Below are 57,671 nucleotides of genomic sequence, written 5' to 3'. Positions count from 1 at the left end.
ATCATGTCATTCTCTTTGGCGAGGCGCTTGAGGCCGGTGACAAATGAGGGCCAAGGGCCGCTCTCCAGCTGATCAAGCATGGGGGTATCATGCATCTGTTTTGCCATCAATGTTTCTCCCAATGGTCGTTTGTCCAGGTCGTCAGCATTTAGCTCATCCTAATTATTCTTGGCTGATAACCAAGCAGTAGAGTTTTGCCAACTGGCCTGCAATCTTAACCTCACAGGCAGGGCCTGCTACTACTGGGACGCAATTTTAGGGATTCCTAATGCAGACCTATATCCTTCCAATGGGGGGTAAAGGGATAGAATCGACTATCCCAAAAGGGATAGATAAAACCAGATCTGTTTAGGTCATATATATGCAATCTATCTATATTTATTGTAAACACAGCAAGTTATAAACTATTACCAACATAAGATCGTGATTTAATATCCCCCTTTTTCTACAGGGATAGCTTTATCCCTAGTTATTGCAAAAAGGGACTTGAACCCACATCTAGCTTAATGTTCAATAGTAATAACTGACCATTTTACTAAGTAATTAAACGGACACAAAATAGATGCTGTACCTGAGCGAATTGATGATGCAACATCCAGAAGTCGATAGCTTCGAGCAACTTCTGGATACCGTGAAAGCGCGTTCAAAGTCGGAGGTATTTTTTCGAATCGACGTAAAACCGCCCTTTGCCGATACGCCCGAGAATTGGGAGGATCGCCTTGAAGCGGCCTTCACTTGACCACACCAAACCTTAACTGAGTAATGATCTGTGAAGTATTTAGAATCAGAAACTTTTGTCGGTGATAACGATAGTGCCGAGGATGCAGTCAAATCGAGTCAACTACTTGAACTTCGCCTGGCTGAAAAACGTGAAGAACTCGCAACACTCAATGCTGACGCGTCATTGGAAAAACGCCTGACGATAGAAATTGAGAGCTGCTATATCCTGCTCGACCTGGATCGTAGTGACGAAGCCTGGCAGATTGCCAAAAAGGTTTTCGACGAAGCGCTAGCGGATGAACTCTGGCTTACAGCGGTTGAGTCCTGCGACATTATTTACCAGGCCGAGAAGGATGACGCAATAAAAGCGCTTGCCCATGGCATCTGGTTGGGAGTTACATTTCCCGTCGACCCAGAGCTGAGTGTCGCCATGCTGCAGCATCTTATAGATGAGACACCTGATAAATCTGACGGAGGGGCTGTGGCTGCTGCCACGGCCTGTTATTTAATCGATTTACGTGCCGAAGGCCAACAGCAGGAAGATCTGAGGTTTTTCACCAATCAGCTTATGGGTCAGGTAGCCAGGCGCCACAGTCAGGTCGAAGAGCAGGAGATATTCGATTTCTGGGTTGAACGCATGGAGCTTGATGATCCCGGTAAATTCCTGCCTCGCCTGGCAACGGTGCTGGATGTGATTGTCGATAATGACTGGTGGTACGACAAGGATGAGTTACGCGCTAAAATCCCCGCAGATGTTTGAATTGGAGCTGTAGATGTTCTGGCAGGAAGAGGTAGATGAAGATCGTTTCGTTGTCCCTGACAATGTCTTGGATCTGATCTTTAAAATTAAGTGCCCCACACTTCCAATAGATCATGCATGGGCGCTTTCCCAGGCGATTCATCAAGCCCTCCCCTGGTTTGCTGATGAATCCAATGCAGGTCTGCATCTGATCTATGGTGCAGATTCAGGCAATGGCTGGGAGCGTCCCTCTGGCAGTGGTGACCTGCTCTACCTCTCCCGACGCACCCCCTTTATCCTGCGCCTGCCGAAAGCACGTATCGGTGACGCAGAGAAGCTTTCGGATCAAATTCTGGATATTGATGGCTCAAAACTGGAAATCGGCGAAAGCCATACCCGACTGCTCAGCATGACAACCACACTCTATTGCCGCCATCTGGTCGTAGAAGAGGGTCAGTCTGAGGACGATTTCATGGAACAGTCTGTCAGCCAGCTGAAAGCACTCAATCTCAGATTCAAAAAGGTACTCTGTGGTAAAGGGGATGCCTTTCAGACCCCTGAAGGAGCAATACTCACGAAGAGCCTGATGGTCGCCGGACTCCCCCTGGGGGACGCGATTACTCTACAGGAAGAGGGTATGGGTTCATTACGCAATCGAGGCTTTGGCTTGTTTATACCACACAAGACTGTTTAAGATTACAGGATGCGCACTCACTGTTTCTCAGTGATCTTTGCCGGACTCAATGTCGAAGCATGCGCCCTGACCATTAGGCCAGAACCGATAAACACTGAATAATAGTTATAGAGGCCGAGTGCCTCGTGTTTTAGTAGGAGAGATCAATGTCATATGAAGTAAATGGTAATACAGTTGAAGCCGATGCGAACGGTTATCTGGTCAACCAGACTGACTGGAGTGAGGACGTCGCCAAGGTCATCGCGGAATCGGAAGGTGTCACCCTTTCAGAAAAAGCATGGGAAATCATCAATTTTCTGCGTGATGAGTATTTGAATAACGGCGGCAATCAGCCCAACGAACGTAACATGGTCAAGCACTTTAAAGGTGTCTGGACAGACGAAGGCAAGGTTGATGCAAAAGCGCTCTACATCCATTTCCCCATGGGCCCGGCCAAACAGGCCAGTAAAATTGCCGGCCTGCCAGAAACCAAGCGTAAAGGCGGTTACTAAGCCAAGTTGCACTTTGTACTGAATTTACACAAGGGTGCGGTTTCGCCGCACCCTGTTTCTGGAAATATTTCTACACATCACTCCACATGCGCAGTAAATTTGCGTAGGACTTATCGACCAGCCCTGTGGTAGCTTCCTGAGACCTGTTTAGCAGCAGATCCTCTCTTGCCTGGTCAAGCTCATAGAGCAGTTCTCTCCTGGCCGGATCCCGTACATAACTTTGTATCCAAGCCAAGGCGACCAACCGCTCCCCCTGAGTAACCTCAGCAACATGATGAAGACTGGAAGAGGGATAAATCACAGCGCTGCCCGCGGCTAATTTCACCCGTTTCTCACCAAAAGTGGTACGAATAACCAACTCACCACCTTCATAACTATCTGGATCGCGTAAAAAAACCGTCATTGAGACATCACTGCGAAAGCGTTGACCACTGATCCCCATTAACGGGTCATCAACGTGATCACCATAGGTCATCCCCGACTGGTATCGAGCAAAAATCGGGTCGGCCATGCGATAAGGTAATACTGCAGAACGAAAACTTTGATTTTGCCCCATTGCGCTGGTGAGGATCCTTATCAACAGCTCCATCTGCTTTTGGCTGCCCTTCAACTCCTGATTGTTTTTTACTCTCTTTGCCGCCATACCGGCGGTGAGCCTACCGTCGACAAATTCAGCCTCTGATAGAATTTGATCGATCTTTTGCAGTTGAGCCGACTCAAGCAATCTGTCGATTTCCAATAACATCTAAAACTCCTATATTGACTCTATAGCGGCTTGCATAACACTATCATCCACAGGAAAGGTAAGCACACTATGTATTGCATAGCGAGCCTGTACTTTTTCCAGGCGCTGCAGATACTCTGTATCAATGAGCACAATAATCTTTGCTTCAATATCATAACGCTGCAAGGTCGCCAGCAGTGATTCAAGATTACTCACACGATCCCTGAATTGGGGATCAGAATAGAACTCCGCTACCACCACCTTGGGGCGATGTCTCTTCAGCCATGCCTGAGCTTTACGAACAGAGTTGACCATCTCTACCCTATATTTCAAGCGTTGGTACAGCGGGACGAAATTGGGATAGCCACCCAATTCAACAATAGCGAGTAATTCCTGATCTTCCATACGCTTGATTTTACCTTCGTGAGACACGATGATTAGCAGATGCCCTTAGACTTAAAAATCTGCAGGCAAATAGCTTTTTTTACTGACTTATAAGTTTACATCATGCAACTAAATCTTATTATCGATGAATGGTCAATGGACCTGGATATTCCCGATGGCTATATTGAAACCATGGGTGACTCATTTGAAAAAATGGACAGGGACATGGACAAAGGATGGCAAATCGGCCAGAAATGGACCAGAAATCCCAACGCAACTCAGCGCTGCCAACTGGTGGCCGGTAAGCTATTGACTGCACTAGAAACGAACAATGAGCAGCTGGCTATAATGATGGGAGGTTACATTGTATCCCGCATGAACGGGGTAAAACGGATTATTATCGATAATACCGGCGAACCGGAAGAGACAACTTTTGATTAACTGGTAAAGTCTCCGGTCAACTCGAAACTTATACACCTAAATACTATAGGTTCAGACGATATTACTCCTTAAACATGAGCGAATAGGGGCCAGGGTTCTTGCTATGAGCTAAGACGATTGCTTCATTTCGTTGAAATGTTACTTTCTTATGAATATTGAAAAACAAAGGAGGCACAAAAGAGACTGCATGAACAACTTTATCGTGATCTGTAAACACCATTAATGTCCAGCGTTCACCGTAATAGTCATCATCATCAAACATTTTTTGGCCAATATGCTGATTAATGAATCTACCCGATTCACCACCGTGAAAAACATGCACTTCATCCCAGTTAAAAGTTGTTACGTCTTCAAGCCGATAGGTCGCACCTTGAGGCCCTTTTTGGGAAAACAATGATAATTTGTCAAGAACTTCTGATGAAAATATATATGGTAATTCTTTCGATGTCATACTGTTGTCACATCCTGCTATCAGACCTACTGTCAGACCAAATATCAATATTCTGATTACTTTTGCTACTCTATGCATATTCAATTAGATCCTGTATCCACCCATTCCGGCGGTGTTAGAGTACCATTTATCGGCCCATCATCTGCCTCTCCTGTTTGACCTACTGCGACTTGATCACTGTAAACAAGCTCACCATTACTATCAATCACCACAGCCTCCCCGTTGATAATCGCATTGTGGATCAACCCCGCTAATTCTTGTGGGGAGGCTTCTGGGTTCTCCACAGCAATGCGACGACCGAGTTCATTATTGAAGAGATCCATAGCCTCCCTATCTGCTTGATTTCCTGGCACCCCTTCATGGGCGGTTGCAAAAGACTCCGCAAACTCAACACCAAATTCTTTGGTTAGCATAGCATTGTAGAATGCGTGCCTCATGGCATCATTGTGGCCATCCTCGCGCCCAGGAACATAATTACCTTTTTCATCATGAGGAGGAAATTTCTGATCGGCGATCTGGTAGACATTGATTTCCTGGTCAGTGCCTTGTGGGTTAACGATATCGTTGAATGTCTTTACTGCAAAAAAACCATCACGATTATACAGCTCCTGAATTAAACCTGTCTCTGTTCTAGTCCTATTTCGCAAGGTCGGAACTTCGATATTGGTAAACGGCACTCTCTCGACAGTAAATGGCCCGACTTTTACCTCTAGCTGCCATTCAGGCAACATCTCATCATCAGCAACTTGATACTGTTCGATAATATCACTCGTTGGCTTACGGCCATCTATCTGATCTGTAGCAGCAGGCACGTTTCCTTCTTGAACCTCAGTGCCAGGTACTGAGACATCGGTTACTGAACCGGTAGAACTTGATGAGCTGTCACTGTTTGTTGGCGTTGAAGTTGAATCGGTCATCGATGTTGAACCCGATCCCGATAAACTGCCTGAACCGGCTGGAAGTGATGTAGAGCTACTTTCCGTTGAAGAGCCTGATCCTGGTGTCGATGTTGAAGTGTTGGCTGGTAACTCCTGTGTTTCCACCTCGGCAACCTTAATCGGCCCTTTTTCAGTTCCTGGCAGGTAAACAGTGTCACCGGCAAATATTAAATCGGGTGCTATCAGATGCTCGTTATTAAGTTCAACCATCTCTTCAAAGGAGACATTGTGCTGCTGGGCTAAATCCCAGAGGTTATCCCCATCTTTGACTGTCAGCTGATCATATCGTTGATATTCCAGGGTTGGATTGGTTCGGCCCGTCTCGTCCATCGCGCCACTACTGCTGTCGTGTGATCTTATATAACCGGCGTACACATAGCCTGAAACAGGTTGGTCGTTTACGTCAGTTCCTTCCACAGGTACCCATTGATTACCATCAAAAGCAGTTACGGCTTCCCCTGTCTGCCTGAGGAAAGTGCCATGCTGAAAAACGGATGTTCTTTTACCCATCGGTTCATTCCTCAGGGTAAGGCCAGCTTCAGGTTCGACTACCAGGGTTTTGCCATCGTCGACAGGTTGCTTCACTGGCGCAGTCTGTTGAGGGGCAATTGTGTTGTGTTGCATGGTAGTGACGTCGTCAACACCCGCCTCTACGATAACGGTTGCTTCCAGTTCATTCCCCTCACCAAACTTGAACTTGAAGCCACCCTGGGTTGCAAGCCCACTGCGCTCAATTTGCTGAAAGGTAGTTTTCAGTTCCACTCCTGCAGCGCTTGCGGCAGCAGTGACATCACCATTTGCCAACATGCTCAAAGCTGGACCAGCCTGCTCCGGGTTATTGATTTCAAAATTGGCTACTGTTTTGTTGCTATCACCACGGGAAGCATCCAACACACCTTGAGTGTGCCATTCAGCAGAGGTTTCAACACTGATTCGATCAGGTGCACCAAAACCATCGCCTGTCACAAGGTCATACTCTGGTACTACTCGACCACCAACCGGGCTTGTGGTGATATCTCCAGCGGGTAGATCGTAATGGGCACTCACCTCGATACGAGCAGAACCGATTTCCAATCGATTCTGAAGCATCACACCTGCGTCAAATTGGTTAGTTGGTATCGGATCAAAGGCAAGCTTTTCTTTTGCAGAGGCACGAACATCACCCGACACGGTATAGGTTAATTCTCCCGGTTTTCCATCCTCAGGTAACTCAACCCTTCGCGTGACTTCTATTCGTGGATCCAGACGCCCTTCACCTTGAACCTGAAAAGGCAGAAACAGCTGTGGCGCCTGTAACTCCAACGCAGCGCGCCCCCTGACACCCAGGGTAGTTTCATAAGCTGATACGTGGCCTTGTAAAAAAGCCATATCCTCTCCTGACAGGCCCACGGCAGCAGTTGTAACCACACCGGGAGAACCGCTCTCCGTAAGCGGATTTGCAACAGGATTTGCACCAGCGCCGGAGAGTACACCTGCGGCGCCGGAAAGATCTGATGCAACGTCGGCAACTGCCAGGCGTTGCAGCAGCTTTGTAGCTTGAATAGCTTCATCACGATTAGCAAAGGTCATTTCCACCCTATCAGCAGTTTGCAGACCCTCCTCAAACTTCAATGGAACATAAGGTATAGATACTTTTTGGGTAAAAGCTGCGAGAGACTCTTTATCCAGACTCACTCTGTATTCAGCATCTGCCCCTTCACCCAACTGGGTTACTTCAATATCACCACCCAGCTGACCTTTTAAACCAATTTGTATGTTTCCTTTGACTTCAGCAGTCACCCGCATATAGAGCTTGTCGCCATCGCTGTTTAGCTTATCGAAAGCTTCGTCGACCTGAACTGTTTTGACACCATCAGTTGCTGCCGCCAAAGTATCATCAACAATCTTATCCGCTTTGTCTGTAACTGAAGATGAAACCTCTTCAAGACGCTGAGTGCCGTAACCTGTACCCTGACGTGTAGCATCACCACCATGCCTGCTGTTATCTCCGAGTGCGCGATCCAGCGCGGAAGGCAAAGATTTCAACCGTTCTTCAGTTGTCATCTCATCTGATTTTGAACTTTGTGATTTTGCAGCAGGTGAATTATCACTATTTGACTTATTACTACTTGTACTTGAACTATTTTTGGAATTGGAAACACTATCGACCATGACAATACCACTCCAGAAAGAGATAGGTGATTTGATATGGTTGAAGGGTACAGGTGGTTCCCTATTGCTGTAATACGAAATAACCCTAGCTTGCAGAATATTTCATCTAAGCTGAACAGCAAAGACATTAATCTGTAATATTATTGTCATAATGCCAGCGAACCGGAAGAGACAATTTTGATTCAGAGGTGTAGTTACAGATCTGAATATTGCTGATATCCAACAAGGTAACATTCAAATCTATTCAGTACAGACGACACGGCACAGTAATATTTTTACCATATTAAAGTGCCGTTATATGATGAGAATACGCTGATCAAAATAGTGATAATCGATGAGTCACAAAATTTATATCGACAGACCAGTTCTGATTAAAAATATTTTCCAAACTTTTTAAATCTGGAACATTCACCATGCTTGCGATTGAAAGATTCAAGCTCTTGTTTGGTGTGAGTACGAAATCTATGTTTTTTATGACTCGTACAGATCGCTTCTTCCCAATTTTGAACAAATAACATAGCTTTAGCGTCCATAAAATGCAGCATAGTCACTCCCTGAGATAGATTTTAAGTTAAAACCTTAAGCAACATCTGAATTTGATAGGGACGACATTTTGCAGCAAAAACAGATCAAATCATGGCATAGATAAGAGATGATATGAACCGCAATTGTGAAGTGCAGAATAGCGTTAATACTACAACAAGATGTCAATCCATGACTTGTTCAGAGGTTTCTTAATCAATTGAAACAGATAGGCAACTTCGATAAGTGACTGGTAAACTTTTCTCAAAAAATTCAGATCGCATTTATCAAAGAGATGACTACCGATTGTACAAGGAAGAGTATAGACCCTGATGACACTTAACTATTGATTTTATGTATTTTTTTAATAGCCACTGTTTATTAAAATAGTCAATAGTTTCCTATAATTTCTGGGGGTGTTCGAAAACAGTTAGTGCTGCTTTATTACCGCTTTCCCTTGCGATATCTGCGGCTGTCAAATCCTGGGAGTTCTTTCTGCTCATATCTGCACCATGTTCTAACAGCTTTTCGATAATCGCAGGATTATGGTTATATCGCGCGGCTATCATTAGTGCGTCTTCGTTATTATTAACCAACTGGCTGATATCTGCACCCAGTTCAATAAGCTTATCGATTACCTCTGGGGTTGAACTATACCCCGCCGCCCCGGTTAAAGGCGTACCCATAAAAATTCCGTCAGCTTCATTGATCTCAGCACCACGGGAAACAAGTGCCTCGATTATCTCTGGATCCCTTACGACCATAGCCGCCCACATCAACACACCGCCATTTCTATTACCTGGCTCTAACGCCTCATCAGGAACTTCATCAATAGACGCAATGGTCGCAGTCTCCCAGAAGCCTTGTGTGCTGTATTTTCTATGCGGATTTGAAACTTTGAGAAAGACCGCAAAAAGTATAACGACAACTAAAGCGATCAATAATTTTGGATTTACGGAACTCAAACTACTTCCCTATATTCTACTTCAGACTTAAGTCACATCAGGTAAAACACTCATCCAAGCAGATTATCTTACAAAATGAGTCGATTCAAGGCGAGGATCGCACGTAAATGCCCAGCTATTGCGAAGATCCGCAACGCAGAAACAGCACATTCTATAAAGTATTTGCTTCAACCATTGACTTGATCGCTGCAGGAGCCTCCCAGGGTTGATTCTGATAACAATCCAACAGCCTGACTGCCAACTCAGGCCAGTGTTTCTTGCCGTCTTCCACAACCTGGCACAAAGGTTTCCAGTCATCATGAAGATGCCAGGCTTCATAGGCAGCAATCAGTTCAGGAAATATTGATTTCCGCATTCCAGTCAAACCACCCATATAGAAGTGTAGAGATGCTTCATCTTGTTGTGCTATCAGGTGGGGTAGAGTCACCTCACAATCCGCCCAATGATCTCTTACTGCTCTGGCCATGAGTTCAGCCGGTGAATGCCCTAGGTCGATAACCATCTCATTCCATTTTTCACCAAGTGCTTTACCGGCAAGATATTCACCCTGCTCATGCAGCAGAACAGCATCCAATTCTTTTTCAACCATATGATCCAGAGAGGTCTCCAGTTGCTGATCAAAGTCATAGTGGGAGAATGCGCGGCCCATTGCATTATCAGCTCGCTGCCAACGCCAATTTTCAAATTTTTCCCAAAGCAAGCGTCGAAAAGATTCCCGTCTGATATAGATCCGCCCGCCCTGATTCATTGCAGCGGGGGCGGTAAGATCTCTGGCCAGTTCACGTCCCGACACCCACACTGAAATCCCCTCTGGCTGTTCCAGCCGTTCAAGGTGCCCGAGAAAGAAAAGGGGTTTGTTTTTTGCACCATAGCCTGCGCTGTAGACCAGCCCCAATGGCTCAAGAGCATGGTTAATCGTCTCCACATCGAATGGATCGTAGTCCTCGCCATCAAGGGGCAGCGTTGCAAACTCGTCGTCAACCAGGGATTCCCAAAGTGCCTCACGAGCTGTCAGCCAATCACCAACGGATTCATTGGTCAATGATGCCTGGTAGTCGAGACCGTTTTCCCAACGGTAGTATTCACGCATCTTCAACAGATAGGTACAGAGTCCATAATCAGCCCCGTGACGGGCGTCTGAGATATGGCAATTCCGTTGAACCGCACAGCAGAGTTGTCTAAGCGTACCTTTCATTATTGGGTCTATTTTTCCGCCAGGTGAGCGTTGATCACTTATTCAGAGCCTGCTTTTAATCCTATCCTGAAGAATCTCTTTTACCACCCCTATTCTTCAGGGTAATCAAATATCAGAATCAGCCGTATAGTCAATCAATTCACGCAGTAACGCAGTTGCAAAGCAGCCGGCAGGCAGGAAAAATTCCAGCGCCAGGCTCCCATCCTGTAGAAATTGCCAAGTCAGGTCTTTCAAGCTGATTCGCAATGACCTGCGCTCTTGCTCCAGCCCGACATGCTCCAGGCCATTTCGCCATAGCTCGAATGGCTCTAATACCCTCGCCTCCAAATCACCGGCATCCTCATTGACTAGATTCAGCCCCCTTCCCCATAGAGGCCCAGTAGGATGGATGTCCAACTCTCGACAGCGCTGGGCCAGGATCTCATCCTCCTCTTCGTGGCAGGAAAACCCTCCTCGACTGCCATCGAGTTTGAAATAGTCTCCAGGCAAGGGGATATTCCAGATACCCTGCTCGATCCGCTCAGCCAGAACCTGATTGAAAAGCTGTGAACGTGCTGCCGATATCACCAGGCCGCGCAATGATCTGCTCATTCGAGGTCTAGCGGGTGAAAACAGGAGGTCAGCCTGGCCTAGGTTGTTGTAACCATGACCAAAGCGCTGTTCACCAAAATAGTTTGGCATCCCCGATATTTTGAGTTGTGTCAGACGCTTTTCCAGTAGCGTCTGATCTGCACTTAACTCTCTAATACGCAGTGTGAAACGGTTACCTCGCAGGCTTCCTCTACGTAATTTTCGTCTGTGTTTATGTACTGCCAATACCTGAATCAGTTCATCTTCCAGCTTGCTCCATTCAGGTTCAGGGCGTCCTGCCATACCAAGAGAGAACCATTGGGTGGTAACAGCATGTCGATCTTTCAACCCCGCGAAACCGACATCCTTTACCGGGATACCCGCCAGTTTTGCCAGCTGCCCGGCAAGCCATTGGGTATTGGTCTTGCGTTTCCTGATCTGCACCAGCAGGTGCTCACCCTCATCATCCGGCGTGAAGCCAACTATTTCATCGACTTGAAAATCTTCTGGAGTGGAACGAATCACCCCGGTTCCAGCCACGCCACCATGGGCATGAGGCATCTGCTCAATAGGCTGCCAGGGTTTGTCAGTCAATTTCCGACTCCTTCAACAGCACTGTAGCTAAAGCGGCAATCCCTTCACCTCGACCGGTAAATCCCATACCTTCAGTTGTCGTCGCTTTGACATTCACCCGATTCAGCTTAATTTGCAGATCGGAAGCAAGAATTTCACGCATATCGTCGATATAAGTGGCTAACTTCGGTTTCTGCGCTACGATCGTCATATCCGCATTTGCAACCATCAGACCCATGCTGTGAAGCTGCTCTATCACCTGGCGAAGCAATTTACGACTCTCTATGCCGGCGTAAGCAGGGTCATTGTCAGGAAAATGTCGGCCAATATCACCAAGGGCAGCAGCACCTAGCAAGGCGTCGCATAAGGCGTGTATGAGCACATCCCCATCCGAATGGGCCAGCAAACCCTGATCATGGGGCACTTCGACTCCGCCGAGAATCAGACGGGATCCGGATTCGAATCGATGGGCATCATAGCCCTGGCCAATACGCATACCAATTCACCATTCAACTTAAAGTGTTACCCATTCGGGTCGCTATAATAAGGGTACTTTGAACAGATATTGAATGGTGATCCAGGATCAACAAATCCCGCATCTGCGCATCCAATATTGGTTGTAGACAGGCTACTACCCGGGATCAAGAGAGGGCGGTAGAGGGTTAATCACCCGTAATATCACCAACCAGATTCGTTCATAGTTTCTTATAATTGACATTGTACGCAATGAACCAACTAAAAGCCGCCAATATTCCATACGAAACAGACCACCCCGAGCACGCTTAAGATGATTCAACGAGTAACCGCTGTCACTAATGACAGGGTCAAAAAAATTGAGGCCCTGAGAAACTTACCAAAGCGGGTTTTGAAATATGTTCTATCCGAAACCCATGTTGAACATCGAAATGCCAATACCACAATTGCAGTTGAAGGTGAACCCATAGACCAGGTCTACTATCTGCTGGCGGGTGAAGTCAAAATCAACTCAAATGATAGAAAACAGGTAATCTGTCGAGCTGAGCAACCCTGTAGCTCGCTTCCTTTGGTTGAGAGGAATCCCTGTGAGGTATCTGTTGACAGCATTACAGCTGTAGATCTTCTTAGCATTCCCCAAGAGCTATATGATTCAATAAAACGCCTTCCTCCCATCGTCAACAAGCGATCAAACAACACCATCGAACTTAGTGATACCAATGGCCCTGAAGCTGAGCTCTACTGGGAGTTTCATGAATCGGTGCAAAACAACACGTTGGAACTGCCCAGCATGCCGGATATCACCATGCGCATCGCAAAGGTGATTAATGATGGTAATTCCAATAGTGAGGATATTGCCCATGTTGTGCAGGCCGACCCCACCGTCGCAGCTCGTGTTATCAGTGTCGTCAACAGCGCAGCCTATCGGGGGAAACAGCCAATCGATAATCTGCCTGACGCAGTGACCCGTTTGGGTCGTTCGGTCACACACAATCTGGTCATCAGCTTCGCACTGGGAAAGTTGTTTCAAAGTCGTTCGAAAACTCTACAACAACGTATGGTCAAACTTTGGAAACATCTCAGCTATGTTGCTCCAATATGTCATGAGCTGGCGAACGTCACTCCAGGTCTTGCATCTGATCAGGCTCTACTATGTGGTCTGCTACATGACATTGGAGCGCTGGCCATTATCGGCGCGGCACGCAATAAGCCCGCTCTGATAGAGAATACTGAATTACTTGACCGTGTGCTTGAAAATCTCAAAGCAGAAGTTGGCGCTATGGTTCTGCGACAATGGGAATTTCCTGACTATTTTGTTCAATCCGCTCTGCATGCAGATGATTGGATGGAAGATATAAGTCATGAACCAGATTATGTTGATCTGGTGGTTATTGCTCAGCTTCATGCCTATATCGGAACACCAATGATGGTGAAGCTGCCGCGACTGGATCTGGTGCCTGCCTTCCATAAATTGGCGCTCGGCAAACTTACCCCACGACATTCAATCGGTATCCTGGAAAATGCGAGGGAACAGATTCGGGAATTGAGGAATCTGCTGGCGATCTAGTGTAGTTTGGTCCGAACGCGAAAAAGATTATTAACCCGGCACCTTAAGGGCACCTCTATTAACTATTCGAGATACCCTTTTGCAGATAGAGTCTGGCCAATTGCATATCACCAGGCCGGGTTATCTTGATATTCGTGCTCTCTCCCTCAACCATTTTAGGCGTGTAGCCTGAGAGCTCCATCGCCCCCGCTTCATCTGTAATCGTTGCATCACTCAGGATCGCCGCCTGAATAGAAGAGATCAGAAGTCCCAGGCGAAACATTTGTGGTGTAAAAGCGCGCCATAGTCCCTTACGGGAGACTGTTGCATCGACACCATTAGCACTGTCCAACCGCTTCAATGTATCGCTGACCGGCACCCCAAGCAGTCCACCAACCGGATGCTCATGCAGGGTCTCTATGAGACGACTTAGATCAGCGTCAGACAGGCAGGGTCTTGCGGCATCATGGACTAATACCCAGTCATCATCACTGGCTTGCTCTAAAAGACTATTCAGTGCATTCAGCACTGATTGATAGCGAGCTTCACCACCGGCGACCCTGATCACTCTGGGATCACTGGCATAGTCGCAAAGCTCCCAGTAGGCATCCTCTTCGGAAAGCGCCACATAGACGGCCGTAATACGTGGATGGCTGAGTAGTCTCGACAGTGTGTGGTCGATGATCCTGCGACCGGAGAGATCAAGATACTGCTTCGGTATATCTCCACCCATGCGTCGACCAACACCTGCAGCAGGTACCACTGCCCAGCATCTAACGCTCATTCGTTTCATCCTCAGAGGGGGTAACAACCTGGTAGAATATCTCTCCCTCTTTGATCATGCCCAGCTCGCTACGCGCCCGTTCCTCGATGGCATCTTGTCCACTGCGCAAGTCCTCAACCTCTGCTTGCAACGCATCGTTTCGCTTACGTAAACCCACCATCTCCTGCTGTAAGGTTTGAATCTCATCCTTTAGATTATTTACCTCAGCCAGGCTCCCCTCTCCTACCCAGAGTCGGTATTGCAGAAAAGCCAGCAGAATAACCAAAATGAAAATAGTGGTGCGCATGGTTCAAATCAAGGAACTCTAATATCAGTGGGCCGACCGATGGTGCTTATCCCTGGTAATAGCCCGCTATTGCGAAGATAGGCAACACAATAGCGGTGCATTTTGACGGCAAGCTATCGAATCATGAGTTGATCAGATAACCCTGAAAGAGCGGATAATTCACGAGCAGGCCAGGATCTCAAAAAGCATACTGCGCTCGGTCGTACCATCCGGATCAAGGGATTGCTACTGGAAAGGCATCTTTACCAGCATAGATTGCATCTTCACCCAATTGATCCTCAATGCGCATTAACTGATTGTATTTTGCGACTCGGTCTGAACGGGATAAGGAGCCGGTTTTGATCTGTCCAGTACCTGTCGCCACAACCAGATCCGCAATAGTGGTATCTTCTGTTTCACCAGAGCGGTGGGAAATCACTGCACTGTAACCAGCAGCCTTAGCCATATCTATAGCGGCCATAGTCTCACTTAAGGTGCCTATCTGATTGACTTTGATTAGAATCGAGTTGGCGATCTTCTCATCAATCCCGCGCTGCAGGATTTTAGTATTGGTTACAAACAGATCATCACCAACCAGCTGTACCTTTTCACCCAGTTTATCAGTCAGCAGCTTCCAGCCTTCCCAATCCCCCTCATCCATACCATCCTCGATGGTGATGATAGGATACTGATCCACCCAGGCAGCAAGATAATCGGTGAACTCTTCAGCACTGAATTTGCGCCCTTCCGATGCCAGGTCGTAGACCCCATCCTGATAAAATTCCGAGCTCGCGACATCCAGACCCAGATAGATATCGCGTCCAGAAGAGAATCCTGCCTTTTCTATAGCTTCCAGGATCACTTCGATCGCTGACTCATTGGAGGGAAGATTGGGGGCAAAACCACCTTCATCGCCCACCGCCGTTGCCATGCCCCTGCCCTTTAGCACACTCTGCAGAGCATGAAAGACCTCGGCGCCGTAGCGCACCGCTTCACGAATCGAACCGGCACCCACAGGCAGAATCATGAACTCCTGCAGATCGACACTATTATCGGCATGTGCACCACCATTGATGATATTCATCATTGGTACTGGCAAGCGGTAGGGACCAGATGAGAGGGAACGATAGAGTGGCAGCGCCCTCTCCTGGGCTGCGCCGTGAGCTGCTGCCAGAGAGACACCTAAAAGCGCATTGGCACCCAACTTTGATTTATTTTCTGTTCCGTCCAGATCGAGCATGCACTGATCTACACCAGACTGATCTGTAACATCCATGCCCATCAATGCCTCTTTGATGGGGCCATTGATATGTGCAACCGCCTGCAGAACACCCTTGCCCAGATAGCGACTCTTATCACCATCCCTCAACTCCAGGGCTTCACGTGATCCGGTAGAGGCACCGGAAGGCACCATTGCCCTGCCTATGGCGCCATCTGCTGTGAATACATCGGCTTCAATGGTCGGGTTTCCTCGTGAATCGAGAATTTCTCGTCCACGTACATCAACAATTTCAGACATTTCGTCTCCGTCTTGTTCTGTCGTTTGTTTCTATTAGCACTATTGTCATCAAGCAATGTTACAGGCAGATGACTCGCCAGATTTATAATTCCAATTCAATCAGGCCACTTTGTTTAACCTGTCTATCCAATGCCACCAGCGTTTCAAGAAGTGCCTTCATCTTCGCTAGTGGCCAGGCGTTTGGTCCATCACTCAACGCTTTATCCGGCTCGGGATGGGTCTCCATGAACAGACCTGCCACACCGGCAGCCACTGCAGACCGGGCAAGTACTGGAACAAACTCCCTCTGCCCTCCGGAATGCTTACCCTGTCCCCCAGGTAACTGAACCGAATGTGTCGCATCAAAGACCACTGGACATCCTGTCTCTCGCATTGCAGCAAGTGAACGCATATCTGATACCAGATTGTTATAGCCAAATGAGACTCCACGCTCACAAACCATCAGCTGCTGATTCCCCACTGCCCTGGCCTTCTCAACCACATGGGTCATATCCCAGGGTGCAAGGAACTGCCCTTTCTTAATATTAACGGGTAAACCCTGACTGGCAACACGCTGGATAAAATTGGTTTGGCGGCAGAGAAAGGCCGGTGTCTGTAAAACGTCAACACATTCAGCCACCTCATCCAATGGGGTGTCTTCATGCACATCTGTAAGGATAGGCACACCCAATTCAGCTTTGACCTTCTCAAGTATCTGCAGACCCTGCTCCATACCGGGACCACGATAACTCTCAGATGAGGAACGATTGGCTTTATCAAAAGATGATTTGTAGATAAAGGGTATTCCAAGATCGTTGCAAAGGCTTTTCAACGTCCCTGCTGTCTCCATCGCGAGTTGTTCACTCTCGATTACACAGGGGCCAGCAATCAGAAAAATGGGCCGATCCAGTCCAACTTCGAAATCACACAGCTTCACGCCTGGCTATCCCTATGTTTTCTGGCTGCTTCAATAAACCCAGAAAAGAGCGGGTGTCCATGACGAGGTGTGGAGGTAAATTCCGGATGAAATTGACAAGCCACAAACCAGGGATGTTCAGGTATCTCAACGATTTCGACCAAACGGCCATCAACCGAACGGCCAGAGACCTTCATGCCGGCAGTGACAATATCATCCAGGTAGCTGTTATTGAATTCGTAGCGGTGGCGGTGGCGTTCGACAATGACCTCTTTGTCATAGAGTTGATGGGTGAGGCTACCAGGTTGCAGCCTGCACTCTTGTCCGCCGAGACGCATGGTGCCCCCCATATCGGAGTTTTCACTCCGGGTTTCAAGCTTACCATCCGCATTCAGCCACTCCACGATTAATCCGATTACAGGGTTAGGCGTAGAGCGATCAAATTCAGTGCTGTGAGCATCTGCCAAACCGGCCACATGGCGAGCAAACTCAATCACTGCCACCTGCATACCCAAACAGATACCCAGATAGGGGATCGAGTTCTCCCGCGCATAGCTTACTGCAGCAATTTTGCCCTCTACGCCGCGATTGCCAAATCCCCCCGGCACCAGGATAGCATCCATACCCTTCAGGCTATCGATGCCACTCTTCTCTATCTGCTCAGAATCGACATAGTGAATAACCACCCGATTCCCGGTATGCACGCCAGCATGAACCAGCGCCTCAGAGAGGGACTTATATGCTTCGGTGAGATGCACGTACTTACCCACCATCGCGACTTTCACTTCTCCTTCCAGATTGTCCAGCCCTTCAAGAAATGCTTCCCATTCAGAGAGATCCGCAGGTGGCAAATTCAGACCAAAGCGCTGATTCACCAACTCATCCATATTCTGAGCATGCAGCAGCACAGGAATCCGATAGATCGAGTCAGCATCGACAGCTGAGATAACGGCCTGTTCAGGGACATTGGTAAAAAGTGCGATCTTTCTACGCTCCGCTTCCGGCAGAGGCTGCTCAGAGCGACATACCAGGATATCCGGTTGAATACCGATAGAGCGCAACTCCTTCACCGAATGTTGAGTCGGTTTGGTTTTGATCTCTCCAGATGCTTTGATATAGGGCACCAGGGTAAGATGCATAAACATCGCCCGTTGTGGCCCCATCTCCACGCCCATTTGCCGGATCGCCTCCAGAAATGGCAGGGATTCAATATCGCCTACGGTACCGCCTATCTCTACCAGACAGATATCCTTGTCAGCCGCACCAAGCTGGATACTGTCCTTGATTTGATTGGTGATATGGGGAATTACTTGAACCGTACCCCCCAGATACTCCCCTTTTCGCTCCTTGCGAATCACATTTTCGTAGATCTGACCTGTGGTGAAGTTGTTATTACACCCCATGGTACTGTCGATAAATCGTTCGTAATGGCCGAGATCCAGATCTGTTTCAGATCCATCTTCGGTTACAAACACCTCGCCATGCTGAAAAGGACTCATGGTGCCGGGATCCACGTTGATATAGGGATCCAGCTTGATCATTGTGACATCCAGTCCGCGGGCCTCCAGCAGTGCAGCCAGAGAAGCTGAAGCGATACCTTTGCCAAGGGAGGAGACAACACCGCCCGTAATAAAAATAAAACTGGTCATGTAATTCTGCTTACCAGGTTAGAGTGCAGGAAAATGGGATATAGGACGGGTGTAAACAGTAACAGATTGCCCCTCTTCACTCAATCTCGAAGGGCTAACCAACCTGGTTTCAATTTAGGTATTATTCAGAACTGCAACAAACTACTGATTCAAGGCATGTCCTCGATAAAAATATCTGCACTCTATATAAGGAAGTAACTCGGAACTCCCCAGAGATTTCCATCAGATCGCCCCTGAGAGCTGCTTGCTCAGGATCCAAATAGATCGAATCAAATAGACAAGATTGCCATGAAATCGTCTCCATACGGGGCTCAATAATTCGATTGATTATAACTGACCAGGGTCTATAATCGATTGGCGTGTTACGCAAATAACAACTACTGAGGCAAGTAGAACTTTACCCTACAGTCTGCCCCGTAACATGACAGACTTGGCGTGAAGTCCTTAACCATTGCATGATGGAGGCTGTAAGGCCGCTTTTCTACATCACCGATGTAGTATGAAAACAATCATTTGAGAGGAAGAAAGCATGACTAAATTTGCTAAAGTTCTGAGCATCGCGGCACTCGTAGCTGTGTCTACCAGTGCATCTGCCTGGTGGGGCAACGGCCCATGGGGCGGCAACCGTGGTTATAACAACGACGGCTACGGTGACGGCTATGGTGATGGCTCTGGTGATTTCAGCTTTGGCATGAGCGGCAACGCCCGTGGTTCTGGCTATGGTCGTGGTAATAACTACTACCGTGGCTACAACGGTTACGGTCCTTATGGCTACGGCGGCGCTCCTTATGGCTATGGCGCTCCTTATGGCGCACCATATGGTGGTGCTCCTTATGGCTATCCTGCACCTCCTGCAGCTGCACCCGCTCCTGCTCCGGCTCAATAATCAGGCCGATCAATAGCAGAAAAGCCGGCCTTCAGGCCGGTTTTTTTATTCGGCGACAGACTAAAAATCAATGATCCAAAGTAATAAAAACAGTAAAACTACTTGATCCACATCAAGAATTTCTGGAAAAATAGCTCGAATTGCCAGCCCACCAACAATTAAACATGGACGAAATAGGGTAGATTGGGAGACATTAAGCTGTATCAGCCTGGCATATGCGCCTGGTAAAGCAGCTTTTAATGTTTTTATTTGGCAAAACCGCCTCTGAGCAAAGCTAAATTCAGGGTGAGAGAGGACAATTCAAGGGTAAGAAATGCCTTAAACACTAACTGGGTGCACAATACATTGCCTATATAGCACCTGCCCATGCTGGAGCGATTACTTGACTAGTAGAAAAGTCGTATCATTTGAAAACATCAAGGTCGCCTGTAAAAACTGCAGCCTTGCCACCCTATGTCTCCCCATGGGGCTGACTCCGGACGATGTCGAACGCCTCGATGGCATCATCAAGCGAGGCCGCCCCTACCATCGAGGAGATCATCTCTACCGTGGGGCTGACAAGTTTCATAGCTTGCGGGTCATAACCAGCGGCTCGGTCAAGACCTACAGCCCTAATGAGGATGGAGGGGAACAGGTATTGGGATTTCATCTTCCCGGCGAACTTATCGGCCTCGATGCAATCCAGGACGATAGCCACACCTGCTCAGCCATCGCACTTGAGACTACAGCGGTATGCGAAATCCCCTTTTCCCAGCTGGAATCTCTGAGCTGCATAATGCCCAGTCTGCAGCACCAAATGTATCGTCTGCTCAGCCGGGAGATAGGTCAGGAGACGGAAATGTTGACGCTACTGGGTAAAAAGAGTGCCGAGGAGCGCTTAGCAACCTTCCTACTCAGCTTCTCAGAACGATTCAAACAACGGGGTTTTTCTGCCAGCGACTTCTTTCTCAGTATGTCACGCCATGAAATCGGTAACTACCTCGGTTTAGCAGTCGAGACCGTGAGTAGACTCTTTACCAGGTTTCAGGATGAAAACCTGCTTAGAGTAGAGCGGAAACATGTACAGTTACTCGACATACCGAGGTTGTATGACATCGTGCAAGGCTGCGATAGCGCCAAGTCCACACAATCCAGGGGTTAAATCCTAACTGCTGAGCCAAACGCACCTTTCGCCCATCTCCTCAAGTTGACGCTCATGGGCTTCAATCTCTTCAGCGCCGGCAACAACCACTTTGAGAGGGGGACGGCCGGCTGACAGTCGGCGGATATTATCAACCGATTGCTCATCACCACCCTGCTGCCCAAGATCGTCATCCAACACCAGCGCCGTCTGTCCACCGGTCATCATCAAATAGACATCGGCGAGTATTTCAGCATCCAGTAACGCCCCATGCAGCTCACGATGGGAGTTATCGATATCATAGCGTCTGCATAATGCATCAAGGCTGTTTCTCTGCCCTGGATGCATCTTCTTTGCCATGATCAGCGTATCGGTAACAGCACACAGTGCATCGATGCGCTGCGGGTTTTCCATCAACCTCAATTCATGATCAAGGAATCCGACATCGAATGGTGCATTGTGGATAATCAATTCAGCACCACGCACATATTCGATGAAGTCAGTCACCACATCACAGAATTTCGGCTTGTCGGCGAGAAACTCATTGGTGATACCATGCACCTCAATGGCCCCCGCATCGATCTCTCGATCTGGTTGCAGAAACTGATGGAAGTTATTACCTGTCAATCTTCGGTCAACCAGCTCAACACAGCCGATCTCTATAATTCTATGTCCCTGCTCTGGCTCCAGACCGGTGGTTTCTGTGTCGAGTACAATCTGGCGCATCATGACAACATCTCCTGAATACCCAGATTAGCCAGTTCATCTGCCAATTCATTCCCTGGATGACCAGCATGTCCTTTTACCCATTGCCAATCCACATCATGTTTACTTACTTCACTATCCAATTCCCGCCACAAATCAACATTTTTTACCGCCTTGCGTGCAGAGGTCTTCCAACCATTTCTCTTCCAGCCGTGGATCCACTGGGTAATGCCGTTTTTTACATATTGTGAATCGGTAGTCACTTGCACCTGACTGGGCCTTGTCAGCTCCTGTAACCCCCGAATTACCGCAAGCAGCTCCATCCGGTTATTGGTAGTGCCAGGCTCACCGCCATACAGTCTCTTTTCATGGCCTGCATAGCGCAGTACAACCCCCCAACCACCAGGCCCAGGATTCCCTTTACAGGCGCCATCACTAAAAAGTTCTACTATTTGAGTCATTTATACTTCTTAAAAATCCGTTAAGAGATAGGGTTTCTTATGCTTAACAGGCCTGATCACTAAGTCCCATTCCTGATTGTTGGTTCTGCTGCAGTGGGTAAAACACGTTTTTTTACCGACCATTTCGGGCGAATGTGTGTAAGAGTAACCACGCGCTTTACGGCCAATATGATATACACCCCACCAAAATTCGGATAGAGATTCTCCCCGAGCTGCTCCAGAAATTGGAGTCTCTGACTAATACCGGGTCTTTGGATCGGTGGCCTGTAATTAAGAAAGTGAATATCAAGTAGATCAAAGCCTAAAAGTGACAGCCAATCCAAAACCCTTCGACTGCTGAAAAAGTGACCACACCAAGGCGGTATCGATGACCTCAACCTAAGCAGTCTTACCCCTCCCCAGAGGCTCCAGGGGTTGAACCCAGTGATCAGCAGCTTCCCCTCGGGAATCAAAACCCGCTCCACTTCACGTAACACCTGGTGGGGATCAGAGGAAAAATCCAGGGTATGGGGTAGTAAAATACCATCCACACAGTCGCCAGCAAATGGCAGCCTATAAGGTTCAGCCTGCAGATCAACGTTTTTTCCACCTGGCGTAACCCCCATCACAATCCGGTTCCGCGCAGGACTCACCCGCAACAGGTCTTCATCCTGCTTCAAATGGCCGATCTGCACCACATGATAGCCAAACATTGCGGAGATGTGCTGCTGAAGATATTCAGACTCTTGAGCGGCCAAACTCTCTCCAAGCTGACTATTGAACCACTCCTGAATGTGACTCTGTTGGCAAGATCGAAGTTTTAACCGCCTGAATTCTCTCATCTATAAAGGTATCGACTTTGCTACCGACACTAGTGTCAGGTAATCTGTGTTTTTGAGCGCTGTCCTGGAAGCTGGTAGCAACGACTGGCGCTCAGCTATCGTCTGTCTGTTATTGTGACAACACAAATGTGGATTTGAGCGGCTCTGGTAGTGAGTGAATCTGGTTTGATGTCTCATTTTATCGATCGACGACCGCGTTGCGATTTGCCATTTCGGATCTAATGCTCCATATGGATGGTGATGTCTCTTCGACAATCATTGCATAAGCAATCCCTGGTATGCAGTCCTAAGAGATGCTCAGCAAGTTGAGGCACCACGAAACAGATCCTGATCTCTACACAGATTGCAACTGGTGGCCGCTTGTCAGGAGTTCATTACATGGAAATCATACACGGCTTTATTTTTATTTTCTTTCAGAATTCAGTATGCCTAAGTTACCAACCAATTCACCCGATTTTCTCTCAAAATCGCCTCTATTGTTCATGAACCTGATCTTCGCCTGCCTGTTGACAGCCTGTCAGTCACTGCCAAACCCCGGGCAGGAATCCGCACTGGTTGAGGTTCCCCTTGACACCATCTCAACCGAGGCCCTGCAAACTCAGCCGCTAACAGAGGAGAAGCAGGTAAGATCGGAGCAGATGCCTGAAGTTGCTGAACAATTGCAGGAGGTTATCGCTTCCCTACCTGACCCTGAGCCAGAACATATCTGGGATAGGATGCGTGACCAATATAAGCTTTCAATCCCAAGCAACCCCCGCCTCACCAGAGAGCTGAACTGGTATAAAAAACACCCTAAATATTTACAACGAATTCAGGAGAGAGCCGCACCTTTTCTCTATTTTATTCTGCAGGAGATCGAAAAGCGGGATATCCCGACTGAAATCGCCCTTCTGCCCGCAGTTGAGAGCGCATTTCAGCCTTTTGCCTACTCACCTGGCAGAGCAGCAGGCATCTGGCAATTCATACCGTCAACGGGACGACACTTCGGTCTCAAGCAAAACTGGTGGTATGACGGACGCAGGGATGTAGTCAGGTCAACCCGCGCAGCGCTTGATTACCTCACACGTCTGAACAAGCAGTTCGATGGAGACTGGGAACTGGCCCTGGCTTCATACAACTCTGGTGCTGGTACCGTAAGGAGCGCGATCAAACGCAATATCAAGAGAGGAAAGCCAACCGATTTCTGGTCTCTCAAACTACCTGACGAGACCAGTGCCTATGTCCCCCGACTGCTTGCTTTAGCTCAGATTTTCAAGGATGCCGAGAGCTATGGATTTGACCTGTTAGCCGTCCCCAATGAGCCCTATTTCTCCACGGTTGACATTAAATCCCAACTCGACCTTGCCCTTGCAGCTGAAATGGCTGATATACCCATTCAGGAACTCTATCTGCTGAATGCTGGTTTCAATCGCTGGGCCACAGACCCTGATGGTCACCATCAGTTGACCCTACCACTGGATAAGATTGATCAGTTCAAACAGAAACTTGCTGCTTTGCCCGCTGAAAAACGCCTGACCTGGAAGCGGTATAAAATCAAGTCCGGTGATTCCCTCAGCGTAATTGCCCGTCGACACGGCACCTCAGCAAAACTGATTCGGCAAGTGAACAAAATTAGCGGCAATAGGATTCGGGCAGGCAAACATCTGCTGATCCCCGTATCCAGCAAGAACCTGGATCACTATGTATACACACAGGATCAACGTAAATCTGCGATACAAAACCGTTCAAGAAAAGGTGTAAAACAACACTACCGGGTAAAGTCTGGTGACACGCTTTGGGATATCGCCAAAGCACACCACGTCAGTTACAAAAAACTGGCCAGCTGGAATGGTATGGCGCCAGGTGACCCTTTGAAAACAGGGCAAAAACTGGTCATCTGGACGTCCAAATCAACTTCAAAAATTTCACTTCTTGATCTGCAACCTACAGGCACTCAAAGTCGGCTGCACTACAAAGTAAGACGGGGTGACTCCCTCTCTCGCATCGCACAACGCTTCAAAGTCTCAGTGGCAGACCTCAAACGCTGGAATACTATCAAGGGGAAATATCTGAAACCCGGTCAAAGTATCAAGCTGTATGTTGACGTCACTGAACAAACACTCTGACATATGTTCCCTTTCTTTGATTCAAATCAACGGATGATCGGTATTTTTTGACTCCAAGACCGAGCTAACAGACTATCGGCAGACCACTGTTAGTGTAAATGGGGTCACGACTATGAGTAATGAATGTCAGTTGAAAGAAGGGGCTGAACTCAACCTGCCTGACGTCGAAAAGATCGCTTTGGCGTTAAAATCTCTGTCGGTCTACTCAATGCTGGCCTATGAGCATGATGATGACCCTGAAGATTTGGATGGTGTGGTTCAGGATGGTCTGGATGCGATTGATCGCCTCTTTAACTGCTGAGCCGACCCCCTGATATTTTATCAGGCCACATCCTGTGGCCTGTATACCAGGTTAAATCAGACAAGATCGAATCTATCCAGATTCATCACCTTGCTCCAAACCTGGATGAAGTCATGCACGAACTTCTCTTCTGAGTCAGCAGCAGCATAGACTTCGGCCAACGCGCGCAATTCTGAATTTGAACCGAATACCAGATCGACACGCGTAGCGCTCCACTTGGATTCACCAGTTTTCCGGTCAACCCCTTCAAACAGATCCTCATCTGCAGAGAGCGCACGCCAAGCAGTCCCCATATCGAGCAGATTGACAAAGAAGTCATTGCTCAGCACCTCGGGGCGATCAGTGAAGAGACCGTGAACACTCCCTTCAAAGTTGGCCTTGAGAACACGCATACCACCAATTAGCACTGTCATTTCTGCAGGGGTCAAGGTCAGCAGCTGTGCCTTATCCACCAGCATCTCTTCTGCGGAAACGGTGTATCTCCTCTTCATGTAGTTGCGGAAACCATCAGCTTCCGGCTCTAATACAGCAAAAGATTGCTCATCTGTATCTGCTTGGGAGGCATCCATTCGACCAGGGCTGAAGGGAACCGTTACATTATGCCCTGCCTGCTTCGCTGCCTGCTCAACTGCGGCACAACCGGCCAATACAATCAGATCCGCCATTGAAAGCGGTTTTGTGAAATCACTCTGGATCTTCTTCAGGGCATTCAACACCTTCTGCAACTGATCCGGCTGGTTGACCTGCCAATCCTTCTGCGGTGCCAGGCGAATACGGGCACCATTGGCACCACCTCTCATGTCTGAGCCACGATAGGTTGATGCAGAGGCCCAGGCGGTTGAAACCAATTCGGCGACTGAGAGGCCAGAATCGAGGATCTCACTCTTAAGATCTGCAATATCCTGCTGATCAATCAGTTCATGATCTACAGCAGGAATCGGATCCTGCCAGAGAAACTCCTCTTGAGGAACTTCACAACCGAGATAGCGTGCACGAGGCCCCATATCTCGGTGAGTCAGTTTGAACCATGCCCGTGCAAATGCATCAGCAAACTGATCTGGATCCTCATAAAAGCGTCGTGCAATTTTTGTATATTCAGGATCAAATCGCAGCGCCAGATCAGTTGTCAGCATAGTCGGGGCATGCCGCTTTTCAGAGTCATGGGCATCAGGCACTGAATCGGCACCTGCACCGTTCTTTGGTATCCACTGATATGCACCAGCTGGACTTTTAGTCAATTCCCAATCGTATCCAAACAGGTTCCAGAAGAAGTTATTACTCCACTTGGTTGGTGTGGATGTCCAGGTAACTTCGAGGCCACTGGTGATCGTGTCGCCTGCTTGACCTGAACCATAACCACTCCTCCAACCCATACCCTGCTCCTGAATTGGAGCAGCTTCCGGCTCAGGTCCTACCAGTGCAGCATCTCCTGCGCCATGGGTTTTGCCGAAGCTGTGGCCACCTGCTATCAGCGCTACAGTCTCTTCGTCATTCATGGCCATACGCGCAAAGGTCTCGCGAATGTCTTTAGCTGCTGCTAACGGGTCAGGATTACCATTCGGACCTTCGGGATTGACATAGATCAGCCCCATCTGGACTGCTGCGAGGGTTTTTTCAAGACCTTCATGCTCACCTGAAAAACGCTCATCTTGCAACCAGGTATCTTCATTACCCCAGTAGATATCCTTTTCCGGCTCCCAGATATCTTCACGTCCACCGGCAAAACCGATTGTCTTGAATCCCATCGACTCCAGAGCGACGTTGCCAGCGAGAATCATCAGGTCGGCCCAGGATATTTTTTGACCGTACTTCTGCTTGATTGGCCAGATCAGTCTGCGAGCCTTATCGAGGTTGACGTTATCCGGCCAACTGTTGACCGGTGCGAATCGCTGGTTACCAGTGCCACCACCTCCCCGACCATCGCTGGTGCGATAGGTACCAGCACTGTGCCACGCCATACGAATAAACAGTGGACCATAGTGACCGAAGTCCGCTGGCCACCAATCCTGCGAATCGGTCATTAACTCATGAAGCTCTCTCTTCACCGCATCAAGGTCAAGTTCTTTGAACGCTTCAGCATAGTTAAATCCCTCACCCATAGGCGTGGACTTTGATGAGTGTTGACGCAGAATATCCAGGCGTAACTGGTTCGGCCACCAGTCACGGTTCGACATGCCACCACCAGCAGCAGCATGATGAAAGGGGCATCTATTTTCAGACATTGTGTTATCTCCTTTTGATGGATGATCAGTTTTTTTCATCCGTTTAGGGATGACCTGATATAACTCTATGCCCGAATCTTTGATAATTGAAATCACTTATTATTAATTTATCGATAGTTTTATACTATCAATCAAATAAACATAGCCACTACTGCTGATATTAACTGAGTGGCTAGACATGCAATGAAAAACAGAAGTGAGGTAACGAAGCTGTTCAGAAGTGTTTAAACTGCAGGAAAAGCCACAACATGATCAACAAAGAGACGAATCCCGATCATCTCGCCTATCCCATGATCATGGTGACTTTGAACCAGACACAATATCTCAGTGCCATCTGAGAGTGCCAGGGTATAGAGATATTCTGCGCCCTGAAAAACCTTATCCACTATTTTAAGCTTGAAGTCACTCTGATCATCATGAATGACATCATCAGGACGTAACAGCAACTCTACAGCCTCTCCTACTTTGGGTGACTCAACGAACTCTCCTCTTATCTTCCCCAAAGGAGATTGAATCTCACCATCCTCGGTGACATGGCCAGGCACCATCGCCCCCTGACCGATAAAATCGGCAACAAAACGATCCCTGGGTCGATGGTAAAGGGAATAACCACTATCCCATTGCCGCAATCGCCCCTCACCCATGACACCAATCGCATCGGCCAATGCGAAGGCTTCCAGTTGATCATGCGTCACCAGTATGGCGGTAACCTCTTCCCGCTTGAGGATATCCCGCACCTCACGGGCCAACTGTTCTCGTAACTCTACATCAAGCCCTGAAAAGGGCTCGTCCAACAGCAGTATATCCGGTTGTGGCGCCATGGCCCGGATAAGGGCGACTCGCTGCTGCTGCCCACCGGAGAATTGATGGGGATACCTCTTTTCTGAACCTGACAATCCAACCAGTTCTAGCAGGCTTCTCACCCTCTGCTTGCGCTGAGAGTTACTCAACCCTCGTAGTCCGAAGGCAATATTCTCCTCAATATTGAGGTGGGGATAGAGGGCGAAATCCTGAAACACCATGCCCACGCGTCTTTTTTCAGGTGCCAAGGTCTCACCAGGGCGAGATACACAACGACCATCGAGCTGTATCTCTCCCTTTGCCAGGGGTTCGAATCCCGCTATGGCACGCAGCAGACTGGTCTTACCACAGCCACTGGGACCTAACAGGCAACCTATCACACCCTTTTGCAAGGCAAAGCTGACATCGTCAACAACGGTTTGCCGACCATACTTGACTCTGATATTTTCGACTTTAAGTTGATTCGGCATGACGCGACCGTGTAATGGAACGACTTAATAAAATAACCGGTAAAATACCAACAGCCACAATGGTCAACGAAGCGTATGAGGCATCAGCCAATCGTTCATCGGAGGCCAACTCATAAGCTCTTACCGCCAGCGTATTGTAGTTGAAGGGACGTAGTATCAGTGTTGCCGGCAACTCCTTTAACACATCAACAAATACCAACAGCAGAGCAGTCATCAGACTCCCTTTAAGCATTGGCATATGCACCCGGCGAATAATCTCTCCTGAACCGGCCCCCATCGACAGGGCAACTTCATCCATAGTCGGACGAATCTTACCCAAACCTGCTTCAACTGTTTGCAGTGAAACCGCCAGAAAACGTACCAGATAGGCAAAGATAAGGGCAACCAGTGTGCCACTCAGTAAGAGACCTGTAGACCAGCCGAACTCGCCACGCATCCACTCATCCAGACTATTGTCGAAGGCTGCAAAGGGAATCATGACGCCTATCGCAATCACTGTACCTGGAATGGCGTACCCCATGCCCGCAGTCCTCACTGCAAGTATAACCGGCCAGCTTCCATATTGGCGTTTGCCATAACTGAGAAAAAGCGCCAGTAATAGCGCCAACAGAGAGGCACTGCCCGCCAACAGCAGGCTATGGATTATTAAACTGAAAAAACGACTGTCCAGACTCTCTTCTGCTGTGGTCATGGCCCACCAAAGCAACTGACCAGCCGGTAAAATAAAGCCTAACAAGAGCGCCCCTGAACAGATAACAAAAGCCATCAAAGATTGCTTGCGGTTCAATTGAAAGCGGGTCAATGATTGATGCCGCTGAGTGGTGTGATGATATCGAGCCTGCCTGCGGGATCCCTTCTCAATCAGGATCAGAGTGAACACAACCAGTAATAACATGGCGGAGAGTTGAGCTGCCGCAGCGGCGTTATTCATACCATACCAGGTACGAAAGATACCTGTGGTGAAAGTGGAAACACCAAAATACTGCACTGTGCCGTAGTCAGCCAGGGTCTCCATCAATGCCAGAGACAATCCGGCAACAATCGCCGGTCTCGCCAGTGGTAAGGCTACCTTGAAAAAGGTTCTCCAAGGACCGTTACCCAGGGTTCGGCTGACATCCAAAACACAGATTGACTGCCCCATAAAAGCAGCTCTGGAGAGCAGATAGACATAGGGATAGAGCACCAGTGAAAGCATCAGTGCCGCACCTTCAATGGAGCGAATCTCAGGGAACCAGTAATCACCATACCCCCATCCAGTCAGCTCTCTCAGAAGCGTCTGTACAGGACCGGCAAAGTCGAAAAGCCCGGTATAGGTGTAGGCAATGATGTACGCTGGAATCGCCATCGGCAGTAGCAGCGCCCACTCAAACAGCCAGCGTCCCGGGAACTGACACATACTGGTCAGCCAGGCCGTACTTACCCCCAACAATAAAACCCCTATGGCCACACCAACCATCAGCAATAGTGAGTTGGTGATGTAGTCCTGCAACACCGTAGCAGCCAGGTGCTCCCAAACCTCACCGGCGGGTTCAAAGAGGTATCCGAGCACTACCAATACAGGGACCGAAAGCAACAGAGCGATGGCGAGTACACCAATACTCCAGCCATTCATCCTGAATGAGAGTCGAGAGAGTACTCTACTTCTATCTGCTGCCAGCATGGCTTGTGGCTTCAGTTACCAACAGACAGGGTCTTACAGATCTCTGCTCAGCCACTCTTGTGTCAACTTTTTTCAATTAAAAAGACTCCCAGTAAATTGTCCGGTTATAATCTCCATAGAACGACCACACTTATCTCTCTATTTCCACCCGGCACGATCCATCAATCTAAGCGCCTCTGGATTTAGCTCGCCTAGTCGACTGAGATTAATCCTATCCAATCTGAACTCACCCCATGCCTTTAAAGTATCACCTTCCTCGACATCATCTCTCACCGGATATTCACCATTCGTCTCTGCATACCACGCCTGGGATGATTTACTGACCAGAAACTCCAGCAGTCTGATAGCGGCCTGCTTGTGTTTTGCTGTCTTGATCACAGCTGCACCACTGACATTGACATGTGCCCCTCTGCCAGACTGATTGGGCCAGAAGACTCCCATCTTCTCAGCTGCTTTTCGCTGACTTGCCTCTTTCGAATTTAACATCCCTGCTAAATAGTAGGTGTTGGCAATAGCAATATCACAAACACCCGCTGCTGCTGCTTTGATCTGGTCCCGGTCCCCGCCTTTAGGTGGACGGGCGAACTGTTTCACAAAAGATTTCGCCCAGGCCTCAGTAACATCGATACCATTCGCTTCAATCATTGAGGCTACCATAGACTGGTTATAGATATTACCCGATGATCTTATACAGATCCGACCACGCCATTGGGGATCAGTTAAAGCCTCATAAGAAGAGAGTTTTGACGGATCCACCCGCTCTTTCACATAGAGAATAGGACGTGCTCTTAAGGTGAGACCAAACCAGTGACCATCAGGGTCACGGAAATTACCCGGTATAAATTCAGAGAGTGCCTCTGATTCCACAGACTGAGTAACCCCAGCTGCCTTTGCACGATGCAAACGACCTGCATCTGTGGTGATCAGCAAGTCAGCAGGTGTATTTCGACCCTCACTCTGCAAACGCTGTAGTAGCGCATCCGCTTTACCGGTTACCAGATTTACCTCTATTCCTGTTTCATCAGTAAACCTGTCTAACAGTGGTTTGATTAATTTCTCTTTACGTGCAGAGTAGAGGTTAACCTCTTCTGCATTGACCACCATGGGAATGAGCATGCTGAGTACGACAGGCAACACAACTGATTTGGCTAAAAGTGACACGGATAGTACCCCTTAACTAATAATTTAACATCAATATCTAAATGATAACGATTTTCATTATAATTCGCAACACCCCACCCAGTCAGCCACCACAATGTACAAAATTCCTAAACATTCAATCTCTATTAACCCGGCGACTAAGTATGTTGTCTTCAGGGTTTCAAGCCTGCCCTTGATCAAGGCGCGGCTCGCAGGCAATGGTTGTTCCCTTGTCAAGAGCCGCAACACCGAGCAAGGGCAGGCTTGAAACCCCTAACAATATGATTTTTTAAAAGACAGGCCGAAGTGTGCCTGCCTGCAGACTGCGTTATCAAAACTTGCTGTAGGAGTGCTACAGCGGCGTTTTGATGCCTTGCCGCAGGCTGGCACACTTCGGCTGAAGACAACATACTTAGTCGCCGGGTTAATATAAACCCGGCATCTTAATTGATAGGTTTTAAGTTAATGAAACAGCGCAATAATCGACATGGCTTGACACTGGTTCTCACAGGTGAAGGTAAGGGTAAATCATCAAGTGCGTTCGGCATGGTGTTCCGCGCCGCCGGATGGGATATGAAGGTTTTAGTCATTCAGTTCATCAAGGGCAAATGGAAAACAGGTGAACAGAAAGCCGCATCGCGCTTCGAAAACATTGAATGGCATGCCCTGGGCGATGGCTTCACCTGGGATACAAAGAATCCGGATCAAGATCGCCAGACAAGCCGTGAAATATGGTCTTTTTGCCAGCAAAAGATCGTCTCAGAGAACTACGATCTGGTCGTCCTGGATGAGATTAACTATTGCTGTGGGTATGGCTGGATCAGTGGAGAGGAGATAGCAGATTTCATCCGAGACAATAAGCCCGCCTGGATGCATCTGGTTCTGACTGGCAGAGATGCACCAGCGGAACTCCAGGCTGTCGCAGACACAGTGACTGAAATGGGCAAGATCAAACACGCCTTTGAACAGGGTATCAAGGCTGAACAGGGGGTTGAATTCTGAAGCAGATGTATCCGAAACAGCAGCTATAAGCCTACCTGATTACCCTCCATACTCAGCAAAAGAGTATCAACCTGTATAACCGTAATATGCGCTAGTGCAGTTGCTGGGGCATGGCCCCACCCTACACTTTATATCGACAGGTTATTTGCCAACCCTCCTCAACATGGGGCCCAAAGCCTGTTCAGTCGCCATCGAACACCCGCCCTATTCCTCCTAGAACTGAACCCTCACCCTTGTCACTGCCTCCGGCTGATGGTGCATTTGACAAGATTCTGTCTGCCATGCGCGAGAAGGGCAGACTCTGTAACCAGACCGTGCCATGCCCTTTCAGAGTCGCAAGAAATAGCCCCTCTCCCCCAAATACCATCGATTTCAGATTACCTGAGCGCTGTATGTCATACTCCACACCACTGGTAAAACCGACTAAACAGCCTGTATCCACTCTTAGAGTCTCACCACTGAGTTTTTTCTCAACAATCGTACCGCCAGCCTGAATGAAGGCCATACCATCTCCCTCAAGGGCCTGGAGAATAAAGCCTTCCCCACCAAACAAACCGCTACCTATCTTCCGATTGAACGCAATATCGACTTTAGTGCCCAATGCAGCGCAGAGAAATGCATCCTTTTGACAGGTAACCTTCTCACCCAGCTGGGCCATGTTTAACGGCACAATATTCCCTGGATAGGGTGCTGAAAATGCCACACGTTGCTTAGTGGATCCCCGGTTTGTGAAATGGGTAGTGAATATCGACTCTCCGGTAAATACACGTTTGCCAGCAGAAAACAGCTTACCCATCAGCCCCTCATCAGGATTGGAGCCATCACCCATTTTGGTTTCGAAATCTATGCCCTCCTCCATGTAGGTCATTGCACCAGCTTCAGCAATAACCGTCTCTTGTGGATCAAGCTCCACTTCCACCAATTGCATCTCTGAACCGAGTATTTCGTAATCAACCTCATGGCAACGCATTTATTAAGACTCCTTTAGTGTTTATAACAATAGTAAAATTTTCTAAACTACTATGACAACTCATGCCATATAGTGATATGTTTTAAGAGATAATTTATCGATTTGATTAAAGAACCTCTGAATAATTCAACAGCAAACATATCGTCGATCACAAATAGCTCGATCCAAGGCACGAATCTTGGGTAATAACCCAGCTATTGGGAAGATTCACAATGTAGAGTTGTTGCATCTTGAGGGCAAGATGTCGGTCGGCGATTTGTTCATAGGTTCCTCAAATATAGGATACACATAGATGCTGATTACTATCAGGCTTCAACTGCCATGATTCATCACCGCTCTACACCTTGGCTTATGCTTGCAGCCAGCGCGCTACTACTTGAATTGGCAGCCCTCTATTTTCAACACGGAATGTCATTGGACCCTTGTGTCTTGTGCATCTATCAACGTGTCGCTGTACTCTCTATTTTTATCGCGTCCATGATTGGCGCCAGCGCACCCCATCTACTCGTAATCCGATTAACAAGCTATCTGTTCTGGATAGCGGGTGGAGTATGGGGTCTCTATCTGGCACTCAAGCAATCAGGGCTACAGCTTGGCATCATTCCTCCCTCCATGAGTTGTGATGTAAATGCAAAATTCCCATCCTGGTTAAAGCTGGATGAGTGGTTCCCTTCAATCTTTCAACCTTCAGGCTTCTGTGATGATATCCAGTGGGAATTCATTGGCCTGAGCATGCCTCAGTGGATGATCATTGTCATGGCCGGGTATTTACTGATCCTCCTCATCTTCATCACATTCGACGTACGTGCATTGATCAAGCGGCGGAACAATAGCGTCTTGACTTGATGAGAACAGAGACCGGTGACGCGTTTTAAATGCCATAACATCTGATGAGGAATCCAGAACTTTAGTCTACTAAAGCATCAGCAAAGATACCCCCCACGAGTGGCTAATCAGGAACTTGCCGAGGCATGTGAGAGATGGCCTCTACTCACAATAATAGAACCTCTCTTATGATCCAAAATAGGTTTTGTAAAACTGAAGTGCTGCACGACCACTTTTAGTCCCACCCCGTGCCATGGCGAACTGTTTGGCTGCCTCATGCAGTGTCTCGCGGCTCCCCTGATAATCTTTAAAGTAGTGGTCAACAATTTCTAAATAGCCCTGCCAATTCACAGGATAGAAAGAGAGCCATAGACCAAAACGGTCTGAAAGGGCTAACTTCTCCTCTACGGTATCACCAAGATGGAGATCCCGCCCCACCAGGACTGCATCCTGATTATCATCCATCGACTCCGGCAGCAGGTGGCGTCGATTAGAGGTCGCATAGATCAGTATATTTTCAGGTGGCGCCTCTATAGAACCATCCAGAACACTCTTCAGCGCACGATAGGAGGCCTCCCCCTGTTCAAACGTCAAATCGTCACAAAAAACAATAAAGTACTGAGGCAGAGTTCTGATCTCGTCAACTATTTCCGGCAGCTCAACCAAATCATTTCTATCCACCTGAATCAATCGCAACCCCTGAATCTTGAACTCATTCAGAACCGCTTTGATCAGTGAGGATTTTCCGGTTCCACGAGCCCCCCAAAGTAGAGCATTGTTTGCCCCTGCACCCTTGATGAAGCGTTCAGTATTGTTTACCAACTGTTGCTTCTGTTGATCAATACCAACCAGGTGCGCCAGCTCAATCGGATCAGTGTTTTCGATCTCACGCAGGTAGGCCTTGCGGGGTCGCCAGATAGCTGCTGTACTGTTTTGCCAATCGATTGACATGATTTTTCTCCTCAGTAGCAGTTAATCTGTTGCCACTCAGCTATCTGCAACTACGACGCAGTTACGACCCTTTGCTTTAGCTGCATAGAGTGCATCGTCAGTACGCTTGAGACAGTTACTAAGCAACTCACCAGCTTGAAACAGAGAGACACCAAAACTGGCGGTAATGGAGAGCTGCTTGTCGATCAGTGTCATTGGATTGCTAGCCAGATCATCACATAGCCGTTGCGCAAGAGATAGCGCATCAGCAAGTTGGGTTTCAGGGCAGAGGATTATAAACTCCTCTCCCCCCCAACGTCCGAGTTCATCTGCATCCCTAATCTGGGCTTGCAACTGCTTTACGATATATTTCAATACCTGATCGCCAATATCGTGACCATAGGTGTCATTGATCTGCTTGAAGTAATCAATATCCAGCAGAATGAGGCAAAAACTACTGGAGCCACGCTCACTCTGGGAAACCACCTGCTCCAGTCTTCTGCTCATGGCACGCCGATTGAGGGAATTAGTGAGGTAGTCAATGCGTGACGTCTCTTCCAGCATACGCTCCACATTTTTTCTTTCAGCTATCTCTTTCAGCAATTTTTCATTGGTTTGCACCAATTCCATAGTTCTGGTCTCAACCCGCTCCTCCAGCTCTTCATGTGCACTATAAAGCTCAAGCTGATTGCTTTTGATCTGTTGCTGCTTGGCCTCAAGACGTTTCGACATCATGTCGAACGATTGTGCCAACTGATCCAGTTCGTCACCATTGGTATGCGTGTCACTCATCTGCTCTGCGGGTGCGATTTGGGCAAATCGAGTGGCCAGCGAGGTAATACGCTGGGTGAAGTTATGTGAGAGTAGTCGACTGAATATCATTGCCAGGGTAATTGAGAGGACCAATGATAAAAAACCAGCCAGCCGGATATGTTCGAACTTACTTTTCACCTCATCCGCACGCATATCGATGCCAACAAGATACTCATCTTCTCCTGCCTCTATTGGAGAGTAACCGGAAAGAAAAAAACCCCAGCGATCCCCAGCAATCTCCTTATCGACTGAAGGGCGTAAAAACCCATCCATCATCGTTATCAGATCAGGCTCATACTCCTCCCCTGGTGATGCGGGTTCCTGTATATCGGAATCGAGTACAAAAACAGCTTTATCGCCAACTTTACGCATCACATAGATAAAAGCGATATCGGGATTTGTTTTTACATAGCCACGTAGCAGAGTTACATACTCTTTATAGCTGGCCAGAGACATATCCTGCTCATTACGAATCGTATCGAGTTCAGCATTTTCAAAACCATGACTGATCAGCGCAGCACTGTTCTTCAGCCGGGATTGCAGTGCGCTCATCAAATTTTCTATCGCACTCTGATAGAAGTAACTACCAACACTCCCGGAAACCAGGACGATTGCGGCAAAGTGGCTGAGAAACAGCTTGGTTTGGATTGTAAGTCTCATCGGCAGGATACAGTAACAATCTTTATTTATGGTTTTAGAGGGGCACTCTGGGCACAGCAGCAATGAGTTGCTGTGTATAGTCATTTTGCGGACGATTTACAATATCTTCCGTGAGTCCCTGCTCGACGATCCTACCCTGATACATCACTGCAGTACGGTCACTCACATACTCAACAACACCAATGTTGTGGGTAATAAAGAGTAAAGTCAAACTGTGCTGCCGCCGAAGCTCCAGTAGCATTTTGAGTATTTCAGCCTGAACAGAAACATCAAGCGCACTGGTGATTTCGTCACATACAATAAAAGAGGGATTGAGCGACAATGCCCGGGCAATCCCTATCCGCTGTCGCTGTCCACCTGAGAACTCATGGGGATAACGCCATAGGGCATCCTCCTCCATCTGAACCTGCCTTAACAAGTCCCGCGCAATTTCAATTCGCTCATCGCGACTCTCACCAATCCTATGAACTTTCATCGGTTCGGTGAGGATGGCAGCAATACTCAAGCGGGGGTTCAGTGAGGAGATCGGATCCTGGAAAATGATCTGCATATTACGGCGAAAGCGACGTAACTGGCTTCGATTCATCTCTGTGATGTCTGTGTTATCAAAGGCTATCTGACCCGATGTTGGTTCGGTAAGTCTCAGAATTCCACGCCCCAATGTGGTCTTACCACTGCCCGACTCGCCCACCAGAGCGAGGATCTGTCCGCGGGGAATCTCCAGATCGACACCATCAACAGCCCGGACTTTATCCACTACCCGGCGTAACAATCCTTTACGCACAGGAAAGTGGATCTCCAGATTAGACAATCTGATCAGTGGCTGTTGATCCTCCAGCGGCTTGTGGGGCTGGCTCCGGGCAAGGTTTTCAGGCAGTGCAGCGATCAGTGACTGAGTATATCGATGTCCGGGAGAGTGGATGATCTGTTCTGTCTTGCCAGTCTCCACCAGTTTGCCATTCTGCATGACGCCAACCCGATCAGCGATTTCTGAAACCACCCCAAAGTCATGGGTAATAAAAAGTATCGCCATCCCAGTGCGCTCCTGCAGCGCTTTCATCAATCTCAGGATCTCTCGCTGTACCGTAACATCCAAAGCCGTTGTAGGTTCATCAGCAATCAAAAGGTCGGGCTCACAGGCCATCGCCATGGCTATCATCACACGTTGGCGCTGTCCACCAGAGAGTTGATGAGGGTAACTGTTGACCCGCGTCTCCGGGTCAGGCACCTGCACCTCTCGTAACGCATTCATTACACGTGCCCAGGCCTCTGCATTGGAGAGTTGAGGAAAATGGAGTCTTACAGCCTCCAGAATCTGTTCACCGATGGTAAAAACAGGATTCAGGGAGCTCATCGGCTCCTGAAATATCATGGCGATACGACCACCGCGCACCTGCCGCATATCCGCCTCACTGAGCAGTGTTAGATCGTCAGCCTCCCCATCACCCGTTGTAAAGAGGATTTCGCCACTGTAGGTGCTCAGTGCCGTTTCAGGTAACAGGCGCATTATGGATAGTGCGGTAATCGATTTACCGCTACCGGACTCCCCTACCAAACAGAAAGTCTCTCCGCGGTCGATTTGGAAATCGATACTATCCACTGCCTTGATGGGTTCTGGCTGGTGCTTAAACCAGACTTTTAAATCTTTTACAGACAGCAGCATCAGTTTGACTTGCTCAAATAGGGATCGATGGCGTCTCTTAATGATTCACCGATCAGGTTATAGGCAAATACCGTAAAAAAGATTGCCCCGCCGGGAAATGCCGCCATCCACCAATTGAATCGGGATGATTGCACCGCCTGGTTAAGCATCTCACCCCAGGATGGATCGTCCACTAAACCAAGCCCGAGAAAGCTCAAGGTTGCTTCAGCAAGAATTGCGGAGGCCACACCAAAACTCGCAGCCACCAAAACTGGCCCCATCCCATTCGGCAACATATGCCGAAACAGAATTGAGTGGAGTGGTAGCCCTGCCGCCTCAGCCGATTGAACAAAATCCTGCCGGCGCAGACGTAAAAACTCAGCACGAACATAGCGGGCAAAACCGGGCCAGCTGGTAATGCCTATGATGACCATCATGATATAGAGACTGCGTCCAAAAAAGGCAACAAATGTAAGTAATAGAAATAGAGTTGGGACAGCTTCAAATATCTCTACCAGGCGCATACCCAGCATATCGACAATGCCAGAAAAGTACCCCATCAAGCCACCGATAATCACCCCGAGTACCATCGCTATTCCGGTTGCAACAAAGCCGATACCCAAAGCGATTCTGGAGGCATGTATCATACGACTGAGGACGTCAGCGCCATTTTGTTCAGTACCAAACCAATGGCTGCGATGCTGTTGAGACAAAGGCGCTTCGAGACCCGTGTCACCGAGATCCCGCTGATAGTCCTTAGGTGAGTAAGGAACCGGCGCGTAGACAACCCAATCGTAATCGCCCTGTTGTTCAGCTACTCGATATTGCTCATAGATCACCAGCTTTGGCGGGGCAACAAAACTGTAGGCCAATACGCCTCCTATACCCAGTAAGCAGAAATAAACCACCATTTTTCGTGCTGTAGAGATTCGCCAGGGTAAAACAATGAGCAGACTGGCAAAGGCACTCAGAAAAAGTACATCTTCAGCTTCAAGGTAGGTTAATACCGGGCTCGATATGACACCTTGTTGACTGAGCAAGAGAGGGAAGCTGCTCGCCAGAAAGGGGGCGAATATTCCGACCAGCGCCAACAGAGCAACCCATGACAGTCCCAAGCGGGCCCCCCAACGGATGAAGGTTTGCCCTAAAATCTTTCGCCAATAGCTCTGACGTTGCCGATCAGTCATAACTCACCCTCGGATCGGCCAGTGCATAGAGGATATCGGCCATCAGATAGCCAAACAGGGTCAATAGACCACCGATCAGGGTAATCGACAATACCAGCTCTCTATCCCGGGTCTGCACAGCCTCCACCGCCAACTTACCCATTCCCTCAATACTGAAGATACTCTCCACAATGACAGAACCTGCCAATAGACTGGGTAAAAGACTCGCCGCAACGGTTATCAAAGGCAGCAGGCTGTTTCTAAAGACATGCCGCCACAGTACGACTGATTCAGACAAACCCTTTGCCCGAGCGGTGCGGGCGTAATCGGAGAGCAGATTCTCAAGCACTGAGGTTCGGGTTAATTTGGCAAGTCCGGCAAACCCCCCATAGGAGAGGCACAATACAGGCAGGGCCAAATGCCATAAACGGTCGACCAGAAACCCTCTGAGCCAGCTCCCCTGCATCCCATACACTGCCAACATCAGACCAACCAGTAGACCGGTGGTGAGAAATCCCAATTGGCGCATCAAAATATAGTTGGTACTGGCCAACCAACCGGCTAGCAAAGCGAATAGTGTCGGTATGAAGATAAAAAGTGATAACGCATGTTCCGCCTCAGGTAAGGCCTGAACCATTAAAACCCCCAGCCCTCCCCAGCAGAGTGCGAGAAAGCCTACTCTGAGTGGTTTTGAGGTATTGCGGCTGATTGTCAGAAACAGCGCTGCCGCTAACAGCACACTGACAAACAGCAAAGCCACATCCCATAGACTCGACCAATGGGGTAGAAACACCTGATCCATTGCCAGACGATCACTCAAACCGGCTGTCGGGAACCAGTGCCAATACTGCTGATTGGCAAAAAATCCAATCAACAGCACACCGGCCAACATGGTCGGCACCGACCAGAGCCCCAACATCACAATACCACTGCTGACATCGAACGAACGCCCCCGCTCGACAGCCGCTCGAACCCCCACCAGCAGAGCCAGCATATAGACCAGGGGGATACTCAGTACATTCAGCAGAATGGTTATCGGTACCCGTTCAGCCAGCAGATCAGTTACCGGACGCCCATAGCGAAAACTGCGCCCAAAATCGGCTCCTTTGGTGAATGAAAAACCACTCACACTATTCTCTTCATCGAAGACAAATCCGACCGGCGAGACGTTATTCAGCCAGCGAAAATATTGCAGATATGGTGGATCATCGAGACCGTAGAGCCGATTATAGTAAGCCTCTATCTCTCGCTTCGCTTCGGGATCGAGATTTTGCCCTTCAACCAGACTCTGAGCACTGATACCACCGGGGGAAGAGGCCATAACGACAAACACCACCAGGGTAATCCCCAGTAAGGTGGGAATCATCAACAGCACTCTTCGAAACAGATAGGTCAACATAAAGAATTACTGCTTGTATCGCTGTTCGTTGATCGGTACATAAGTCTCAACCGGTAAGCTTCCCAGATTCAGGCCGAGCTTGGTTGAGACTATATTTCGCAAACGTCGATCGATAAAAACCAGGCTTTTACTCCGTTTGAGGAATGTATAGGGCTGGTCTCTGAAGAGCGTTTTCTCAGCATCCCGCCACAAAGGCATGCGCTTCTCCTCATCCACTGTAGCCCGTGCTTCATCGATCAGCTTATCCAGCTGAGGATTTGAATAGCCGGTGAAATTATTGCCACCATCCGCAATCTGACTGCTGTGAAACATCTGATAGAGATCGGTTTCAAGGCCACTGGTCCAGCCCAGGGTAATCGCATCAAAATCACGCTTTTTCATCAAGTCGATCATCACCGACCACTCTGTAGGCTTAGGCTGTAACTGAATACCGGCTCGGGCTAACAGGTCTTTGATGAACAGCACCATACGGTTGGTGTCATCGTTGCCTTGAAAATAGACCAAGTCAAACTCAAAGGGCTCACCCTTTTCATCTTCGAGTACCCCATCACCGTCACTATCGGCGTATCCGGCCTCTTTCAGCAGTGCCATTGCTTTTGCCTGATCATAGGCTCGCGGCATCAGATCAGGATCATGTTGCTTACTGCCACTGCTGAATGGACTGATCGCCACGTCTGCATAACCCAGAAAAATCTCCTCATTGATACGTTCACGATCTATCAGATAAGTCATTGCCTGCCGCACTCTGACATCAGCAAAGCGGGTAGCTTTCCCCTTTCTCTCCTGATTCCATCCGATATAGCTATATCCCGCGACGGGACTCATGTACTCCCAATGTTCAGCCTTTTTATCCAAATCCTGATCATCCACCAGTTGTTTATACTCCCTGGGTTTAGAGACATAAGTATCGATCTCTCCATTACGAAAGGTAGTCAGTCGCGCGCTATCATTTTCAATAACCCGCCAGATCAGACGATTGTAGGGTGGTTGTACCATCCCCCAATAGCGGGGATTACGCTGCAGCTCGATTATGCCTTTGTCAGGCGACCAGTTGCTCGGATCCTCCAGACGATATGGTCCGGAACCAAGCAACAAGCCTTTTGACTGATTGAAACTGTTCGGCTCTTTCAGATAGGGCTCATAGAAGTGCTTCGGCATCACAGAGAGTCCACCAGCCAGGGAGAGGGCATTGAAATAGGGCTCAGCGAACTGAAACCGCACTGTCAGCGGATCCAGTACCTCAACAGATTCGATCTTCTCATAATAGGCCCGCTCCCTCGGCGCCTGTATTGCCGGATTCATGATAAATTGAAAGGTAAACGCAACATCTTCAGCAGTGAGGGGTTTACCATCTGAAAACTGCAGACCCTCACGAAGTTTAAAGACAAAGGTCAGACCATCATCACTGACTTGCCACTCTTTGGCGAGCAAGCCTTCCCACTCCAGAGTATCGGCATTGCGAGTCAGCAGACTCTCAAGGATATAACCCTGTACAGTGGATGAATAGGCATCTTCAGATATAAAGGGGGTAAGGGATTTCAGGTTCACGCCAAAGGATCTGACCAACCAGTCCCCTTCAGCATAATCCCCTTTTTGAGTTGCCTGATAGGCCCTCTGGAAAGCCGCAGGCACAGCTTCGTTTTCATCTGACGCTGCACCTGAAGCAACAGTGACACCCTCAGAGACCCGTCTGCCCAGCGACCTGATTTGAACATTCATCTCGCGAATATCTGTCGCCTGTTCGCGCATCAGCTGTTCCATTTGCGCCATCTTTTGCCACTGCCGGTCAACCATATACATGGCGAGAATCAGGGTAATGAGTATCGCGACCAGTCCACCAAAGTAGAGGATGTCCCGGCCGTTTAGACGATGCTGCATGTATATTCTCCTACGCTCCAGAGATAATTAACCTGGAAACCAGACAAGGCCAATATTAGCCATCACAGATTGATTCGATTCAGGCAGAGCAATTTTATGCTCCTTACAGAAATTCTTCGAAGCATGATTTAGCTCTTTAGCCGCCTTATGATTGACCGGCATCCCGGTCAGCTTCAGATACAAGGTTGCCGGGTTAGACAATCCTAGTCAATGGAGTGTTGTTGGCTTTCATCCTGGAATCGGTAGTTTGAGATAGATTCGAGGGAAATCCCGGCGTGTCCGGCAAGGCATCGTTCGCCGTTAATCGCGAGTCATTTCCTTACGATGGATAACAACGGTCAACTGCAGAATCCAGTTTCATGATTATCTGTCAAAAACACCTCGATTTGTTGGCTCAAGAAGTAGCCCTATAGCTGTCATGATAAAACCCAATAGAGAATTTATTCAGGTCAATCCAATATTACGGCAAATTGAAGGGATTTAGATGGGAAGATTGATGGCGGGGTTCTAGAAACCCCGCCATCGGATCACTATGTCTGATGTAGATATCAGCTCACTGATCAAAACAGCGCCAAAACAGCAGGGACTTCTATTCGCTGCTCTGCTTCAGAAGAATTTCGATATCGGCCCGTGTCTCCAGATCGTCCATTACCCGCTCGTAGTAGCTTCGGCCATAGAGGCGACGGATCTGATCGGCTTGCTGTTTGCTGGCTTCAGCTTCTGCCGATTCGCCTTCAGTGACTTTTGACAGCACAAACACAGCGAAGTCACCCGTCGCCAACTTGACACTCCCTGGCATCACCTCTCCTGGCTGAGGCTTAACTGTACGAAACAGTTCACTTGATAGCGCAGGTGGCAACTCCCTGCTATTGCGATCGACTATAACAGGTCCCGTAACAGCATAACTGCCCGCTGCCTGAAGCAGTGGATTATCACCATTGATTTCAGCCAAGCGCTTTTCTGCCTCTGCACCGGCCTGCTCTTCCGCTTTCTGCTTGGCTAGCCGTTCAGAGATTTGATCATGCACTTCATCCAAAGGCCGCACAGATGCTTCCTGATGATCTAAAATGCGCACAACCACGGAACTGGTACTATCGAGCTCAATCAACTCACTGTTATTGCGTTCCCGCAAAACATCATCACTGAAAGCAGCACCCAACACCTTCGGTTTCGCAATTACACCCTCAGTTTGATTCCGGGTCATCCAGTCGCTCTGTTCAATTGACAGATTTAATTCTGAAGCCGCAGGTTCAAGGGAGGTTGGATCGTCATAACTCACGTTGGCCAACTCTTCAGCCATTTCAAAATAGAGCTTCTCACCTTCGGCCAAACGATAGGCCTTCTCAACTTCAGCCTTAGCCATTTCGAAGGGCTTGACACTACCCGACTTAATTCCGGTCAGCTTGATCAGATGAAAACCGAAGCTGCTGCGTACCGGCTCACTGACAGCCCCCTCTTCGAGACGGAAAACAGCATCTTCAAAGGCTTGATCCATAATACCTTTACCGAAGAAACCCAGATCACCACCCTCAGCAGCGGAACCCGGATCCTGGGAGTGGACTTTTGCCAACTCGGCAAAGGACTCCTGTTGATCTATCTTCTTAGCCAATTCATCGATTTTTGCAAGCGCCTCATCAACCTTGACCTGCTCTGCATCAGCAGCAACCTGAATCAGGATATGACTCGCTTTTCTTTGTTCAGGCAGACCATACAGATCCTGATTGTCGTCGTAGAAGCCTCTCAGTAACTCGTCACTGACTGTCACTGTCTCCCCTATCGCGGCTGCATCCAGCAGTATGTACTCAAGTTTGACCTTCTCGGGAGCGATAAATACGGTTTCGTTATTTTTGTAGTAAGTCTCGATATCGGATTCAGTTACCGCATCTTCAACCATAAAATCTGCAGCTGGTATGGTGAAATAGGAGAGTTCTCGGGTCTGCTTCTGCAGCCGGTTGCTCTCTGTCACTTCACGATTTGTAACGAAGACCCCATTATCGATGGCTTGAGCCAACTGCTCAGAGACAAGCGCACGCCTGACCCGATCCTCGAAAGCGGCAGGAGAGAGACCTTGTAGTTGCAGTGCCCTTTCATAGGTCTGCTGGTCAAACCGGCCATCTTTGTGAAACATGGACATACCCAGAATTGTGGCCTGTATCATACTGTTGCCAGCACGTAGCCCCATTTCGTGAGAAGCCTGTTGCAGCACCTCTTCTCCAACCATCCGGTTGAGAACCTCTTTACGCATCCGAACATCATCAAAGAGTTCAGGCCGATAGGCCGCACCCAATTGATCACGCAATTGTTGACGAAAACGTTGAAAACGAGATTCCAGGCCGCGTTCAGTTATTTCCACGCCATTGACGTTAGCGGCCACTGGCTCTGAACCTATGCCCAAATAGGATTGAATTCCCCATAGAGCAAATGGAATGGAGATGAGTATAACGATTGCCCAAGCGATCCAGCCTTGCGCTTTATCTCTGATTTCCTGAAGCATGATCAGTGACTCGAAATTATTATAACCGGGAACTATTCCTGGTATTTATTTTAAACAAAAACGGGGTATCTGATTGAGATACCCCGTTGATGATCGATATTGGCGGAGCGGACGGGACTCGAACCCGCGACCCCCGGCGTGACAGGCCGGTATTCTAACCAACTGAACTACCGCTCCTAATTGGTGGGTGCTGCAGGGATCGAACCTGCGACCCTCGCCTTGTAAGGGCGATGCTCTCCCAGCTGAGCTAAGCACCCCGGTAGAAGGCGCGCTAGTTTATTGCATCCTTCAACGCTTTACCAGCTTTAAATGAAGGAATTTTTGATGCCTTGATTTTAATCGTCTCTCCGGTCTGGGGGTTGCGGCCATCACGGGCAGCGCGTTCTTTCACGGAGAAGGTACCAAATCCTACCAGAGAAAGCGTATCACCAGCTTTCATCGCGTCTGTCACGGCACTAACCATTCCGTCAAGTGCACGCCCAGCTGCGGCTTTAGAAATGTCCGCGGATTCCGCCATTGCCTCAATTAGTTCGGCCTTATTCATTAATCAGTTTCCCCTATGGTCTGGGCGAATCACTTCGCCTAAAGAATTATGTGTGTAATGGCTCACTCAGAGCCGGAAACGCCAGAATTTATACCGGCTGCCAGATAGCCTGTCAAGCTAAGGCAGAAGCGGGCTGGCCGCAAGAACCCAAGCTGTGACAAGGTATTGTTAAAAATTCACAAAGTCTCAGTGTTTTGTAGGTGTACCAGATTTCTTAACCGCTTCCTGAGATCGCTTAGCGCCACGTTTACTGGTTGACTCAGCACCTTTCGTCTCTTTCGTTTGCTTCGGCTGAGGTACGTCATTTAACGCAATCTGCAGCACCTCATCGATCCAGCGAACAGGTATGATATCTAGGTTTTCCTTGATATTCTTTGGGATATCAACAAGATCCCTCTCATTCTCTTCTGGAATAATAACTGTTGCTATACCACCGCGATGAGCAGCCAACAGCTTCTCCTTGAGCCCGCCTATGGGTAATACCTCTCCCCGTAAGGTGATCTCTCCAGTCATCGCCACATCGGCCTTTACAGGTATCTTGGTGAGGGCGGAAACCAGGCTAGTGCACATTCCCACACCGGCACTCGGACCATCTTTTGGGGTCGCCCCCTCAGGTACATGGATATGCACATCATATTTTTGGTGGAAATCCTCTTCCAGGCCCAAAGATTCAGCACGGCTTCTGACCACAGTCATGGCAGCCTGAATTGACTCCTGCATCACTTCACCCAGCTGACCGGTATGGCTGAGTCTGCCCTTTCCGGGCATCAGCGCCGCTTCTATATGCAGCAGTTCACCACCCACTTCGGTCCAGGCCAGACCAGTAACCTGTCCAACCTGATCGTGCTCATCCGCACGGCCATAACGAAAACGTTTGACCCCGAGGTACTCATCCAGACGCTTCGGCGTCAGAGTGACCTTGGTCTTGGTTTTCTTCAGAAGTATCTCTTTCACAACCTTGCGACAGATCTTGGCTATCTCACGCTCAAGGTTTCTGACACCCGCCTCACGGGTGTAATAACGAACGATATCCCGAATTGCAGCCTCTCTGATGATAAGCTCTTCCGGTTTCAGTCCATTGTTCTCCATCTGCTTGCGGACAAGATAACGTTCCGCAATATTTACTTTTTCATCCTCGGTATAACCTGAGAGACGAATCACTTCCATACGATCCAGCAGTGCGGCCGGGATATTGAGTGTATTGGCCGTGGCTACAAACATCACTTCTGACAGATCAAAATCAACTTCCAGATAGTGATCATTGAAAGTATGGTTCTGTTCAGGGTCCAGCACCTCCAACAACGCCGAGGCAGGATCGCCCCGGAAATCCATCGCCATTTTGTCGATTTCATCCAACAGAAACAGTGGATTACGGGTTTTAACCTTACTCAGGTTATTGATGATCTTACCGGGCAATGCACCGATATAAGTTCGTCTATGACCACGAATCTCAGCCTCATCTCTGACGCCGCCAAGGGCCATACGGGTAAATTTCCGGTTTGTTGCTCTCGCAATGGATTGTCCCAATGAGGTTTTACCAACACCAGGAGGGCCTACCAGACAGAGAATGGGGCCCTTCAGCTTACGCACGCGCTGCTGTACCGCCAGATACTCAAGGATACGCTCCTTGACCTTCTCCAGACCGTAGTGATCTTCATCAAGCACTTCATTAGCCGCACCGATATCATTTCGAATTTTGGTGCGCTTTTTCCAAGGCAGACCCACAAGGGTATCGATATAGTTTCGAACCACAGTCGCCTCGGCTGACATTGGCGACATCAGTTTTAATTTGTTGAGCTCGTTATTGGCCTTTTCCTTAGCCTCTTTGGTCATACCCACATTTTCGATTTTCTTAGTCAGATCTTCGATTTCGTTAGGTGCATCATCCATTTCGCCGAGTTCTTTCTGAATCGCTTTCATCTGCTCATTCAGGTAGTACTCCCGCTGATTCTTCTCCATCTGGCGCTTAACCCGCCCACGAATTCGCTTCTCCATCTGCAGAATGTCATTTTCACCTTCCATCAACCCCATCAGATGCTCTAAACGTTCCCGCACATTGGGCATCTCAAGCACATGCTGCTTCTCATCCAGCTTGAGAGACATATGCGCTGCAATGGTATCGGCCAAACGACTTGGATCATCGATGCTTGAAAGTGAAGTAAGCACCTCAGGTGGGACTTTTTTGTTGAGCTTGACATACTGATCGAAGAGATTGGTTGCTGAACGCATCAACACCTCTGTCTCTTTTCCAGCCAGATCAATGGCATCAGGCAGAGTCTCGAGTCTGGCACTGAAGAACTCATCGTTCTCCACAAATTCAAGAATTCTTGCCCGTTCACCACCCTCAACCAATACTTTGACAGTACCGTCGGGGAGTTTTAACAACTGTAAGATATTGGCCAATGTGCCGATCGCATACATGTCGCCGATATCAGGATCATCGACATCTGCGCTCTTTTGCGCTGCCAGTAGAATCTGCTTGTTACTCTGCATGGCTGAGTCGAGTGCCAATATCGACTTATCCCTGCCAACGAACAGAGGGATAACCATATGGGGATAGACAACCACATCGCGCAACGGTAGTACCGGCACAATGTTGGACTGGTCTTTAGTCGATCCGGCTGCTTTTTGCTCTTGAGCCATTCAAATGTCCTCATAAGGCAGAAGCCTGCCTGAAAATAGTTCAACTGCAGGTACTACAGCGTCAACATAGGGATTTGAGTCTGACAGGTTACTGAATGTTCAACACACAGACCTATTTAGACAGATATTATCCTATATATGGCTTAAAGCCTGACGTTTCAAGTCTATTCGCTATCTTAATTAACGGAAAGTCAGAATCAGGCGGTGTTCAACCACCCTGAATAGAGACGCTCTGACAGCATAGTTAACATGCTGCCAGAAGCGTATACATTTAAATAAAAATACAAATGTGCTTATGGATCAATCAGATGCAGCGATCTGTTTATCGCTGTTTTCGTAGATCATTAACGGATCTGACTCACCTGCAATAACCCCTTCATCCACAACGACTTTGGTGACCTCATCCATTGAAGGCAGGTCATACATGGTATCCAGTAATACCTGTTCCAAAATGGTGCGTAGACCACGAGCTCCGGTTTTGCGGGCCATCGCCTTGCGAGCAATCGAACGCAGGGCGTCTTCTCTGATCTCCAGTTCGCAGCCCTCCATTTCAAACAGACGGCCATACTGCTTGGTCAGAGCATTTTTAGGTTCAGTCAGGATTTTGACCAATGAGTCTTCATCCAGCTCCTGGAGAGTTGCAACTACAGGAAGACGACCCACAAACTCAGGTATCAATCCATATTTGATCAAATCTTCAGGCTCGACATCGACGATGATGTCCCCAACTGAACGGGAATCATCCTTACTTTTGACTTCAGCTGAGAAACCGATACCGCCCTTTTCAGAACGATCTTTGATCACTTTCTCCAGCCCAGCGAAAGCGCCGCCTACAACAAACAGGATATTTGAGGTATTAACCTGTAGAAACTCCTGTTGCGGGTGTTTTCTACCACCTTGAGGAGGGACAGAAGCTACAGTGCCTTCAATCAGTTTCAAAAGTGCTTGTTGTACACCCTCACCTGAAACATCTCTGGTAATGGACGGATTATCAGATTTACGGGAAATTTTATCGATTTCATCGATATAAACTATGCCTGTCTGCGCCTTTTCGACGTCGTAGTCGCATTTTTGCAGCAACTTCTGAATGATGTTCTCAACATCTTCGCCAACATAGCCCGCTTCTGTAAGCGTGGTGGCGTCAGCAATCGTAAAGGGCACATTCAACAATCTGGCCAAGGTCTCTGCAAGCAGGGTTTTGCCCGACCCAGTGGGACCAATCAGAAGAATATTTGATTTGGCCAGTTCGACCTCATTATCCTTACCGATGGCATCAAGCCGCTTGTAGTGGTTATATACAGCGACAGAAAGCACTTTTTTTGCCCTCTGTTGTCCAATAACATACTGATCCAGCGTCTTTTTTATCTCTTGAGGCTTGGGTAGCTTGTTGATGCTGTCTTCACCGGGCTCCTGCATCTCCTCACGGATAATGTCATTACAAAGCTCGACGCACTCATCGCAGATAAAGACGGAAGGACCGGCAATCAGTTTCCGCACCTCATGCTGACTCTTGCCGCAAAAGGAGCAATACAACAGCTTACCGTCGTCACTTTTACCGCTCTTGTCACTGCTCATATTTCACTCCTTCAAGCCGAATTCAACCTGCTCTACTTCAATCATATCTAACTGCACCTATATGGCAAGGTTAGCGACGAAAAACCCTGACTCGAGTATCACGCCATCCATTGCATGCTTCAACCTCATTATTGAGCCGGTTGTCAGCTGTTATCAATACCACCACGATTAGACAATACAGAATCGATCAGGCCATAGGCAACTGCATCATTTCCGCCCATAAAGTTATCACGGTCAGTGTCACTTGATATTTTCTCAAGACTCTGACCTGTATGTTCAGCCATGATGCCGTTCAAACGCTCTTTCAGCAATAGGATCTCTTTCGCATGGATCTCTATATCCGTTGCCTGCCCTTGAAAACCACCCAGGGGCTGATGAATCATCATGCGTGAGTTAGGTAAGCAGTAACGCTTGCCCTTGGCGCCACCGGTCAGCAACAGCGCACCCATGCTTGCCGCCTGGCCAATACACATGGTACTGACGTCAGGCTTAACAAACTGCATGGTATCGTAAATCGATAGGCCAGCGGTTACCGATCCACCGGGGGAGTTGATGTAGAGATGAATATCCTTATCCGGATTCTCAGATTCCAGAAACAGTAGCTGTGCCACTACCAAATTGGCCATCTGATCTTCTACAGGCCCGACAAGGAATATGACCCGTTCTTTCAATAATCTGGAATAGATATCAAAAGAGCGCTCGCCTCGTGCAGTCTGCTCGATAACTATCGGTACTAGACCAAGGCTTTGTGCATCCGGCATTCCTGACACTGTTTCAATCATCGTTTACTATTCCTCTGTACTTCAACCCTGTTCCGTCAATTCGGCAAAGGTTGTCTGCTCATCTGTAATGGTGACTTGGTCAAGAATCCAATCTACGACCTGATCTTCCATCACAACATTACGTACTGCTGCTAGTTGCTGCTCATCGTTGTAGTAGTAATTTACCACTTCTTCAGGCTTCTCATAACTGGCAGCAAATTCATCAATTCTCTTCTTTACTCGATCGTTATCGACCTGAATGTCGTTTTGCTTAACTATTTCGCTAATCACCAATCCAAGAGTGACCCGTTTTTTAGCCTGTTCTTCAAACATTTCACGGGGCAGCTCGAAGGTTCCAGCCCCCTGGCCCAGCTGCTGCCTGGTCTGCTTACGCAGCGCTTCGATCTCCTCATCCACCATCGCAGCGGGGATGTCGATCTTGTTCTGCTCATAAACCAGATCCATTGCCTGATTCTTCACTTGGGCTTCGATTCGTTGTGCAAGCTCGCGCTGCATATTTTCACGCACATCCGCTTTCAGCTTATCAACGCCATCCGCTGCACCAAACTCCTTGGCGAACTCATCATTGACCTCAGGTAGTACCTCTTCTGAAATATCGCTGATCTCTACCGCAAACGTTACAGGTTTTCCTGCCAACTCTTCCACCCGGTAGTTTTCAGGGAATTGTAGATCGATGCTGCTCTTCTCCCCTTTCGACATACCAACCAGGGCAGTTTCAAAACCTTCGATCATTCTTCCTGAACCCAATACAAGGTCGACGTTCTCAGCACTACCGCCCTCGAAGGCCTCACCACCTATGGTACCTGTAAAACTGATCTTTACCTGATCCCCATCTGCAGCAGCTCTATCGACGCTATTCCAGGTTACACGCTGCTTTTGCAGCTTCAGAATCATCTCATCGATATCCTGCTCTGTGATCTCTGCAGCTGGGCGTTTAACCTCACCTTCTACCTTACTCAAGGTAATTTCAGGCATTACTTCCAGAGTGGCCACGTAGCTGAAACGTCCCTCTTCATTTGATTCGCCAGGCTCAATTTTTGGCATGCCCGCAGGTTGCAGCTTCTCTTGCTGTATGGCCTCCTGATAGCTGGTCTCTATCATCTGGCCGTAGACCTCCTGCAATACCTGTCCGCCATAGTTACGACGTAAAAACTTCATAGGTACCTTACCAGGACGAAAACCATCCAACTTGGCGGTTCGGCCAATCTGCTGTAGGCGCTTCGTCACTTCCGCATCGATCTGCTCTGCAGGCAACTCGACGGTTAGACGTCGCTCAAGCCCTTCTCCCGATTCCACCGAAACTTGCATGTATATTCTCCTGACAGCCCTATCTGTCACTAAATTCTTAATTTGGTATGGAAATTTCCTGCCAGTCTAACTTATCGACCTTCAGGGAAAAATGGTGCGAAAGGAGAGACTCGAACTCTCACGGGTTACCCCACAGGAACCTAAATCCAGCGCGTCTACCAATTCCGCCACTTTCGCTTGATTCTGCCAGATCACTGGTTTCTAAGCCCCAATTACCCAGCTGTGAACTGACCATTATAACGATCTAGGGAGTAAGTCTCTACGGCAAATGTGAACCAAAAGTGCGGTTATTTCACTTTAAGTACATTTTTTGACGCCTACAAGCTCAAACTCCTTCTGTTTTTATACCTTCTCAGACCCTGGATCAAGATAAAAAAATTCGCGTTATACTAAGTTTTGTTAATTTATATCAATAAGTTAATAAACACCGACAGGCTAAAAAAGCCAGCCGCCTGTTGAAGTTCAGGAAACTTCAACACGATCAACCCGCTGAAATCCCCTCGGCAACTTTGCACCACGCCGCCCCCTTTCGCCCTGAAAACCGTCCAGATCAGAAGGTTTGAGCACGATATAGCGCTTACCCGCATGGGCGGTAAGGCTGCCACCCTTTGGCACGACGGCAATAGCAACCACAAACTCCTCTCGCGCCGCCACTCGTTTTGGCGGAATTGAGATTAATTTATTACCTTTGCCTCGGGCAAGTTTAGGTAGTTCTGCGACCGGAAAGACCAACATACGCCCCTCATTGGAGATGCTCACCACCCGATCCGACTCGAGATCGGTGATCATTTCCGGCACCATCACCTGCCCCCCTTTGGGCAAACTCAACAAGGCTTTACCTGACTTGTTCTTTGCCAGCATATCTGCCAGTCCAACCCGGAATCCATAACCAGCATCTGAAGCCAGCAGATACTCTTGCTGGGTATCCCCACCCAATACCGCGCAGAATGTAGCACCGGTAGCTGGAGAGAGCCGACCTGTAAGCGGCTCCCCCTGACTACGTGCAGAGGGCAGGGTATGTGCGGGCAGAGAGTAGCTACGCCCATTAGAATCCAAAAACACCGCCTGCTGGTTGCTTTTTAAACGGGTAGCAGCAAGAAATCCATCACCCGCCCGATAGTTCAAACCTGCCGGATCGATCTCATGCCCTTTTGCTGTACGAGCCCAACCCATCTCTGAGAGCACGACTGTGACTGCTTCGCTTGGGGTCAGGTCTGTCTCATCCAAGGCCTCAGCAGATTCTCGCTCAACAATGGGGGAACGCCGCTCATCGCCGTATTTTTCTGAGTCTGCCTGCAACTCCTTGCGAATCAGGGTGCGCATCCGCTGTTTGGAGCCAAGTAGTAATTGCAGTGATTTGCGCTCTTTTTCCAGCTCATCCTGCTCACCCTTTATCTTCATCTCTTCCAATTTGGCCAAATGGCGCAGACGCAGATTGAGAATTGCTTCCGCCTGCACCTCAGAGAGAGAAAAACGTTTGATGAGCTCAGACTTGGGATCATCTTCATAGCGGATAATCGCGATTACCTCATCGATATTAAGGTAGGCGATCATTAAACCGTCTAAGATATGCAATCGCTCAAGCACTTCATCCAGGCGATACTGCAATCTCCGGCGAACCGTTTCGGTTCTAAAACTGAGCCACTCAGTAAGCAGCCCACGCAGATTCTTCACCGCTGGACGGCCATCAATACCAATCATGTTCAGATTGACCCGATAACTCCGTTCAAGATCGGTGGTGGCGAATAGATGTGACATCAAACGAGCCACATCAACCCGATTGGAACGAGGCACAATCACCAGGCGGGTTGGGTTCTCATGGTCGGACTCATCCCGCAGATCCTCGACCATCGGTAGTTTTTTGGCCTGCATCTGGGCCGCAATCTGCTCCAGTATTTTCGCTCCGGATACCTGATGAGGCAGTGCAGTGACAATAACGTCGCCGTTCTCGCGATCATAGCAGGCACGCATCCGGATCGAACCATGCCCTGTCTCATAGACCTTGATCAGATCTTCGGCCGGGGTGACGATCTCAGCGTCAGTTGGATAATCCGGTCCTGGAATGTACGCCATCAACTCTTCAAGAGTGGCCTTAGGCGATTCCAGGAGATGGACACAGGCGCCTGCAACCTCCCGCAGATTATGCGGCGGAATATCTGTCGCCATGCCGACCGCTATACCTGATGAACCATTCAACAGTACATTCGGCAGTCTTGCAGGAAGAATCTCAGGTTCGCGTAGGGTGCCATCAAAATTGGGCGCCCACTCCACTGTCCCCTGCCCCAATTCTGAGAGCAGAGTTTGCGCATAGACCGTCAACTTGGATTCGGTATATCGCATTGCGGCAAAAGACTTAGGATCATCCGGAGATCCCCAGTTACCCTGCCCATCCACCAGTGGATAGCGATAGGAAAAGCTCTGGGCCATCAGCACCATCGCCTCATAACAGGCTGAATCACCATGGGGATGGAATTTACCCAGTACATCACCGACAGTTCGCGCCGACTTCTTGAATTTGGCCCCCGCACTCAAGCCAAGCTCAGACATGGCATAGACAATCCGGCGCTGAACCGGCTTCAGCCCATCGCCGATATTTGGCAGCGCCCGGTCGAGAATGACATACATGGAATAGTTCAGGTACGCCTTCTCGGTAAACTCATTGAGGGGAACCCGTTCGATCCCCTCAAAACTCTGATCGATTTTATCAGTCATCTATTGTGTTAAGTGTTGCTACTGGCCAGGAAGAGGCCAGATGATACGGAAAGCGGAGGAGTTAGGGAATACGTGGCGTCTCACGCAAGCTACGAATAAGCAGAAAAACCACCAGCGGCAGCAGATAAGAGAGTCCAGCCAGCCAGTAGTATTGCTGGCCCTCAAGCGCTCCTGAAAGGTTCAGTACCGCTAACAGCGCCCCGAGTGAGACTCCCCCCAACAAGAGAGAAAACAGAGCCTGTTCAATAAAACGACGCCGCTGAAAACTACTGCTTAAGAAATTTTTCACCAATTTCAAACAGGCAATCCAGGTTATCAATAGCAGAGAGAGGTAGAACGGACCGGGTGAACCACTGAATATTATCGACAGGTGAAAAACCAACTGAGTGGCCAATATCACAAAAAACAGCATCCCATAATTGACATAACGTAGAGGGGTCACTTTCAGCCAAATGGGCATATGGCTCAGCACAGCACCAAAAAGAGATGCGGGCAAAATTGCAAACATAAGATCGAAAATCATCCAATCCCAGGATTGACCCTGCAACAGCAAGAGCTCTATCAGCCACAGCAGCAGACTGAACAGTCCTGCTGCAGTTAATAATCTTACCGGTGTCTCTGTCAGCCAGACCCAGGCGGGAAAGGATCGACTGCGTCCAACATTTGCGGATGAGGGGATGGTGATGCACATGGGAGAAAGTATCGCCAAGTGATAAGCAGCAGCACCATGATATCCATCAATCAGGTGATGCATAGCCCCTTCTACACAGGATTATTTGTGCTCAACCTCGCTACCAACTGGCTCATCAAAGCAACAAACCTGTGGAGCCTGTAGCTTCATCGATCACCTTATTAATAAACACCCTCTATCATCTCTATGAGGGAATCCCGTAGAATCCTCAACAATCCAACAGTGACAAGATCAGGAAAGCAATATGGCCACCCCATTCTCCACCCCCCAAGATGCTGAAGATGCCTACTATGATGCAATCGATGAAAAAAACCTAAGTGCCATGATGGCGGTATGGGATGAGAGTGAGGAGACTCTCTGCCTGCTTCCAATGATGCCCATTCAACGCGGCAGGGCTGCAATCGAAGAGGTCTGGTCCTCCTTACTCAACAGCGATATCTCTCTGGAGATGCAGATCAAACACCTCAGCTGGATTGAGTCAGAGAGTATCGCCATTCATCTGATCGAAGAGTGGGTCAATGCTGGCCCCGAAGCGGGGATGCAACCGGTCTATGCCACCAATATCTTTCGCAAGGGTGATCAAGGCTGGCATCTGATCATGCATCAGAACTCTCCTACACCACCACCAGAACTGAAAGCGTAGTGGAAAATCACAAACTGGTACTGCCCCAACACCTCAACCAGTATGGCTACCTGTTTGGCGGCAACCTGCTGAAGTGGGTCGATGAGTACGCCTGGATTGCAGCAGTTCACGACTACCCCGGTCGACACTTCGTAACCAAAGGCATGGATCGGGTAACCTTTCATCGCAGCGTGCAGGAGGGTGCCATTCTCCGTTTCGATATCCAGCAGAGCAAAAAGGGTGAGTCATCGGTTCAATACCGGGTCTCCGTACTTGCCGAAGATTCTGAATGCGGTCAGGAGTCGAGCATATTTTCAACCACGATCACATTTGTATCCCTTGATGACTCTGGCAAAAAAACTGCTATCTGAATATCTGAAGTCCAGCAAAGAAGGAAAAAAGAAAGGCCTCTTACTCAATTCTGAATATCCTGGATAGCAACTTCTCGGAAGCCTCAACTTAAGGGCACCTCTATTAAATGCTTATCAGCGCCTCGACCAGTATCCTGCCAACATAGAACCAGACAAGTTGTGCCATATGGAGAATATGGCACCTGGCAATGCTGCTGCAGCTGAAAGATATTTAACCGACAAAGCAACACCCAGCCCTGAATTCTGCATACCTACCTCTATAGCCAAGGTACGGCATATCCTCTCATCCCAACCCAACAGGCGAGAGATCCAATAGCCACCTGCCAGCCCAATCAAGTTATGCAACATAACAGCCAAGGCCAATGCAACCCCGATACGTGCAATATTCCCTTGGTTAAGGGCAACAATTATGGCAATGATCACCACAATTGCTAAAACGGATATCAGAGGAAAAAGGTGTTTAACCTGTCTCAATTTACGACCATAAAGTGTGTTTACCAGAACCCCCAATGCAACAGGCAGCAGGACTATTTTAAATATCGACCAAAGCATACTCTCCACCGGCACAGGGACTTTCTCGCCAACGTAGACCCAGGTAAGCAGCGGCGTGGCAATGATTGCCAACAGAGTCGAAGCTGTTGTAAGGGTTATGGATAAGGCAACATCCCCTCGAGCCAGATAACAAATCACATTCGAGGCAGTTCCTCCTGGACAAGCCCCAACCAACACCATTCCAGCCATCAGATAGGGCGGCAATCCGAATAATTCTGCAATCATCCAGGCCGCAAAAGGCATCAATGCGTACTGCAGCAGAACCCCGACACCGATCAGGCTTGGTTTTTTTACAGCACTTTTAAAGTCGACCCAGCTCAGAGTCATACCCATGCCAAACATAACCAAGCCCAACAGAGGCACTATTGCTGGCTTTAAACCGGCAAACAGATCCGGAACAAAATACGCCAAGAGAGAGAGCAGTATCGCCCACACAGGAAAGAGCCGGGTAATTTTATCAATCATTTATGACACGCTATCAAGAAGAACCACAGTTTTGAAACAGAATAACATTGACGGTTAGATGTCAACTCATAACCTGCTCAAAGAAAACTGCTATCCCCCACAGAGGTGGTATTGTAAATGCAATCTGTGGATATTCGAAAATAGATTTTGAGCACAAAAGAAACAGGGGCTTGTGTGCTTCAGCCTTAGTGGTGGGGCATGGCCCCACCCTACGCAAACTGTTTTGATTCACAGGAAAAAATCGT

51 protein-coding genes and 3 tRNA genes (1 of these 54 running past the window's edge) are annotated in these 57,671 nt (G+C 48.5%); 14 read left to right on the top strand and 40 right to left on the bottom strand.

What is annotated here, in order from left to right; genetic code table 11:
* Window positions 1-107, bottom strand: the 5' end (the start) of a protein-coding gene (gene dsrA, locus AC4IFB_RS18565) for a dissimilatory-type sulfite reductase subunit alpha (RefSeq protein WP_490780977.1). It extends 1,138 nt beyond the left edge of the window; 107 of the gene's 1,245 nt are visible here — the first part of the coding sequence; its start codon is at window positions 105-107; its stop codon lies beyond the left edge, outside the window.
* 455 nt (window positions 108-562) lie between these two features.
* Here dsrA and AC4IFB_RS18560 point away from each other — a divergent pair, with 455 nt between their 5' ends.
* The 4 genes from AC4IFB_RS18560 (at window position 563) to AC4IFB_RS18545 (ending at window position 2,644) form a co-directional block, all read left to right on the top strand.
* A complete protein-coding gene (locus AC4IFB_RS18560; protein ID WP_490778863.1) occupies window positions 563-739 on the top strand; it encodes a sulfur relay protein DsrC in 177 nt (58 codons plus the stop codon).
* Between the two features lie 30 nt (window positions 740-769).
* Entirely contained in the window at window positions 770-1,480 is a 711-nt protein-coding gene (locus AC4IFB_RS18555) for a hypothetical protein (protein ID WP_490780976.1), read from the top strand.
* Window positions 1,481-1,493: 13 nt separating this feature from the next.
* Window positions 1,494-2,153 (top strand): type I-MYXAN CRISPR-associated protein Cas6/Cmx6, encoded by a 660-nt coding sequence (gene cas6 / locus AC4IFB_RS18550; RefSeq protein WP_490780975.1) that lies wholly within the window; start codon window positions 1,494-1,496, stop codon window positions 2,151-2,153.
* A 146-nt stretch (window positions 2,154-2,299) separates the two neighbouring features.
* On the top strand, window positions 2,300-2,644 hold the full coding sequence (locus tag AC4IFB_RS18545) for a TusE/DsrC/DsvC family sulfur relay protein (RefSeq protein ID WP_490778866.1): 345 nt from the start codon (window positions 2,300-2,302) through the stop codon (window positions 2,642-2,644).
* 70 nt (window positions 2,645-2,714) lie between these two features.
* On the opposite strand, the gene AC4IFB_RS18540 is transcribed toward AC4IFB_RS18545, so the two are convergent.
* Together AC4IFB_RS18540 and AC4IFB_RS18535 are read right to left on the bottom strand one after the other, a co-directional pair.
* On the bottom strand, window positions 2,715-3,389 hold the full coding sequence (locus tag AC4IFB_RS18540) for a Fe2+-dependent dioxygenase (protein WP_490780974.1): 675 nt from the start codon (window positions 3,387-3,389) through the stop codon (window positions 2,715-2,717).
* 9 nt (window positions 3,390-3,398) lie between these two features.
* Entirely contained in the window at window positions 3,399-3,800 is a 402-nt protein-coding gene (locus AC4IFB_RS18535) for a hypothetical protein (RefSeq protein WP_490780973.1), read from the bottom strand.
* A 75-nt stretch (window positions 3,801-3,875) separates the two neighbouring features.
* Between AC4IFB_RS18535 and AC4IFB_RS18530 the strand changes: the two genes are divergently transcribed.
* The gene (locus AC4IFB_RS18530) at window positions 3,876-4,193 is read left to right on the top strand and encodes a hypothetical protein (protein ID WP_490780972.1); all 318 of its coding nucleotides are present in this window, start codon (window positions 3,876-3,878) and stop codon (window positions 4,191-4,193) included.
* 61 nt (window positions 4,194-4,254) lie between these two features.
* On the opposite strand, the gene AC4IFB_RS18525 is transcribed toward AC4IFB_RS18530, so the two are convergent.
* From AC4IFB_RS18525 to ispF, 6 genes are all read right to left on the bottom strand, one after another.
* Window positions 4,255-4,644: a hypothetical protein gene (locus AC4IFB_RS18525; protein ID WP_490778870.1), complete on the bottom strand. Its 390-nt coding sequence runs from the start codon at window positions 4,642-4,644 to the stop codon at window positions 4,255-4,257.
* Between the two features lie 80 nt (window positions 4,645-4,724).
* Window positions 4,725-7,625 carry a LysM peptidoglycan-binding domain-containing protein gene (locus AC4IFB_RS18520; protein ID WP_490780971.1) on the bottom strand — a complete coding sequence of 967 codons (2,901 nt, stop codon included), beginning with the start codon at window positions 7,623-7,625 and terminating at the stop codon, window positions 4,725-4,727.
* Between the two features lie 1,031 nt (window positions 7,626-8,656).
* The gene (locus tag AC4IFB_RS18515; protein ID WP_490780970.1) at window positions 8,657-9,220 is read right to left on the bottom strand and encodes an ankyrin repeat domain-containing protein; all 564 of its coding nucleotides are present in this window, start codon (window positions 9,218-9,220) and stop codon (window positions 8,657-8,659) included.
* Between the two features lie 151 nt (window positions 9,221-9,371).
* Entirely contained in the window at window positions 9,372-10,415 is a 1,044-nt protein-coding gene (locus tag AC4IFB_RS18510) for an Sfum_1244 family protein (RefSeq protein ID WP_490780969.1), read from the bottom strand.
* Window positions 10,416-10,520: 105 nt separating this feature from the next.
* Entirely contained in the window at window positions 10,521-11,579 is a 1,059-nt protein-coding gene (truD, locus tag AC4IFB_RS18505) for a tRNA pseudouridine(13) synthase TruD (protein WP_490780968.1), read from the bottom strand.
* Window positions 11,572-12,054 (bottom strand): 2-C-methyl-D-erythritol 2,4-cyclodiphosphate synthase, encoded by a 483-nt coding sequence (gene ispF, locus AC4IFB_RS18500; RefSeq protein ID WP_490778875.1) that lies wholly within the window; start codon window positions 12,052-12,054, stop codon window positions 11,572-11,574. The genes truD and ispF overlap by 8 nt, the downstream gene beginning before the upstream one ends.
* Window positions 12,055-12,345: 291 nt before the next feature.
* On the opposite strand from ispF, the gene AC4IFB_RS18495 reads away from it, so the two are divergent.
* Window positions 12,346-13,599: an HDOD domain-containing protein gene (locus AC4IFB_RS18495; protein ID WP_490778876.1), complete on the top strand. Its 1,254-nt coding sequence runs from the start codon at window positions 12,346-12,348 to the stop codon at window positions 13,597-13,599.
* A gap of 58 nt (window positions 13,600-13,657) precedes the next feature.
* On the opposite strand, the gene ispD is transcribed toward AC4IFB_RS18495, so the two are convergent.
* The 5 genes from ispD to pyrG all read right to left on the bottom strand — a co-directional run bounded on the left by ispD (window position 13,658) and on the right by pyrG (window position 18,690).
* Complete coding sequence (gene ispD, locus AC4IFB_RS18490; protein ID WP_490780967.1) at window positions 13,658-14,362, bottom strand: 2-C-methyl-D-erythritol 4-phosphate cytidylyltransferase; 705 nt, start codon at window positions 14,360-14,362, stop codon at window positions 13,658-13,660.
* On the bottom strand, window positions 14,352-14,648 hold the full coding sequence (gene ftsB / locus AC4IFB_RS18485; protein ID WP_490778878.1) for a cell division protein FtsB: 297 nt from the start codon (window positions 14,646-14,648) through the stop codon (window positions 14,352-14,354). Before ftsB ends, ispD begins: the two co-directional genes overlap by 11 nt.
* Before the next feature lie 214 nt (window positions 14,649-14,862).
* Window positions 14,863-16,146, bottom strand: a complete 1,284-nt coding sequence (gene eno, locus AC4IFB_RS18480) for a phosphopyruvate hydratase (protein WP_490778879.1) — start codon at window positions 16,144-16,146, stop codon at window positions 14,863-14,865.
* Window positions 16,147-16,228: 82 nt separating this feature from the next.
* A complete protein-coding gene (gene kdsA / locus AC4IFB_RS18475) occupies window positions 16,229-17,062 on the bottom strand; it encodes a 3-deoxy-8-phosphooctulonate synthase (RefSeq protein ID WP_490780966.1) in 834 nt (277 codons plus the stop codon).
* Window positions 17,059-18,690 carry a CTP synthase gene (pyrG, locus tag AC4IFB_RS18470; protein ID WP_490780965.1) on the bottom strand — a complete coding sequence of 544 codons (1,632 nt, stop codon included), beginning with the start codon at window positions 18,688-18,690 and terminating at the stop codon, window positions 17,059-17,061. The genes kdsA and pyrG overlap by 4 nt, the downstream gene beginning before the upstream one ends.
* A gap of 529 nt (window positions 18,691-19,219) precedes the next feature.
* On the opposite strand from pyrG, the gene AC4IFB_RS18465 reads away from it, so the two are divergent.
* Window positions 19,220-19,576 (top strand): sulfur globule family protein, encoded by a 357-nt coding sequence (locus AC4IFB_RS18465; protein ID WP_490780964.1) that lies wholly within the window; start codon window positions 19,220-19,222, stop codon window positions 19,574-19,576.
* 382 nt (window positions 19,577-19,958) lie between these two features.
* A complete protein-coding gene (gene fnr / locus AC4IFB_RS18460) occupies window positions 19,959-20,717 on the top strand; it encodes a fumarate/nitrate reduction transcriptional regulator Fnr (protein WP_490778883.1) in 759 nt (252 codons plus the stop codon).
* A 3-nt stretch (window positions 20,718-20,720) separates the two neighbouring features.
* Here fnr and dnaQ read toward each other — a convergent pair whose 3' ends face one another.
* Genes dnaQ through AC4IFB_RS18445 form a run of 3 tightly spaced genes read right to left on the bottom strand, consistent with a single transcriptional unit; the run spans window position 20,721 to window position 22,683 of the window.
* A complete protein-coding gene (gene dnaQ / locus AC4IFB_RS18455; RefSeq protein WP_490781036.1) occupies window positions 20,721-21,422 on the bottom strand; it encodes a DNA polymerase III subunit epsilon in 702 nt (233 codons plus the stop codon).
* Window positions 21,422-21,862 (bottom strand): ribonuclease HI, encoded by a 441-nt coding sequence (gene rnhA, locus AC4IFB_RS18450; protein ID WP_490778884.1) that lies wholly within the window; start codon window positions 21,860-21,862, stop codon window positions 21,422-21,424. The genes dnaQ and rnhA overlap by 1 nt, the downstream gene beginning before the upstream one ends.
* A 59-nt stretch (window positions 21,863-21,921) precedes the next feature.
* Window positions 21,922-22,683, bottom strand: coding sequence for a class I SAM-dependent methyltransferase (locus tag AC4IFB_RS18445; protein ID WP_490778885.1), 762 nt, complete (start codon window positions 22,681-22,683; stop codon window positions 21,922-21,924).
* A gap of 425 nt (window positions 22,684-23,108) precedes the next feature.
* On the opposite strand from AC4IFB_RS18445, the gene AC4IFB_RS18440 reads away from it, so the two are divergent.
* Both AC4IFB_RS18440 and AC4IFB_RS18435 read left to right on the top strand, forming a co-directional pair.
* Window positions 23,109-24,788, top strand: coding sequence for a lytic transglycosylase (locus AC4IFB_RS18440; protein WP_490780963.1), 1,680 nt, complete (start codon window positions 23,109-23,111; stop codon window positions 24,786-24,788).
* A 112-nt stretch (window positions 24,789-24,900) separates the two neighbouring features.
* Window positions 24,901-25,089 carry a ribonuclease H gene (locus AC4IFB_RS18435; RefSeq protein WP_490780962.1) on the top strand — a complete coding sequence of 63 codons (189 nt, stop codon included), beginning with the start codon at window positions 24,901-24,903 and terminating at the stop codon, window positions 25,087-25,089.
* 56 nt (window positions 25,090-25,145) lie between these two features.
* Here the strand turns inward: AC4IFB_RS18435 and katG are convergent, their stop codons facing one another.
* The 4 genes from katG to AC4IFB_RS18415 all read right to left on the bottom strand — a co-directional run bounded on the left by katG (window position 25,146) and on the right by AC4IFB_RS18415 (window position 31,358).
* A complete protein-coding gene (katG, locus tag AC4IFB_RS18430) occupies window positions 25,146-27,311 on the bottom strand; it encodes a catalase/peroxidase HPI (RefSeq protein WP_490780961.1) in 2,166 nt (721 codons plus the stop codon).
* 224 nt (window positions 27,312-27,535) lie between these two features.
* Window positions 27,536-28,582, bottom strand: a complete 1,047-nt coding sequence (locus AC4IFB_RS18425; protein WP_490780960.1) for an ABC transporter ATP-binding protein — start codon at window positions 28,580-28,582, stop codon at window positions 27,536-27,538.
* Window positions 28,566-30,242 carry an ABC transporter permease gene (locus AC4IFB_RS18420; protein ID WP_490778890.1) on the bottom strand — a complete coding sequence of 559 codons (1,677 nt, stop codon included), beginning with the start codon at window positions 30,240-30,242 and terminating at the stop codon, window positions 28,566-28,568. Before AC4IFB_RS18420 ends, AC4IFB_RS18425 begins: the two co-directional genes overlap by 17 nt.
* 138 nt (window positions 30,243-30,380) lie before the next feature.
* Window positions 30,381-31,358 (bottom strand): Fe(3+) ABC transporter substrate-binding protein, encoded by a 978-nt coding sequence (locus AC4IFB_RS18415; RefSeq protein WP_490778916.1) that lies wholly within the window; start codon window positions 31,356-31,358, stop codon window positions 30,381-30,383.
* 489 nt (window positions 31,359-31,847) lie between these two features.
* On the opposite strand from AC4IFB_RS18415, the gene cobO reads away from it, so the two are divergent.
* Window positions 31,848-32,384: a cob(I)yrinic acid a,c-diamide adenosyltransferase gene (gene cobO / locus AC4IFB_RS18410; RefSeq protein ID WP_490778891.1), complete on the top strand. Its 537-nt coding sequence runs from the start codon at window positions 31,848-31,850 to the stop codon at window positions 32,382-32,384.
* Window positions 32,385-32,565: 181 nt separating this feature from the next.
* On the opposite strand, the gene AC4IFB_RS18405 is transcribed toward cobO, so the two are convergent.
* On the bottom strand, window positions 32,566-33,354 hold the full coding sequence (locus tag AC4IFB_RS18405) for a TIGR00266 family protein (protein ID WP_490778892.1): 789 nt from the start codon (window positions 33,352-33,354) through the stop codon (window positions 32,566-32,568).
* Window positions 33,355-33,675: 321 nt separating this feature from the next.
* Between AC4IFB_RS18405 and dsbB the strand changes: the two genes are divergently transcribed.
* Window positions 33,676-34,200, top strand: coding sequence for a disulfide bond formation protein DsbB (gene dsbB / locus AC4IFB_RS18400; RefSeq protein ID WP_490778893.1), 525 nt, complete (start codon window positions 33,676-33,678; stop codon window positions 34,198-34,200).
* Between the two features lie 165 nt (window positions 34,201-34,365).
* Here dsbB and AC4IFB_RS18395 read toward each other — a convergent pair whose 3' ends face one another.
* From AC4IFB_RS18395 to AC4IFB_RS18315, 17 genes are all read right to left on the bottom strand, one after another.
* Window positions 34,366-35,130: an ATP-binding protein gene (locus tag AC4IFB_RS18395; RefSeq protein WP_490778894.1), complete on the bottom strand. Its 765-nt coding sequence runs from the start codon at window positions 35,128-35,130 to the stop codon at window positions 34,366-34,368.
* 36 nt (window positions 35,131-35,166) lie between these two features.
* Complete coding sequence (locus AC4IFB_RS18390) at window positions 35,167-36,582, bottom strand: GGDEF domain-containing protein (protein ID WP_490780959.1); 1,416 nt, start codon at window positions 36,580-36,582, stop codon at window positions 35,167-35,169.
* A 34-nt stretch (window positions 36,583-36,616) separates the two neighbouring features.
* Window positions 36,617-38,245 (bottom strand): ABC transporter ATP-binding protein, encoded by a 1,629-nt coding sequence (locus AC4IFB_RS18385; protein ID WP_490778896.1) that lies wholly within the window; start codon window positions 38,243-38,245, stop codon window positions 36,617-36,619.
* Complete coding sequence (locus AC4IFB_RS18380; protein ID WP_490778897.1) at window positions 38,245-39,411, bottom strand: ABC transporter permease; 1,167 nt, start codon at window positions 39,409-39,411, stop codon at window positions 38,245-38,247. The genes AC4IFB_RS18385 and AC4IFB_RS18380 overlap by 1 nt, the downstream gene beginning before the upstream one ends.
* Window positions 39,404-40,789, bottom strand: coding sequence for an ABC transporter permease (locus tag AC4IFB_RS18375; RefSeq protein ID WP_490778898.1), 1,386 nt, complete (start codon window positions 40,787-40,789; stop codon window positions 39,404-39,406). The genes AC4IFB_RS18380 and AC4IFB_RS18375 overlap by 8 nt, the downstream gene beginning before the upstream one ends.
* 6 nt (window positions 40,790-40,795) lie before the next feature.
* On the bottom strand, window positions 40,796-42,667 hold the full coding sequence (locus AC4IFB_RS18370) for a peptide-binding protein (RefSeq protein WP_490778899.1): 1,872 nt from the start codon (window positions 42,665-42,667) through the stop codon (window positions 40,796-40,798).
* Window positions 42,668-43,256: 589 nt separating this feature from the next.
* Window positions 43,257-45,161, bottom strand: coding sequence for a SurA N-terminal domain-containing protein (locus AC4IFB_RS18365; RefSeq protein ID WP_490780958.1), 1,905 nt, complete (start codon window positions 45,159-45,161; stop codon window positions 43,257-43,259).
* Between the two features lie 100 nt (window positions 45,162-45,261).
* Window positions 45,262-45,338 (bottom strand) — tRNA-Asp (locus AC4IFB_RS18360).
* A 4-nt stretch (window positions 45,339-45,342) separates the two neighbouring features.
* Window positions 45,343-45,418 (bottom strand) — tRNA-Val (locus tag AC4IFB_RS18355).
* 14 nt (window positions 45,419-45,432) lie between these two features.
* Complete coding sequence (locus AC4IFB_RS18350; protein ID WP_490778901.1) at window positions 45,433-45,705, bottom strand: HU family DNA-binding protein; 273 nt, start codon at window positions 45,703-45,705, stop codon at window positions 45,433-45,435.
* Window positions 45,706-45,891: 186 nt separating this feature from the next.
* Window positions 45,892-48,348 carry an endopeptidase La gene (gene lon, locus AC4IFB_RS18345; protein WP_490778902.1) on the bottom strand — a complete coding sequence of 819 codons (2,457 nt, stop codon included), beginning with the start codon at window positions 48,346-48,348 and terminating at the stop codon, window positions 45,892-45,894.
* Between the two features lie 300 nt (window positions 48,349-48,648).
* Window positions 48,649-49,923 carry an ATP-dependent Clp protease ATP-binding subunit ClpX gene (gene clpX / locus AC4IFB_RS18340; protein WP_490780957.1) on the bottom strand — a complete coding sequence of 425 codons (1,275 nt, stop codon included), beginning with the start codon at window positions 49,921-49,923 and terminating at the stop codon, window positions 48,649-48,651.
* A gap of 143 nt (window positions 49,924-50,066) precedes the next feature.
* The gene (gene clpP, locus AC4IFB_RS18335; RefSeq protein ID WP_490780956.1) at window positions 50,067-50,705 is read right to left on the bottom strand and encodes an ATP-dependent Clp endopeptidase proteolytic subunit ClpP; all 639 of its coding nucleotides are present in this window, start codon (window positions 50,703-50,705) and stop codon (window positions 50,067-50,069) included.
* A 21-nt stretch (window positions 50,706-50,726) separates the two neighbouring features.
* Complete coding sequence (gene tig, locus AC4IFB_RS18330; RefSeq protein WP_490780955.1) at window positions 50,727-52,013, bottom strand: trigger factor; 1,287 nt, start codon at window positions 52,011-52,013, stop codon at window positions 50,727-50,729.
* A 92-nt stretch (window positions 52,014-52,105) separates the two neighbouring features.
* Window positions 52,106-52,190: transfer RNA gene (locus AC4IFB_RS18325), tRNA-Leu, on the bottom strand.
* Window positions 52,191-52,475: 285 nt separating this feature from the next.
* Window positions 52,476-54,725, bottom strand: coding sequence for a DNA topoisomerase IV subunit A (parC, locus tag AC4IFB_RS18320; RefSeq protein WP_490778906.1), 2,250 nt, complete (start codon window positions 54,723-54,725; stop codon window positions 52,476-52,478).
* A gap of 61 nt (window positions 54,726-54,786) precedes the next feature.
* Window positions 54,787-55,479 carry a hypothetical protein gene (locus AC4IFB_RS18315; protein WP_490780954.1) on the bottom strand — a complete coding sequence of 231 codons (693 nt, stop codon included), beginning with the start codon at window positions 55,477-55,479 and terminating at the stop codon, window positions 54,787-54,789.
* A gap of 181 nt (window positions 55,480-55,660) precedes the next feature.
* Here AC4IFB_RS18315 and AC4IFB_RS18310 point away from each other — a divergent pair, with 181 nt between their 5' ends.
* Complete coding sequence (locus AC4IFB_RS18310) at window positions 55,661-56,059, top strand: YybH family protein (RefSeq protein ID WP_490778908.1); 399 nt, start codon at window positions 55,661-55,663, stop codon at window positions 56,057-56,059.
* The gene (locus AC4IFB_RS18305; RefSeq protein WP_490778909.1) at window positions 56,059-56,409 is read left to right on the top strand and encodes an acyl-CoA thioesterase; all 351 of its coding nucleotides are present in this window, start codon (window positions 56,059-56,061) and stop codon (window positions 56,407-56,409) included. The genes AC4IFB_RS18310 and AC4IFB_RS18305 overlap by 1 nt, the downstream gene beginning before the upstream one ends.
* A 114-nt stretch (window positions 56,410-56,523) precedes the next feature.
* Here the strand turns inward: AC4IFB_RS18305 and AC4IFB_RS18300 are convergent, their stop codons facing one another.
* Entirely contained in the window at window positions 56,524-57,426 is a 903-nt protein-coding gene (locus AC4IFB_RS18300) for a bile acid:sodium symporter family protein (protein WP_490780953.1), read from the bottom strand.
* Window positions 57,427-57,671 lie beyond the last annotated feature (245 nt).

The organism is Candidatus Thiodiazotropha sp. AKIB8 (assembly GCF_058244675.1).
Note: the sequence above shows the minus strand (reverse complement) of the source record. Positions and strands in the feature narration are given on the sequence as shown.

What these genes read in the sequence shown, in the direction of transcription:
- AC4IFB_RS18560 (WP_490778863.1), top strand. Translation starts at nt 563, where the DNA reads ATGCTGTACCTGAGCGAATTGATGATGCAACATCCAGAAGTCGATAGC.
- cas6 (WP_490780975.1), top strand. Translation starts at nt 1,494, where the DNA reads ATGTTCTGGCAGGAAGAGGTAGATGAAGATCGTTTCGTTGTCCCTGAC.
- AC4IFB_RS18545 (WP_490778866.1), top strand. Translation starts at nt 2,300, where the DNA reads ATGTCATATGAAGTAAATGGTAATACAGTTGAAGCCGATGCGAACGGT.
- AC4IFB_RS18540 (WP_490780974.1), bottom strand. Translation starts at nt 3,389, where the DNA reads ATGTTATTGGAAATCGACAGATTGCTTGAGTCGGCTCAACTGCAAAAG.
- AC4IFB_RS18530 (WP_490780972.1), top strand. Translation starts at nt 3,876, where the DNA reads ATGCAACTAAATCTTATTATCGATGAATGGTCAATGGACCTGGATATT.
- AC4IFB_RS18525 (WP_490778870.1), bottom strand. Translation starts at nt 4,644, where the DNA reads ATGACATCGAAAGAATTACCATATATATTTTCATCAGAAGTTCTTGAC.
- AC4IFB_RS18520 (WP_490780971.1), bottom strand. Translation starts at nt 7,625, where the DNA reads ATGACAACTGAAGAACGGTTGAAATCTTTGCCTTCCGCGCTGGATCGC.
- AC4IFB_RS18510 (WP_490780969.1), bottom strand. Translation starts at nt 10,415, where the DNA reads ATGAAAGGTACGCTTAGACAACTCTGCTGTGCGGTTCAACGGAATTGC.
- ispF (WP_490778875.1), bottom strand. Translation starts at nt 12,054, where the DNA reads ATGCGTATTGGCCAGGGCTATGATGCCCATCGATTCGAATCCGGATCC.
- AC4IFB_RS18495 (WP_490778876.1), top strand. Translation starts at nt 12,346, where the DNA reads ATGATTCAACGAGTAACCGCTGTCACTAATGACAGGGTCAAAAAAATT.
- ispD (WP_490780967.1), bottom strand. Translation starts at nt 14,362, where the DNA reads ATGAGCGTTAGATGCTGGGCAGTGGTACCTGCTGCAGGTGTTGGTCGA.
- ftsB (WP_490778878.1), bottom strand. Translation starts at nt 14,648, where the DNA reads ATGCGCACCACTATTTTCATTTTGGTTATTCTGCTGGCTTTTCTGCAA.
- eno (WP_490778879.1), bottom strand. Translation starts at nt 16,146, where the DNA reads ATGTCTGAAATTGTTGATGTACGTGGACGAGAAATTCTCGATTCACGA.
- pyrG (WP_490780965.1), bottom strand. Translation starts at nt 18,690, where the DNA reads ATGACCAGTTTTATTTTTATTACGGGCGGTGTTGTCTCCTCCCTTGGC.
- AC4IFB_RS18465 (WP_490780964.1), top strand. Translation starts at nt 19,220, where the DNA reads ATGACTAAATTTGCTAAAGTTCTGAGCATCGCGGCACTCGTAGCTGTG.
- dnaQ (WP_490781036.1), bottom strand. Translation starts at nt 21,422, where the DNA reads ATGCGCCAGATTGTACTCGACACAGAAACCACCGGTCTGGAGCCAGAG.
- rnhA (WP_490778884.1), bottom strand. Translation starts at nt 21,862, where the DNA reads ATGACTCAAATAGTAGAACTTTTTAGTGATGGCGCCTGTAAAGGGAAT.
- AC4IFB_RS18445 (WP_490778885.1), bottom strand. Translation starts at nt 22,683, where the DNA reads ATGAGAGAATTCAGGCGGTTAAAACTTCGATCTTGCCAACAGAGTCAC.
- AC4IFB_RS18440 (WP_490780963.1), top strand. Translation starts at nt 23,109, where the DNA reads ATGCCTAAGTTACCAACCAATTCACCCGATTTTCTCTCAAAATCGCCT.
- AC4IFB_RS18435 (WP_490780962.1), top strand. Translation starts at nt 24,901, where the DNA reads ATGAGTAATGAATGTCAGTTGAAAGAAGGGGCTGAACTCAACCTGCCT.
- katG (WP_490780961.1), bottom strand. Translation starts at nt 27,311, where the DNA reads ATGTCTGAAAATAGATGCCCCTTTCATCATGCTGCTGCTGGTGGTGGC.
- AC4IFB_RS18425 (WP_490780960.1), bottom strand. Translation starts at nt 28,582, where the DNA reads ATGCCGAATCAACTTAAAGTCGAAAATATCAGAGTCAAGTATGGTCGG.
- AC4IFB_RS18420 (WP_490778890.1), bottom strand. Translation starts at nt 30,242, where the DNA reads ATGCTGGCAGCAGATAGAAGTAGAGTACTCTCTCGACTCTCATTCAGG.
- AC4IFB_RS18415 (WP_490778916.1), bottom strand. Translation starts at nt 31,358, where the DNA reads ATGCTCATTCCCATGGTGGTCAATGCAGAAGAGGTTAACCTCTACTCT.
- cobO (WP_490778891.1), top strand. Translation starts at nt 31,848, where the DNA reads ATGAAACAGCGCAATAATCGACATGGCTTGACACTGGTTCTCACAGGT.
- AC4IFB_RS18405 (WP_490778892.1), bottom strand. Translation starts at nt 33,354, where the DNA reads ATGCGTTGCCATGAGGTTGATTACGAAATACTCGGTTCAGAGATGCAA.
- dsbB (WP_490778893.1), top strand. Translation starts at nt 33,676, where the DNA reads ATGATTCATCACCGCTCTACACCTTGGCTTATGCTTGCAGCCAGCGCG.
- AC4IFB_RS18395 (WP_490778894.1), bottom strand. Translation starts at nt 35,130, where the DNA reads ATGTCAATCGATTGGCAAAACAGTACAGCAGCTATCTGGCGACCCCGC.
- AC4IFB_RS18390 (WP_490780959.1), bottom strand. Translation starts at nt 36,582, where the DNA reads ATGAGACTTACAATCCAAACCAAGCTGTTTCTCAGCCACTTTGCCGCA.
- AC4IFB_RS18385 (WP_490778896.1), bottom strand. Translation starts at nt 38,245, where the DNA reads ATGCTGCTGTCTGTAAAAGATTTAAAAGTCTGGTTTAAGCACCAGCCA.
- AC4IFB_RS18380 (WP_490778897.1), bottom strand. Translation starts at nt 39,411, where the DNA reads ATGACTGATCGGCAACGTCAGAGCTATTGGCGAAAGATTTTAGGGCAA.
- AC4IFB_RS18375 (WP_490778898.1), bottom strand. Translation starts at nt 40,789, where the DNA reads ATGTTGACCTATCTGTTTCGAAGAGTGCTGTTGATGATTCCCACCTTA.
- AC4IFB_RS18370 (WP_490778899.1), bottom strand. Translation starts at nt 42,667, where the DNA reads ATGCAGCATCGTCTAAACGGCCGGGACATCCTCTACTTTGGTGGACTG.
- AC4IFB_RS18365 (WP_490780958.1), bottom strand. Translation starts at nt 45,161, where the DNA reads ATGCTTCAGGAAATCAGAGATAAAGCGCAAGGCTGGATCGCTTGGGCA.
- AC4IFB_RS18350 (WP_490778901.1), bottom strand. Translation starts at nt 45,705, where the DNA reads ATGAATAAGGCCGAACTAATTGAGGCAATGGCGGAATCCGCGGACATT.
- lon (WP_490778902.1), bottom strand. Translation starts at nt 48,348, where the DNA reads ATGGCTCAAGAGCAAAAAGCAGCCGGATCGACTAAAGACCAGTCCAAC.
- clpX (WP_490780957.1), bottom strand. Translation starts at nt 49,923, where the DNA reads ATGAGCAGTGACAAGAGCGGTAAAAGTGACGACGGTAAGCTGTTGTAT.
- clpP (WP_490780956.1), bottom strand. Translation starts at nt 50,705, where the DNA reads ATGATTGAAACAGTGTCAGGAATGCCGGATGCACAAAGCCTTGGTCTA.
- tig (WP_490780955.1), bottom strand. Translation starts at nt 52,013, where the DNA reads ATGCAAGTTTCGGTGGAATCGGGAGAAGGGCTTGAGCGACGTCTAACC.
- parC (WP_490778906.1), bottom strand. Translation starts at nt 54,725, where the DNA reads ATGACTGATAAAATCGATCAGAGTTTTGAGGGGATCGAACGGGTTCCC.
- AC4IFB_RS18315 (WP_490780954.1), bottom strand. Translation starts at nt 55,479, where the DNA reads ATGCATCACCTGATTGATGGATATCATGGTGCTGCTGCTTATCACTTG.
- AC4IFB_RS18310 (WP_490778908.1), top strand. Translation starts at nt 55,661, where the DNA reads ATGGCCACCCCATTCTCCACCCCCCAAGATGCTGAAGATGCCTACTAT.
- AC4IFB_RS18300 (WP_490780953.1), bottom strand. Translation starts at nt 57,426, where the DNA reads ATGATTGATAAAATTACCCGGCTCTTTCCTGTGTGGGCGATACTGCTC.